The following is a 55,502-nucleotide window of genomic DNA, read 5'->3' as shown; positions in this document are numbered from 1 at the left end:
CATCAGCTCACCGAACGCCCGGCAGCCGTGCACGACGCCCCACAGGTTGACGTCCAGCACCCGTTGCCACTGCTGGGTCGACGTCGACATGAACGACCCGGAGTGGCCGATCCCGGCGTTGTTCACGACGACATCGGGCACGCCGTGTTCGTCGGCGACCTGCCGCGCCCAGGCCCTGACCGCCTCTTCCGATCGCACGTCGACCTCGTAGGCGTGGCCGTCGACCATGTCCGCGGTCTCCTTGGCCGCGGCGAAGTCCACATCGGACACCACGACGTTCGCACCCGTCCTGGCGAACGCGACCGCCGTCGCCCGCCCGATCCCGCTGCCACCACCGGTGATCACGACGAGTTCGCGCGGTGCGGTGGAGTCCGCGACGAACTCGCTGATCATCCTGGCGAGCGGCACGGGGTGGCTGAGCGGCGCCCAGTGCCCGGCAGCGATCTTGCGCCGGCGCAGTGACGGCACCCAGCGCTCCAGGTCCAGCGCCTCGGTGCGGATGTAGCGGTCGCGGGTCGGCTGGATCACCTGCACCGGCATGGGCGCGAGCCGGTTCCGCGGTGAGCCCATCACCTGACGGATGTTGGCCCGATACAACGAGATCCCGCGCACGGCGTCCCGGGTGATCGTCTTGGCCGGTGTCGTCCTGACACCTTCGAGCCGGCGCAGCACGCCGCCCCAGCGCGGGCCGAGGTAGAGCCGCCAGAACAGCGGCGCGAGCACCGGCAGGTGGAACGCGCCGATGTACCAGGACCGGAAGAACTGCCGGATGTGCGCGACCGACAAGCGTTTGCGCGACCAGTGCCCCATGTGGTCGAGGCACGGCCCGGAGATCGAGGTGAACGTCCTGATCCGCGCGCCGGGCGTGGTCACGGCCTCCCACGACTGGATCGAACCCCAGTCGTGGCCGACGACGTGCACCGGTTCGTCCGGGCTGACCTCGTCGATCACCGCGAACAGGTCCTTCGCCAGGTGTTCGAGCCGGTAACCGTCCTCAGTGGACGGCGCCGTCGACTCGCCCGCGCCGCGCACGTCGTAGGTGACGACCTTGAAGTCCTTCTCCAGCAACGCGGCCACGCGATCCCACACGGCGTGGGTGTCGGGATAGCCGTGCACGAGCACCACGGTCGGCCCGTCCGTGCCGCGCACCTGCACGGCGAGTTCGACTTCCCCGGAACGCACCTTCACAGTTCCTCCAGAACTAGCCGGTCACCGGTGGGCCGGTCCACGCAGATCCGCACGCCGCCGACGTCGCACGTGCCGCAGAACCCCTGCCGGCACGAGTAGGCGACCGCCGGCCGGAAGTCCCTGATCACGTCCAGCGCCGACCGGCCGGCCGGCACGTCCAGGGATACCCCGCTGCGCCGCAGTTCGACCGTGAACGGGCGCCCGTCCACGATCGGCGGCGGGCTGAACCGTTCGAAGTGCAGCCACCGCGACGAGAACTCTTCGCGCACCTGCTCCAGCATCGACGCCGGACCACAGCAGTACACCGCGCCACCGGGCGTGGAGTCGTTCAACAGCGGTCCGCCCCGGCCGATCCGCACGTCGACGCGGCCGACCGGCAGCTCGTCCAGGAACGGCATGGCCGCCATCGATCGCCCGCAGTACACGAGTCGCCAGTCCAGCCCCCGGCGCGCGGCCGCGTGCACCATCGGCAGGATCGGCGTGATCCCGATGCCGCCCGCCACGAACACGATCGGCCCGATCCCGGCGAACGGGAACGCGTTGCGCGGTCCACGCACCTGAATCCGGTCGCCGACTTCGAGCGCCTGCACCTCGCGCGAGCCGGCACCGACCTCGCGCACCGCGATCCGGTAGGTGTTCTCGGCCGGATCACCGCACAGCGAGTACTGGCGGCGCAGCCCGGACGGCAGGTGCAGGTCGACGTGACAACCGGGCTGCCACGCGGGCAGCGTCGTCCCACCGAACCGCAGGCTCACCACGCCGTCCGCGACCTCAGTGCGTTCCACGACGTTGAGCCACAACGCATCCCGCGCGACGCCAGGACGAGCCCGCCCGCCGAACCGCGTGACGGCGGCGTCGTAGAGGTTGCCGAATCTCGTGAGGCCGCCCAGCATCAGTGCGCCTCGCGAGCGGCAGGGGAGGACGCGAGATAGGCGATGGCCTGACTCGTGGATCCCTCCTGCTTGGGGTGGTACGCGGGGTGGAAGTACCGCAGGAACGCCCGGAAGATGTCCGACAGCTTCGGCAGCAACCCACGCCGCCCAGCCCTCATCGACTCACGCCAGGTCAGCCGCACCTCGGTGGTCCTGTCGGCCCGCACCATGAACCGCGCGCCCCGCACCCACAGCCAGAACAGCACGGGCGCCACCAGCAACATCGTCCGCGCACGCCGCACGTACCGGCGATCGAGGTGGCACATCAGGTCGTACGCGACGCTGCGATGCTCGACCTCCTCGGCCGCGTGCCAGCGCAACAGGTCCAGCATCACCGGGTGGATGCCCGCCTTGTCGAGCGCGTCGGCGTTCAGCATCCAGTCGCCCAGATAGGCCGTGAAGTGCTCGACGGCGGCGACGATCGCGACCCGTTCGATCAACTGCTCGCGCGCCTGTTCCTCGTTCAGTCCGGACTTGGGCGCGAGGATCCGCCGGAACACGTGCTCCATCTGCCGCGTGAACGGCCGCGGATCCAGCCCGTTGGCGAGGAGGTGGTCGAGCACTTCGCTGTGCGCCTCGGCGTGCATCGCCTCCTGCCCGATGAACCCGAGCACGTCCTCGCGCAACGTGTCGTCCTGGATCAGCGGCACCGCCTGCTGGAACGTCCGCACGAACCACCGCTCACCCTCCGGCAGCAGCAGGTGCAGAACGTTCATGACGTGCGTGGTGACGGGCTCGTCCGGGACCCAGTGCATCGGCAGGGTCGACCAGTCGAACTGCACGTCACGCGGCTGCAGAACGAGGTTGTCCGGCTCCATCGCAGACCTCCCGGCAATTACTACGCCCGCGTAGCTTTGTGAAAGCTACGCCACCGTAGCAATATGGACCCGTGAACACAACGCGCCGGAAGTACGCCCGCCGCCTGCCCCCGGAGCAGCGCCGCGAGCAACTGCTGGACGCCGCCCTGAGCCTGATCCCGGCCGGCTTCGACACGGTGACCATGGAATCCGTCGCCAAACAGGCCGAAGTCACCAAGCCCGTGCTCTACGACCTGTTCGCCAACCGAGCCGAACTCATCAGCGCCCTCCTGGAACGCGAAGCCGCCCGCGCCACCGACCAGGTCATCGCCGCCCTGCCCACCGACTTCGCCACCCGCTCCCCGGACGACGCCTTCGCCGACGCCGTCCGCGTCTTCGTCAACGCCGTGGTCGAGGCCCCGGACCGCTGGCGCCTGGTGCTCCTCCCACCCGAGGGCACCCCGCACGAGTTCCGCGCCCAGGTCGAGCTGGTGCGCGCCGGCGTCCTGGCTCAGATCGAGGAGCTGGCGGCCTTGGGCCTGAAGGAACTCGGCGGGCTGGACGACCTGGACTCCGGGCTGCTGGGGCACGCGATGCTGGCGCTGGCCGAGATGTCCGGACGGCTGGTGCTGACCGAGCCGGAGAAGTTCACGCCGGACCGGCTGGTGGCCTTCGTGTCCCGGATCGCGCACGGCCTGCGCTGAGCACGGCGCCGGTTCAGCGCGGGTTCAGCGCCGAGTCCGAACGTGGGTGAGCAGCGCCAGCCCCGTCGGCTCACGGCCCACCGACACGTCGCACCCCGGCAACAGTGCCCGGACAGCCGCTTCGTCGCGCTCGATCACCTGCCACTCCATCAGGTACTCCAACGGCCACCGGAACGGACTACCGGGCACGATGCTGGAGAAGTAGAACGTCCCACCAGGCCGGCACAACCGGGTCAGCACGGCCTCGGTCAGCCGCACGGCCGCGCGGTCGTTGAGGTAGTCGTACAGGCCGTTGACGAGCACGAGGTCGAACGGTCCGAGCTCGGCGAGCGGGTTCAACGCGCGGAAGATGTTGCCTGGCACCACTGAGGTGACGTCGTTGAGCGGCCCGAGACGCTTCTGGGCCAACGCCAGGGCGTCCGGGTCCACGTCGGTCAGCACGAACCGGTCGCCCGGCCGGAGGATGCCCGGCGGGATGGCCCGCAGGTCGGGCGCGGCACCGGACGCGATCAGCAGCACCGAGCGAGGGCCGTTGCGCGGGGCGGTCAGCGTGTCGCCGATCAGCCGGGTTTGGTGCATCACCCGGTTGCGCAGCTGCTGGGTCATCGGCGAGCTCTGCAGCATGGCCTCGACGTGCCAGGCGAGGGTGCCCGGCGTGACGTTGTTGGCCTGGGCCAGCACGTGCTCGGCGAGCCGGTAGTCGGTGGGGTAGCCGCGCGTCCACTCCTCCTCGCTGCGCATGAACGGGGTGCGCGCGCAGGCGGAGCGGACGGGTTGGACGACCGCGGCGATGTCCTCGTCCGGGACACCGGCCATAACGCCGGCCCGGATCTGCTCGCCCAACGTGCGGAAACGGCCTCCGAGCAGCTTCTGCGAGGCAGGATCGGAGAGGTTCAACTCCTTCTCGGTGCGCAGGAAGCCGTCGACGGCGTCGCTGAGCCGGTGCAGGGCGTCAGTGCTGTGCGGGAGCACGGTCATCGAAAGAACACTCTTCCTCGCTGTGGCAACGGTTCCAGAGCCTGTCAGGCGGGGCGTCCGACGAACAGAGGCTTTCGGGTAATACGGGGACAACCCTGCCCGCAGTTCACGGGATGCCCTCGTAGTTTCGGTGATCGGGAACGAGAACCCTGGGAGCCACTCGAAAGGAGTTCCGAAATGGAGTGGCTCAACGAACTGGGATCGTGGGCGTGGGCGAGGCACCACAACGAGCTCAGCTGGTACATCCGGCCGCTGTTCCTGCTGCCGTTCGCCTACTTCAGCTACAAACGCAGCTGGTGGGGCCTGGCGCTGACCCTCGTCGCACTGGCGACGAGCATGGCCTGGTTCCCGGCGCCCGAACACCCGACCGCGGGTGCGATCGAGATGCTCGCCGCCGAACGCGAGTACCTGCTGGGGGAGTGGACGCCCGCGAAGATCGCGGTCGCCTTCCTCGTCCCGGTGATGCTCGGTGGTCTGGCCGCGGCGTTGTGGCGGCGTTCGCTGGTGTGGGCGCTGGTCGCGATCAACGGCGGCGGGCTGTCCAAGATCGTGTGGACGTTCGTGGTGAGCGACACCGCGGGCGCGATGCAGCACCTCTACCCCGCGGTGGCCGGGCTTGTCGTGGTGAACGCGGTTCTGTTGTTCATGTGGCGGCGCAGGCACCCGGCACACGTGGTTCCATCGGCGCATGCGGGTAGCACTGGCTGACGACGCGGCGCTGTTCCGCGAGGGCGTGGCGCGGCTGCTCACCGACGCGGGTTTCGAGGTGGTGGCGAAGGCGGGCGACGCGGCAGAGCTGCTGGCTCTGGTGCGCGCCGACCCGCCGGACGTCGTGGTCGTGGACATCCGGATGCCGCCGGGCTTCGCCACCGAGGGCCTCGACGCCGCGCAGGAGATCCGCAGGACCCATCCGGACATCGGTGTGCTGGTCCTGTCCGCGCACGTCGAGCCGCACTACGCGTTGCGGCTGCTGGATTCCGACGCCCGCGGGACCGGTTACCTGCTCAAGGACCGGGTGGTGGACGCGGCCGAACTGGCCGACGCGGTCCGGCGGGTCGCGGCGGGCGGACTGGTGATCGATCCCGGCGTGGTGGCGACGCTGGTGGGCAGGCGGCGGGTCGACGATCCGCTGGAGTCGTTGTCGCAACGGGAACGCGAGGTGCTCGCCGTGATGGCAGAGGGACGGTCGAACCAGGCGATCTGCGAGCGGTTGTTCCTGAGCCCCAAGACGGTCGAGGCGTACGTGCGGTCGGTGTTCACGAAGCTCGGACTGCAGCAGGGACCCGACGACAACCGGCGGGTGCTGGCCGTGCTCGCCTACCTGCGGCGATGAGAATCCTCTGGCTGGGCACCGGATTCCTCGCGCTGGCCGCGCTGGTGTGGGGCGGCTACGAGGTGTCGGTGCCGGCCGTGGTGCTGAACCTGGCGGTGGGGCTCGCGTTCATCGGTGCCGGGATCGAGGCCGCGGACCGGCGCCCGGACAGCGCCGCCGGGCAGCTGATGATCGCGGTCGGGCTGGCGTGGTTCGTCCGGCTGACCGGGGCGATCGAGAACGACGTGGCGTTCGCCGTCGGAGTCGCCACGAAGACGCTCTACCTGGCGGTGCTCGGGCACCTGCTGGTCACCTATCCGAGCGGGCGGATCACGAGTCGTTGGCAGCGCGTGGTGGTGGGTGTCGCCTACCTGCTGACAGTGCCGGTCAACGTGGCGTGGTTGCTGTTGTCGCCCGTCGGCGGACCGCAGAACACCGTGGTGATCCGCGAGGTCACGTCGCCGGGTGTGCCGGCCGTCGCGGTCGTCGTGATGATCAGCGGCATCGTGCTGTTCGGGGCGTTGCTGGCGCGGATGATCACGCGCTGGCTGCGGTCGGGGAGCGTGGCCCGGCGCGATCTCGGCCCGGTCGTGTGGGGTGGCGCGGCCATCGTGCTGACGGTGGTCGTCACGTACGTGGCGGCGTTGATCGGGCTTCCTCCGGCGGTGCAGGTGCTGCTGCAGTGGTCGACCGAGGTCGTGCTGGTCGGGTGGCCGCTGGCGTTGCTCTACGGGCTGGTGCGGGCGCGGCTGGACCGGTCGGCGGTGGGGGAGCTGGCGGTGTCGCTGGGCGCCGGGCTGCCGGACGACCTGCGATCGGTGCTGGCCCGCACGTTGCACGACCCGTCGCTGGAGATCGTCCACGGCGAGGTGGCGCCGACCTCCCGTGGCGTCACCTACCTGGAGGCGGGTGGCACGCGGCTGGGGGCGCTCGTGCACGATCCCGCGCTGGATCCGGTGCTCGTGCGTGGTGTCGCGGCGAGTGCGGCTCTGGCCGTGCAGAACGAGATGCGGGCGCGGCGGATCGTGGAGGCTGCCGACGAGGCGCGCAGGCAGGTCGAACGCGATCTCCACGACGGCGCGCAACAGCGGCTGGTGTCGGTGCTGCTGACGTTGCGGCTGGCGGAGAACTCGCCGGAGCTGCTGGTCGCGGCACGGGAGGAGCTCGCCAGGGCGCTGGACGAACTGCGGGAGCTGGCCCGCGGCATCTACCCGGTGCTGTTGACGGACGCCGGACTCGGCCCGGCGCTGTTGTCGCTGGTCGAACGGTCCGCGGTGCCGGCGGTGCTCGTCGGCGTGCCGGCAGAACGGCTCTCGCCCGTCGCCGAACGCACCTGCTACTTCGTGGTCGCGGAGGCGCTCACGAACGCGGCGAAGCACGCCCAGGCCCGCGAGGTGCGCATCCAGGTCACCCGCGTGGACAGGCGGGTCACGGTCGAGGTGAGCGACGACGGAACCGGCGGCGCTTCCGGACTTCGCGCGCTGGACGACCGAGTGGCGGCGGCGGGAGGGCGGCTGACCGTCAGTTCGTCGGCGGGGCGGGGGACGACGGTGCGGGCGGAGTTCCGCGACCTGCCGCGATGACGGCGTCCGCGATGGCCTGGTGGCCTGCCGGTGTGGGGTGCACGTCGGTGTCGTCGCAGTAGTAGGTGAGCGTGCACACCTCGGCGACGGAGGCCGGGATCTGGCCGTACTTCGGATCCTCGGTCAGCTCGGTCAGCGCACCGTAGCCGCCGGTCATGCCGGTGACGTCGACGAACGTCGCGCCGAACTTCGCGTACTCGGCGGAGATCTCGCGGTTGAAGTCCTCGTACAGCGCGACCGACGTGCGGGCGAGGTCCTCGCCGTCCGGGAGGGACGGGTTCACCCACGCGCCGAGGAACACGTCCGGGTAGCTCAGCCCGACGATCTTCACGTTCGGCGCCGCCTCGCGGAACCTGGTGAGCGCGGTGGCGATGTTGGTCTTGGTGTCGACGACCGCCGAGGTCGCGCAGTCCCTCGGGTCCTGGGCCACCGCGCACGGTTCCAGCAGGTCGTTGCTGCCGATCACCATCGTGACCAGGTCGACCTGGCCGGAGCGCAACGTGTCCGCGGCCTCGTCGACCTGCGTCCTGCCGGCGGCCTCGGGTTCGCAGGCCTCCTGGGTCAGCAGGTCCGCGGAGGTGGCGCCGTTGCAGGCGAGGTTGACCAGCCCGAGGCCCGACTGCCGGGCGACGATCTGGGCGAACCCCTCGCCGGTGCCGTTCGGCCCGACGCCGGTGGCGTAGGAGTCGCCGACCGACACGTACAGCCGCTGCCCGGTCTCGACGGCGGTGGTGGGAGGAGCCGCGCTCGGGGAACACGCGGTCAGCACCGTGACCGCGCAGGTCAGGACCAGCGCAAACCTCTGCACGCCCCGAGGATACGAGATCACCCGTGAGGCCGCCGTGATCAACGGCTCGCCGCGGTGACGGCCTCCGCGATCGCCTGGTGGCCGGCGGGCGTCGGGTGGACGTCGGTGCGGTCGCAGAAGTAGGTGAGTGCGCACACCTTGGCGACCGAGGCCGGGATCTGGCCGTACTTCGGGTCCTGGGTCAGGTCGGTCAGCACACCGTAACCGCCGGTCGCGCTCGTGACGTCGGCGAACTTCGCGCCGAACCTGCCGTACTGGGCGGCGATCTTCGTGTTGAAGTCCTGGAACATCGCGACCGACAGCTGGGCGAGGTTCTTGCCGTTCGGGAACGACGGGTTCACCCACGCGCCGAGGAACACGTCCGGGTAGGTCAGCCCGACGATCTTCACGTCCGGCGCGGCCTCCCGCAGCTCGCTGAGCGTGCCGGCGACGTTGGTCTGGATGTCGGCGACGGTCCTGGTCGCGCACGCCAGCGGTTCCTGGGACAACGCGCACGGCGCCAGGTCGTTGCCGCCGATCACCACGGTGACCAGGCCGACCTTGCCGCCCTTCAGCGCCTCGACCGCGGCGTCGAGCTGGGTCTTACCGCCCGCGTCCGGCCCGCACGCGGGCTTGGAGGCGAGATCGATCGAGGTGGCGCCATTGCAGGCCAGGTTGACGAGCTCGAGCCCGGACTGCTTGGCGACGATCTGGGCGAAGCTCTCGCCGGTGCCACCCGGACCGAACCCGGTGGCGTAGGAGTCGCCGATCGACAGGTAAACCTGCTGCTGCTGTTCGGCGGGCTGCGTGCTGCTGGAAGTGGGTGACGGTGAGGACGGAGGCGGCGTCGAGGTGCACGCCGCCAGCGCCGTGAGCAACGCTACGACCAGCGCAAACCTCGGCACACCTGCTCCTGTTCATCGGGAACTGATGTGCCGAGGCTACGAAACGCGCCGTGTGGGCCCTGTCAGCGGAAGCCGCGCAACCGCAGGCTGTTGCTCACCACGAACACCGAGGAGAACGCCATCGCGGCGCCCGCGATCATCGGGTTGAGCAGGCCGAGCGCCGCGAGCGGCAGTGCGGCGACGTTGTAGGCGAACGCCCAGAACAGGTTGCCCTTGATCGTGGACAGCGTGCGCCGGGACAGCCGGATCGCGTCCACGGCGGCGTTCAGGTCGCCCCGCACCAGCGTGAGGTCGCTGGCCTCGATCGCGACGTCCGTGCCTGTGCCCATCGCCAGACCCAGATCGGCCTGGGCGAGCGCGGCGGCGTCGTTCACGCCGTCGCCGACCATCGCGACGACCCGTCCCTCGTCCTGCAGACGCTTCACGACGTCGACCTTGTCCGCGGGCAGCACCTCGGCGATGACGTCCTCGATGCCGACCTCGGCGGCCACGGCCCTGGCCGCTGCCTCGTTGTCACCGGTCAGCAGCACCGGACGCAGACCGAGCTTCCGGAGCCCCGCGATCGCTTCCTTCGACGTGGGCTTCACCGTGTCCGCGACAACGAGCACGCCTCGTGCTTTGCCGTCCCACGCGACCAACACCGCGGTGCGTCCCTGCTGTTCCGCCGCTTCCTTGGCGTTCTTGAGGTCGGCGTCGAGCTGGATGCTCCAGTCGGTGAGCAGGCTTTCCCGGCCGACCAGCACGGCGTGCCCGTCGACGACTCCCTGCACGCCGAGTCCCTCGATGTTCCGGAAGTCCTCGACCTGCGGCACCTCGCCGGCCGCCGCCGCGATGGCCTTGGCGATCGGGTGCTCCGAGGCGTGCTCCAACGCGCCCGCGAGCCGGAGGACCTCGTCCTCGTCTTCGGTGGTGTGGACGCTGACCAGGCTCATCCGGCCGGTCGTCACGGTGCCTGTCTTGTCGAGCACCACGGTGTCGACGCGGCGGGTGGACTCCAGCACCTCCGGCCCCTTGATCAGGATGCCGAGCTGGGCACCCCGGCCGGTGCCGACGAGCAGCGCGGTCGGCGTGGCCAGGCCCAGCGCGCACGGGCAGGCGATGATCAGCACCGCCACCGCGGCCGTGAACGCCGCACCCGCGCCGTTGCCCGTGCCGAGCCAGAAGCCCAGCGTGCCCACGGCGAGGGCGATGACGATCGGCACGAACACCGCGGAGATCCGGTCCGCGAGGCGTTGCACCTCGGCCTTGCCGTTCTGCGCGTCCTCGACCAGCCTCGCCATCTGCGCGAGCTGCGTGTCGGACCCGATCCTGTTCGCCCGCACGACCAGCCGCCCGCCGGCGTTGACCGTGGCGCCGACGACCGAGTCGCCGGGGCGCACCTCGACCGGCACGGACTCGCCGGTGAGCATGCTCGCGTCGACCGCGGAGCTGCCCTCCTCGACGACGCCGTCGGTCGCGATCTTCTCGCCGGGCCGCACGACGAACAGGTCGCCGACCTTCAGCTCGCCGGTCGGGATGCGGACCTCGCGGCCGTCTTTGATGACGGCCACGTCCTTCGCGCCGAGTTCGAGCAGTGCCTTGAGGGCTGCTCCCGCCCGTCGCTTGGACCGCGCCTCGAAGTAGCGGCCGGCCAGGATGAACGTGGTGACGCCCGCCGCGACCTCGAGGTAGATGTTGCCGGTCCCGGCCATCCGTTCGATGGTGAACGTGAACCCGTGCTTCATGCCTGGCGTGCCGGCGGTGCCCAGGAACAGCGCGTAGAGCGACCACAGGAACGCCGAGCCGACGCCGATGGAGATCAGCGTGTCCATCGTGGCGGCGCCGTGCTTGAGGTTCGTCCACGCCGCCTTGTGGAACGGCCACGCGGCGTAGGTGACGACCGGCCCCGCGAGCGCGAGTGACAGCCACTGCCAGTAGGTGAACTGGAGCGCCGGGATCATCGCCAGCGCGATCACCGGCACGGCCAGCACGGTGGACGTGATCAGCCGCTGCCGGAGAGTCGTCGTTGGGTCGTGCGCTGCTTCTGCGCTTGGTTCTTCGCTTGGGGGAGCAGGGAGTTCGGCGGTGTAGCCGGTGTCCTCGACGACCTTCACCAGGTCGGCGGGCGTGAGGGCGCCCGCGTAGCTGATCCGCGCCTTCTCGGTCGCGTAGTTCACCGACGCCTCGACGCCGTCCAGCTTGTTGAGCTTGCGCTCGATCCGCGCGGCGCAGGAGGCGCAGGTCATGCCGCCGATCGAGATCTCGATGGTGTCAGTGCCCATGACCGCCCTCCTCGTGGGTCGTGAGGGTGAACTCCGCCGTGCGGACCTTGTTGTCGTGCTGGAAGTCCAGGAACAGCCGGTAGGTCCCGGCCGTCGGCACCTCGACGGCGAACTTCACTTCCGCGCTCTCCTCGGGGTGTACGTGCAGGTACGCGAGGTCGGCTGACCTCAACGCGACCAGATGTCCCTTGGCACCCAGGTAGTTCTGCAGATCTGCGACGGGCCGGCCGTTCTTGCTGATGTTGATCGTGACGGTCGAGGCCTTGCCGGCGGTGAGCTCACCGTTGAGGGACACCTCGTACCCGTCGACCTCGAACGTGCTGCTGTTCAGGTAGGTACGCGGCCGGTAGTCGCCCGCGACCTCGACGTCCGCGCCGAGCGTGGTCTTCGCCCCGCCCTCCGGCCTGAAGTCGGCGAACACCCGGTAGCTGCCCGCTTCCTGGAGCTGGAGCGGCACCGACCACATGCCGTTCGCTGCCATTTCCGGGTGCACGTGCCGGAAGTTCGAGCCGTCGCGGCGGGCGACGATCAGGTGCAGGCGCTTCTCGTGCTCGACGGCGAACTTCGTGACGGGCTTGCCGTCCGGTCCGGCGATGTGGAAGCCGAGCGACTCGTTCTTGTGCAGCACCAACGTGTAGCCGTTGTCCGAAACGGACAGTCCAGGTGGGACCTTCGCCGGTTCGGGCTCGTGCTCGTTGTGTGCCGCCGGTGGTGCTTGCGCGGGTGCCGGTCCTGCTGCGGCGCCCACGGCCCAGGTGCCGCCGAAGACGACGGCCAGCGCCACCCCGTACAGCGCGACCTTGTATCCGGTCTTCATCACTCAACCCGCCAGCTCGTAGCCGGCCTCGGCCACCGCGGCCCGCACGTCGTCCAACGTGACCGGCGCGGTACTGGTGATCGTGACGCGCCCGGTGGGCAGGTCGACGGCGACACCGCTGACCCCGCCGATCCGGCCGACCTCCTCGGTCACCGAACTCACGCAGTGGCCGCAGGTCATGCCGCTGACGGTGTAGACGGACTCGCTCATGGTCAATCTCCTCACGGGTTAGGAGCGGACCAGGCGGGCGATGGCGTCACTGGCCTCCGCGATCTTCGCGTCGGCCGTGGTCCCGCCCTCGCTGATGGCCTGGCTCACGCAGTGCTTGAGGTGCTCGTCGAGCAGCCCCAGTGAGACCGCCTGCAACGCCCTGGTGGCCGCGGAGATCTGAGTGAGCACGTCGATGCAGTACTCGTCGGTCTCGATCATCCGCTGCAAGCCGCGGACCTGCCCCTCGATCCGGCGGAGGCGGCGCAGGTGGGCGTCCTTGTTCTCGGCGTAGCCGTGCATGTCTCGCTCCTTCTCCGGCCACCGCGCGGCCGGCTGGTGATGCCGGGGGAGCGGTGGGCTCGCCTCATTTATACCCTAGGGGGGTATGGGTATGTCAAAGGGCAGTGGTGGGCGGGTGCGGTTGAGCTGTGTGGGTGGTCGCCTGGGCCTTGCCGCGTGCGGGCACGTCATCGCCGCTTCGCGACGATTGCGATTGGGGCTTGACTTCGGGGCCCTTTCGAGGCACTGGTCGGCCTTCAAAAGCCGGGCATGAAGAGCCCGGCCGATCCGAACACGGTAGCGCCTCGAACCCAAAGTCAAGCCCCAATCGCGCGATGGTCATCTTGGGGCCGCTACCCAGCGGTACACCGGGAGCGGGGTTGCCCGGCGGTGCATCGGGAGCGGGTTGCTCAGCGGTGCAGCGGCACCGTGCTCGCCCCCGCCACCTCCAGGCCGTCAAGAACGCGTAAAGATCACCCGCTCGCGCTCTGCGGCGGACCTGAGCGGCGGTTATCTTGCGGGCAGCAGGCGGTCGAGGGGGTTGCTCGTGGCTGATCAGCAGACTGCGGACACGCCGTCCCGCCAGAAGCTCGCCCACGACACCGTCCGGCTCGCGGTGATCGTCGGCGCGCTCGGTGTCGTGTTCGGCGACATCGGCACGAGCCCGATCTACACGATCCAGACCGTGTTCAACCCGGCCGACCCGCATCCGGTGCCGGTGAGCGTCGACAACGTCTACGGGGTCGTGTCGCTGATCTTCTGGTCGGTCATGATCATCGTGACCATCACCTACGTGTTGCTGGCGATGCGGGTCCACAACGACGGCGAGGGCGGGATCATGGCCCTCATCACGTTGTTGCGCCGGTGGAAGGCCAGGCAGGGGCGCAAGGCGGCGGCGACGCTGGCGGCGTTGGGGATCTTCGGCGCTGCGTTGTTCTTCGGCGACAGCATGATCACGCCGGCGATCTCGGTGCTGTCGGCGGTGGAGGGTTTGAAGATCGTCGAGCCGGAGCTCGAGCGGTTCGTCGTGCCGATCACCGCAGTGATCATCGTGGGTCTGTTCCTGGTGCAGCGCCGGGGAAGTGCGGCGGTCGGGCGGTTCTTCGGGCCGGTGATGATCCTGTGGTTCGTCGCGATCGGCGCGGCCGGGATCACCGGGATCGCGGGCCATCCGGAGATCCTCAAGGCGTTGTCGCCGACGTACGCGCTCGGGTTCTTGTTCGGGCACTTCGACATCGCGTTCTTCGCATTGGCGGCGGTCGTGCTGGCGGTGACCGGGGCCGAGGCGCTCTACGCGGACATGGGGCACTTCGGGCGGCCGGCGATCGCGCGCGGGTGGTTGTTCCTGGTGTTGCCCGCGTGCGTGCTCAGTTACATGGGACAGGGCGCGCTGATTCTGGAGGATCAAAGGAACATCAGCGGGCCGTTCTTCCTGCTCGTGCCGGAGTGGGGGCGCTGGCCGATGGTGGTGCTGGCGACGGCGGCCACCGTCATCGCGTCGCAGGCGGTGATCACCGGGGCGTACTCGGTGGCGTCGCAGGCGGCGCAGCTCGGGTACCTGCCGCGGTTGCGGATCGCGCACACGTCGGAGTCGACGATCGGGCAGATCTACGTGCCGTGGATCAACTGGGTGCTGATGGTGTCGGTGCTAACGCTGGTGTTCGCGTTCCGCAGTTCGGCGGCACTGGCGTTCGCGTTCGGCATGGCGGTCACCGGCACGATCACGATCACCACGTCGCTGTTCCTGTTCATCGCGCGCTGGAAGTTCGGGGCGCCGGCCTGGGCGATCGGGCTCGGATGCGTGGTGCTGCTGGGTGTTGACCTGCTGTTCCTCGCGGCGAACCTGACCAAGCTGCTGCACGGCGCGTGGTTGCCGTTGCTGATCGGGCTCACCGCGTTCACGGTCATGACGACGTGGCAACGAGGCCGGGCGATCGTCACCAAGGAACGCCGGGAGGCGGAAGGGTCGCTGCAGGCGTTCATCGAGGAACTGCACGAGCTTTCGCCGACGCGCGTGCCCGGCACGGCTGTGTTCCTCAATCGCGGCAAGGAAACCGCGCCGCTGGCCATGCGCGCGAACGTCGAGCACAACCAGGTGCTGCACGAACGCGTGGTGATCGTGTCCATCGAGACCGAACCGGTGCCGCGGGTGTCGGCGGAGCGGCGGGTCGAGGTCGACGACCTCGGGTACGGCGACGACGGCATCATCCACGTGAGCGCCCGCTTCGGGTACATGGAGACGCCGGACGTGCCGGCTGCGCTCGCGTTGCTGGATCCGGAGCGGACCGAGGGCGAGCTGAACCTCGGCCAGGCGCGGTACTTCCTGTCGAAGATCGAGCTGCAGCGCGGGAAGTCGCCGACGATGGCGGGCTGGCGCAAACGGCTGTTCATCGCCACCTCGTACATCACCGCGGACGCCGCCGAGCACTTCGGATTGCCCCGAGAGCGAACAGTGATCATGGGCGCCCACATCGATGTTTAGGTAGAGCCATGACGGAGCCCTATCTGAACCTGCGGCCGACCACCGAGAGTCCCCAGGTGGTGCTCGTCGCGGGCATCCCCGGCACGGGCAAGAGCACGCTCGCGGAGTCGTTGGCGCGGCAGCTGAAGACACCGATCTTCTCGATGGACTGGGTGCTGGGTTCCCTGGTGCTCGCACGCGCGATCACCGACGAGAACGCCGAATCCGTGGTGGACCTGCAGCTCACGGCCCTGGTCGCGCGGCACGTCCAACTGGGGATCGACGTCGTCGTGGACGCGGCTGGGCACACCCGCGAAGCGCGTGGCCAATTGCGTGAACTCACCGAACGGCTCGGTGGCGTGTTCGTCGGCGTCGAGTGCGTGTGCTCGGACGAAGACGTGCACCGCGAACGGGTCGAGGGGCGCAGCCGGGGCATTCCTGGTTGGCACGCAACGGTTCAGTGGCAGCACGTCCAGCGCATGCGCGGCCTGTGGGAGCCGTGGGAGGAAGACCACCTCGTGCTCGACTCGGCGGTCGAATCCCCGGACAGCTCGGTGAAACGCGTCCTCGAGGTGCTGGGGAAGTGAGGCTAGGCGACTTGTGACCCGTCGACGTCGGGCAACGGCCTGCGGCTGATGTCGCGGGCCTCGTCCGGCGGAACTCCCAGCATTCGCAACAGGTCCTCGGTGACCTGGTCGGTCGCCGCCGCGTCGTCGCGGCCGGGTTCGGCGTGCAGCAGCTGGCCGAGCGCGAGCAGCGCGCCCGCGACGACCACCATCGCCATTTCGGAGTCCGCGACGGTGAAGCGTCCGGCCGCGAGGGCCGCGTCGATGTCGCGCCGGGCCCGCGGCGCGAGGCCCCTGCCTGACTTCGTCAGCTCGAAGCCGTTGTGCAGCAACACCTTGCTCAGCTCAGGCAGTCGCCGGTGCAGTCGCCCGGTCAGCCGGAAGCTCTGCGCGAACACGTGCGCGGTGTCGTCGAGATCGCCGGTGAGGCTGTCGAGCACCTGCCCGAACGTGTCCAGCGCGTCCTCGAGCGCCGCGTGGAACAGCTCTTCCTTGGTCTGGAAGTGGTTGTAGAACGAGCCCATTCCGACGTCCGCGCTCTGGGTGATCTCCAGGATCGGGGCGTTGAGCCTCCCGGCCGCGATGAACTCCTGCGCGGCGCGGACCAGCGCGGCACGGGTGCGGGCCTTGCGGCGCTCCAGACGGTTCTCGGTCACCCATCCAGTCTAGTCGAACGTCACAACTGACGAAATCCTCAGAATCTGCTTGACTGACGACACCCTCGTAATTGAGGATTTCGTCAGAAGGGAGCGATGATGAGTGATCCGCACACCGGCCTGCACAGCGAGCAGGGCGCGCTCTCCGGCGAGCATCCCGGCCGGGCCCGCGATCCGATCATCAAGGCGCACGACCTCGCGTGGCTGGAGTTCACCAAGCCCGACCTGCGCAAAGCCGAGGAGTTCGCCACCGCGTTCGGCTTCACCACGGCACTGCGCACGGCCGATGAGCTGCATCTGCGCGGCACGGATCCGGGCGCCCCGTGCGTGCTGATCCGCAAGGGCCCGCGCGAACGGTTCCTGGGGCCGGCGTTCCGGGCGGCGGACGCCCGCGACGTGCTGCGACTCGCCGACGCGGCCGAGACGACCGTGTACCGGCTCGCGGAGAGCCTCGGCGGGGTGGCCACGACGCTTAGGGACCCAGGCGGGCTGCCGATCAGGGTGGTCGCGGACATGCACGACCTGTCCGCGTTGCCCGCGCAGGCACCACTGACCATCAACGCGGGCGGGCAGAACCCTCGCCTCAACGCTTCGCAACGGCCGGAACGCGAGCCGGCGCGGGTGCAGCGGCTCGGGCACGTCGTCATCCAGACCACCAAGTACCGCGAGACGCTCGACTGGTATCTCGAACACCTCGGCCTGATCGTCAGCGACTTCCTGTTCTACCCGGGACAACGCGAGCGCGGGCCGATCATGAGCTTCATCCGCTGCGACCGGGGGGACGCGCCGGCCGACCACCACACGCTCGCGCTCACCCTCGGCCCGTCGAACCGCTACGTGCACTCGGCGTACCAGGTCGCGGACCTCGACGCGCTCGCCGCGGGCGGGGAGTACCTGCTCGACCACGGCTACCGGCGCTCGTGGGGCATCGGCCGGCACGTCCAGGGCAGCCAGCTGTTCGACTACTGGCGCGACCCGGAAGGGTTCCTGGTCGAGCACTTCAGCGACGGCGACCTGTTCGACTGCTCGCTCGACCCCGGCTGGGCGCCGATGACCGCGTCCGGCCTCGCCCAGTGGGGACCGCCCGCCACCAGGGACTTCCTCGGCGTCCGGCCCGCAGAACTGATCGCCGTGACGAACGGTCTGTTCGAGGACAACGAATTCGACCTGCATCGCCTGCGCGGCATGCTGAAAGCAGCTGTCTCATGAGCACCTCCGTCCTGCGCACCGCCGACGCCTGGTGGGTCGAGACCCCCGACGGCGCAACGAGAATCGACACCACCGCCCGCACCACGGGCGAACTCGTCACCGGCTCTCTCCAGACCGTCGGCTCACCGGTTCCGGTCGGCGACCTCACGCTGTTGTCGCCGATCACCGCGCCGTGCCGGGTGGTGGCGCAGATGACGAACTACGTCTCGCACGTCCGGGACGCCGGGATGGACCCGAAAACCACGCCGCTGACGTTCTTCCGCAAGTCGTCCGGCTCGATCAGCGGGCCGCACGACGACATCGTGCGGCCGGGCCACGTGCGGCTGCTCGACTACGAGGCCGAGATCGGCCTGGTCATGGGCGCCGGCAACGAGATCGCCGGTCTGGTGATCACCAACGACGTCTCCGCGCGCGATCTCCAGCTGCCGAAGACCCAGTTCTACGAGTCGAAGTCGTACCCGACGTTCACGCCGACCGGCCCGGTGCTGCTGCTGCTCGATCCCGGCGAGCTGGACAGGTTCACGGACCTGCGGCTGCGGCTGTGGGTCAACGGCGAACCGCGCCAGGACATGACCGCGGCCGACATGATCTACCCGCCGCACGAGGCGTTGCGCGCGCTGACCCGGTTTCAACGACTCGATCCAGGCGACCTGGTGCTGACCGGCACGCCGGTCGGTACGGCGTTGAGCGCGCCGCCGAAGCCCGTCCAGCTGCTCGCGTCGCTGCTGCCGGCCGCGACCAGGTGGCGGATGTTCTTCCAGGCTCAGGCGAAGAACCCCAAATACCTCGCGGACGGCGACGTCGTGGAGATCGCGATCGGCACCGACGACGGCAAGCTCGACCTGGGCCGCCAGCGCACGGTGGTGAGGGCATGAGCCTGTGGTGGCCGCGCTACTCCGCGCCGGAGGACCTCGCCGAGATCGAGTCGGTGCCGCTGAGCGACCGAGGTCTGCCCGGCTCGACCTACGCGTTGCTGAAGCGGGCCGCCGACCTGTGGCCGCACCGCCGGGCGATCACGATCCTGCCTGAACCGCTGACCTGGACGTTCGCCGAACTGCTCGCTCAGGTCCACGGGTATGCCAACTCGTTTCGGCACCAAGGCTTTCAGCGCAACGATCCCATCGCCTTGATGTCGGCCGACCGCTCGGTGATGATCCCGGCGATCCTCGCCGCGCAACTCGTCGGCATCGCCATGCCGATCAACCCGGACCTGTCACCCGAGCACGTCCGCGAACTCCTGGCCCGTTCCGGCGCCCGCGCACCCGATCTGAGCGAGCCTGGTCCGTCCACATTCGACGGTGAGCTGCCGCGGGGCACAGACCTGGCGGCGTTCTTCCACACCGGCGGCACCACCGGGGCGCCGAGGCTCGCCGCGCACACGCACGCCAACGAGGTCGCCAACGCCTGGATGCTCGCCGCGAACGGGTTGCTGGACGAGGACTCGGTGCTGTTCGCCGCGCTGCCGTTGTTCCACGTCAACGCCCTCATCGTCACGCTGCTCTCGCCGTTGTTCAAGGGCCAGCACGTCGTGTGGGCCGGGCCGCTCGGGTACCGCGATCCCGCGCTGTACGGCGAGTTCTGGCGGATCGTCGAGCACCACCGGATCACCACGATGAGCGCGGTGCCGACGGTCTACTCGGTGCTGGCGCAGTGCCCGGTGAACGCGGACATCAGCAGCCTGCGGTTCGCGATGGTCGGCGCCGCGCCGCTGCCACCCGCCGTCCGCACCGCCTTCGAATCGCACACCGGCGTGCCGTTGGTCGAGGGCTACGGCCTGACCGAGGCGACCTGCGCCAGCGCCCGCAGCTTCCCGGACGCGCCGCGGCCGGGCTCGGTCGGGCAACGCCTGCCGTACCAGCAGGTGAAGGTCCAGGCGGACGGCGTGCTCGCGATCAGCGGCCCGACCGTGTTCGCGGGCTACGTGACGAGCCCTGGCGTGCTGGAGGAGCCGGGGGAGTGGCTGGACACCGGTGATCTGGCGAGCGTCGACGACGACGGGTTCGTCCGGCTTTCGGGGCGCGCCAAGGACCTCATCGTGCGCGGCGGTCACAACATCGACCCGGCGGTGATCGAGGACGCGCTGCTCAGCCATCCCGCCGTGACCGCGGCGAGTGCTGTCGGCCGACCGGATCCGCACGCCGGCGAGGTCCCGATCGCCTATGTGACGGTCTCCGGCGAAGCCACACCCGAACAGCTGCGCGACTGGGCGGGGGAGCGGGTGCCGGAACGGGCGGCCGCACCCAAGGAGGTCGTGGTGCTCGACGCGTTGCCGCTGACCGCCGTCGGCAAGCCCTACAAGGTGGCGCTGAGGGCGGACGCGACCCGCCGTGCCTTCGAGAACCTCGACGTGGAGGTCGTGATCGAGGACGGCGCGATCGTCGTGCTGGCCACCGAAGAAGCCGAACCGGTGCTGGACCGGTACACCGTGGCCTGGAGGCTCAAGTGACCATCGCGCTCGCCGTTCTCGTCGCCGTGATCTTCGCGGGCCTGGGCACCGCCAAGGTTCTCGCGCTGCCCGTGGCACGTGAACTCGCCACTCACTCAGGCTTCTCCGTCCCGGCCTACCGGGGCATCGGGGCTCTCGAACTCGCCGGTGCCGCCGGAGTTCTGGCCGGGCTCGCCGTCCCACTGCTCGGCGGCCTGGCCGCAGCAGGCCTGCTGCTCCTGCTCGCCGGAGCGCTGATCACGCACGTCCGCAACAAAGACAACCTCCCGCAGAGCGCACCGGCTGTCGTGTGCGCGCTGCTCGTCATCGGATACCTGGTGGTCCTGTGAACCGCATCGACACGCATCAACACCTCGTCCCGCCCCGGTACGCGGAGTGGTTGAAGGAAAAGGGAATCCGTCCTGGCGGCGTCGACGTCCCGGACTGGTCGGAAGCCGCCGCGATCGAGTTCATGGACGGTCACGGCATCCAGACCGGCATCCTGTCGCTGTCGACGCCAGGCGTGTACTTCGGCGACGTCGACGAGGCTCGCAGGTGGGCCCGCGAGATCAACGCGTACTGCGCCGACCTGCGCGACCGCCGCCCGGACCGGTTCGGCTTCTTCGCCACGCTCCCGATGCCCGACGTGGACAGCGCGATCGAGGAGGCCAGGTACGCACTGGACGTCCTCGGCGCGGACGGGATCGTGCTCCTGGCGAACTACGAGGGCCGCTACCTCGGCGACAAGGCTTTCGTGCCACTGCTGGAGTTCCTGCACGAGCGCGCCGCCGTGGTGTTCGTGCACCCCGGCGAACTGCCCGCCGAACCGGTGCCGGGCATCCCGACGTTCACCGCGGACTTCCTGCTGGACACCACCCGCACCGCGATCAGCCTGATCCTGTCCGGCGCGATGACGACGTACGCGAACGTCCGGTTCATCCTCGCGCACGCCGGCGGATTCGTGCCCTACATCGCCTACCGGATCCTGCTGACGATGGCGAAGCAGCAGATGACCCCGAGCCTCGACGTGCTCAAGCGGTTCTACTTCGACATCGCGCTGTCGGCGACGCCCGCCGCGCTGCCGAGCCTGCTCGAGGTCGCCGATCCGGACCACATCACCTACGGCAGCGACTTCCCGTTCGCGCCACCGATCGCGGTGGGGTTCATCAACGGCCAGTACGAGCAGCACCCCCTCGACCCGGCGTTGCGGTCCGCGATCGACCGCGGCAACTCCGAGGCGTTGTTCCCGCGTCTGAAAGGAAACTCATGACCGACGTTCTCATCGTGGGCGGCGGCGGAGCAGGTCTCACCGCGTCGATGCTGTTGTCTCAGCTCGGCATCGACACGCTGCTGGTGAACGCCCGTCCGGAGACGAGCGCGTTGCCCAAGGCCCACTACCTCAACCAGCGCACGATGGAGATCTTCCGCGACCTCGGCCTCGCGGACGTCGTCTACGACCGCGGCACGCCACCGCACCAGATGTCGCACACCGCCTGGTACGCCGGATTGTGCGGCGACGACCCGGACTTCGGCAGGCGGTTCGGCAGGATCGAGTGCTGGGGCGCGGGCGGGCAGAACCCGGCGTGGGCGGCGGCCAGCGCGTGCCGGCCGACGAACCTGCCGCAGATCCGCCTCGAACCCCTTCTCAAGCAGCGCGCCGAGGAACTCTCACCCGGCCGCATCCGGTTCGGCCACGACGTGATCTCCATCAGCCAGGACGACGACGGCGTCACCACCACGATCCTCGACAAGGACAACGGCACCACCTACGAGGTCCGCAGCCGCTACCTGCTCGGGTGTGACGGCGGCCGCACGGTCGGCCCGGCGGTCGGCGTCACGATGGAGGGCCACCGCGACGTGGCACGCATGGTGACCGTGCACCTCACCGCCGATCTCTCACCGTGGGCCCGCGACCCCGAGGTGCTGATCCGCTGGCTGTCGTTGCCGCACAGGGGAGTCGGCGGCGTTCTCGTGCCGATGGGCCCGGAGAGGTGGGGCCCGGACTCCGAGGAGTGGGTGTTCCACCTCAACTACCTCTCCGACGACGACCGCGCGCTCGACGACGCCGCCGTGGAGGAGGACATGCGGACCGCGCTCGGCATCGACGCCTACGAGATCCACATGATCACGCGCTGGTCACTGGAAGGCGTGGTGGCGGACAGGTTCCGCGCCGGCCGGGTGTTCCTGCTCGGCGACGCGGCCCACCGGCACCCGCCGACCGGTGGTCTCGGCCTGAACTCGGCCGTGCAGGACGCGCACAACCTCGCCTGGAAGCTCGCCGCCGTCCTGAACGGACAGTCCAGCGAAGCCCTCCTCGACACCTACGAGCCCGAACGCAAGCCCACGACCGCCCGCAACGTCCAGCGGGCGATCGACAACGCGATCAACCACCTCGTCACCACGCAATCGCTTGGCATGAACCCGGACCAGTCCGCGGAGGAGAACTGGCAGGCGCTCCGCCGAGTCTGGAGCGAGGGCACCGGGCAACGGGCGATCGCCGCCCAGTCGATGGAGTTCGACGAGCTCAACGTCGAGTACGGCTACACCTACGAGTCGGCGGCGGTGATCGCGGACGGCACGGAAGCGCCGCACAACCCGGACCCCATCCGGCTGTACCAACCGGGAACACGACCGGGACACCCGTTGCCGCACGCGTGGCTCGACGACGGTGTCCCGGTCATGGACCTGGTGCGCCCAGGCCGGTTCCTGCTCATCGCGGGGGAGCAGGGCCACGACTGGCTCACGGCGGCGGAGAAGGCCGCCGCGAACCTGTCGGTGCCGGTCGACGCGGTCAGGATCGGCCACGTCGAGGGGGATCATCTCGATCCCCGCTCGACGTGGACGCAGCACCGCGGGATCACCGACCGGGGCGCGGTTCTGGTGCGCCCCGATCGGTTCGTGGCGTGGCGGTCAACAGGGGAGACCGCAGATCCCGCCGCGGAACTTCTCGGGGCGCTGACCAGAATCCTGGCCCGCTAGGCCCGTTCCGCCGCCGCGGCGGCTGCTCGTGTCCGACGCGTGCTGATGACGCTGCACACCTGGTGGGCGCTGCGGTCGTGGATCGACCGCAGCGCCCAGTGAAGCACTCAGGTCGTGATGCGGTAGAAGTTCGCGTAGTGGTCCGGCGAGAAGTAGACGTAGCCGTTGGTGCGGTCCCGGACGATCCGGTACGCGTCCCGGGCTGCGTTGCAGGCCCGCGGATAGACGTCGAACTCCTGGTAGGTGTGGCCGGCCGGCAGCTGGCCCTCGCGGTTCTGGAACGTGCCGCCCGCGAAGTTGCACTGCCCGTTCGGCCAGTCGTACCACTGGCGCTGGGTCGGGTAACCCTTCGAGCGCCACGTCGAGTTGGCGCTGACGGCCGCCGAACAGCGCGACTGCGTGCAGGAGTTGTAGACGGCGGCGTCGGCGGCGGGCGTGACGACCGTGGTCACGCCGAGCACGGACGCGACGATGGCGAGGGCGGCGAGCAGGCGACGTGTCCAGTGCGGTTGCAGGGTTTGCACTTCAGACCTCCATCGGCAGGGATCGTGGATGTCGTGATCTTTTCTGTTGATCACCACGAGCCGGTGAACGGCAGGGAACCATCCGCGCAACGGCTGTGACCGCTTCACGTTCGCACAAATGGCGCAGCCCTGGGCCAAACATCGGCTCTTCACCGATCACAGCCTCTGAACGCCCGAGTTGATCAACTCCGAACAGCCGATTGCGCGCGCTGCCACCGGCGATAAATTTGTCCTATGGCAGCACGGAAGCACTTGTTGGTGCTGTTGACCCTGTTCCTCGCCGCCTGCACGGCGGAGCAGGGCGGCACACCTCGCCCCGCACCACAAGTCTCATCTCCTCCGCCGGTGGAGAACCTGCCGTCCACGAAGGTGCGATCCGTCTTCGACGGTCGCACCGTCGAGCTGGCGAACGGCACCCGCGCCCGCATCTCGCTGCTGGCCGAGCCGGTTCCGTGCACCGCCGCCGCAGCACTGGACTTCGCGACGAAGACGTTGCTGGACAAGGAAGTCCGCGTCAACAGCATCACCCCCGGCGAGGTGTCGCTGATGCTCCCGGACGGCACCGACTTCGCGCTGGCGGCCGTGTCGGCCGGCGTGCTGCGCACGTCCGGCGTGGACGGTGGCCCGCTGATGGAAGCGGAGACCAAGGCGTCGAAGGCGAAAATCGGGCTGTGGGCGCAGGAGTGTCCAACGTCGACTCCTGCGCCACCGCCGCCCACCTCGACCTCCGCCGCGCCGCCGCCCGCGTCGCCCTGCGTGGTCGTCTACCGGGTCATCAGCACCTGGCCCGGTTCGTTCCAGGCGGAGGTGACCGTGCGCAACGTCAGCGGTGCGCTGATCGACGGCTGGACGTTGCGCTGGCGGTTCCCCGACGGTCAGACCGTGACGCAGATGTGGAACGCCACGGCGTCCCAGTCCGGTGCCGACGTGACCGTGACCAACGCCGGCTACACCTCGCTGATCGTGGCCGACGGTTCGATCTCGCTCGGGTTCAACGGCACCGTGAACAGCCTCAACGCCGTGCCGACCGCGTTCACGCTGAACGGTGCTGCCTGCACCGCGGGCTAGTGCTTCTGCCACCACTCAGTGACGACGCGGGCGTACTCGTCCGCGTTCTCCTCCCACGCGAAGTGGCCGGCGTCGATCAGGTCCAGCTTGCTGTTGGGCAGCCGTCCGTGCAGGTACTCGGCGTTCGACACCGGCACGAACGGGTCGTGCTCGCCGTTGATCAGCTGGACCGGCGTGGTGATGCCGGGCAGCAGATCGCCCAGCGTGCGCAGGTCGGTCGGATACGCGCGGACGTACGCCATCTGCTCGACGAACCGCTGCGGTCCCTGGTACGAGGCGAGGTAGTCCTGCCGCACGACGTCCGGCAACTCGTAGCCCTCAATGGCGCCCATGGCGATGTTCACCACGTCCTTGCGCCCCATCGCCCGGTACGGCGCGAGGTCCTCGTCGTGCACCCACTCCTGCAACGGGCTGCCGAGATCCGTCGGCACCAGCGCGCCGCCGCTGCCGATGACGACGCTGCGGAACCTCTCGGGCTGCGTGGCCGCGGCGAACAGCGAGGCGCTGGTGCCGACGTCCGGGCCGACGACGTGGGGCTTCTCGAGCTCGAACGCGTCGGCGATCTTGACGATGAACTCGCCCATCGCGCTGGGGCTCATGAGGTCTTCGCGCAGCTCGGAGTGCCCGAAGCCGGGCAGGTCCACCGCGATCAGGTGGGCGTGCTCCGCCAGGCGTGACCAGGTCGCGTCGTAGGCGTAGATGCTCTCCGGCCACGGGCTGAGCAGCAGGGCGGCGGGCTTGTCGCTGACGCTCTCGGCGTACCGGATCGACAGGCCGTCGATGGTGCGGAAGCGCGGGTTGATGTCGTTCATGCCTCCAATATGACCGGTCGTCTTGAAATCGTCAAGGGCTGAGACGACCGGTCATATTTCCTTGGTCTGGCGCGGTCGGGTCTGGCGCGGTCAGGTCAGGCGCGGTCGGCTCAGTGCAGGAGGACGTCGAACGCGATCGTGAAGAACGCCTGGAACGACGACCCGTCCTTCGCGGCCCGCTCGCCCACGATCGCGCCCTCCCAGGCGTTGACCAGGAACCGGCCCAGCGTCGCGGCGTCCTGCGTCGACGTCACCGACCCGTCCTCCTGCGCCTCGCGGACCGCCGCCGTGATCGCCTCTGACCAGTAGTCGAACCCGCCCCGGACACCCTCGCGGATCGCCGGGATGTGGTCGGCCGCCTCAACGCTGAAGTTGCCGTACACACACCCACGCTCGTAGCCGAACTCGACGATGTCCTTGGCGAGGAACTCGAAGTGGTCGCGCAACCTCGTCAGCGGCGCCACCTTCTTGTCCGCCAACGTCTCTAGGTGCCGCGACTCGCCGTAGCGGTCCATCACGACGAGGGCGAGCGCTTCCTTGCTCTCGAAGTGGTTGTAGAACGAGCCCTTGGGCACGCCGGCGCTGTCGGTGATCAGCTTGACGCCCGCCGCGTTGTAGCCGTGCCTGTGGAACTGCTCGTACGCGGCGTCGACGATCTGCTCTCGCACACTTGCCCTGGGCATACACCCAATATGAGCGGTCGTCTCAATTAGGTCAAGCTAGGGTCGGCCGACACGAGGGTGTGGGTCAACAAGTGCTTGAGAACACTTACCGCGTGACCATCACGGATGACCTCGTGTCCGCCGTGGTGGCGTCGGCGATCAGCGAATACGTCCTGGACCTGGCACGGTCGGGCCACGTCCACTGGGAGTGGTCCGACGCTGAGCCGTTCTGTGCGTAGGCCACGTCTTCCGTTCAGTGGAAACCTCCAGTCGACGACCTCCGGTGCGTTTGCCTAGCGTTTGGTCGTGTGACGACCAGCCAGCACGAGATCAGCGACGAGATCGCGAAGCTCCAGGCCGACTCACCGAAGGGTGCGCCGCTGCTGGACTTCCCGCCGTACCGCAGCACCCTGCTGCGCCACCCGACCAAGGAGCTGCAGCTCGTCGACCCCGAGGGTGCCGAGTTGCTGGCCCCGGTCTTCGGGCACTCCGACGTCGATGCCGTCGAGTCCGACCTGACCGTCCAGCGCGGCGGCGAGCCGATCGGCGAACGCATCCGGGTGCACGGGCGGGTGCTCGACGGTGACGGTCGTCCGGTGCGCCGTCAGCTCGTGGAGATCTGGCAGGCCAACGCCGCCGGCCGCTACTCGCACCAGGGTGACCAGCACCCGGCGCCGTTGGACCCGCACTTCACCGGGGTCGGCCGGTGCCTGACCGACGACGACGGCTGGTACTCGTTCACCTCGATCAAGCCGGGGCCCTACCCGTGGCGCAACCACCACAACGCCTGGCGGCCCGCGCACATCCACTTCTCGTTGTTCGGCACGGACTTCACCCAGCGGCTGATCACGCAGATGTACTTCCCCGGCGACCAGTTGCTGGCGCTGGACCCGATCGCCCAGTCGATCACCTCACCGGACGCTCTGTCCCGGCTGATCGCGACCTACGACCACGCCCAGTCCGAGCACGAGTGGCTGCTCGGCTATCGGTGGGACATCGTGTTGACCGGCAGCCACGCGACCTACCTGGAGCCGTCCGATGACTGAAACGCCGGGGCAGACCGTTGGCCCGTTCTTCCATCACGCGCTGGCCTACGCGGGCGACTCCGAGCTGGTGCCGTTCGGCTCGGCTGGATCCGTTGTGCTGCACGGACACGTCTACGACGGCGAGGGCACGCCGGTGCCGGACGCGATGATCGAGATCCGGCAGGCGGACGCGTCCGGTGTGGTGCCGAAGGTCGGCGGGTCGTTGCGGCGGCGTGGGGCCGGGTTCACCGGATGGGGGCGGAGTTGCACGGACGGCGCCGGGCGCTACTGGTTCAGCACCGTTGAGCCGGGGTTGCCATTCTTCGCGGTGACGGTGTTCGCGCGCGGGTTGCTGGATCGGCTGTTCACGCGGATCTACCTGCCCGGTGCGGCCGGGGCTGTCGACGGGCTGGTGGCCACGCGCGAGCCGGACGGGCGGCTGCGGTTCGACATTCATCTGCAGGGGCCGTCCGAGACGGTGTTCTTCAAGTTTCCGCGGACCTGATCGTGCTGCCGGGGTCGTATCGCGCCGCCGGGCTGGTGGACGACGCCGCGCTGGTGCGGGCGATGCTGTCGGTCGAGGTCGCATGGGCTCGTGTGCTCGGTACCCCGGTTTCGCTGGGGGCGTGGGTTCCCGTGCTGGACCCTCGCGAGGTCGAAGCTGCGGGGAATCCGGTGTTGCCGCTGGTTTCTGCTTTGCGGGAGCGGGTTTCCGGTCCGGTCCACACTGGACTGACGAGTCAGGACGTGCTCGATTCCGCGCTCATGTTGTTGGCGCGCGAGGTGTTGACGCGTGTTTCCGCTGATCTGGAACGGGTTGCTGGCGCGCTGGCCCGGCTGGCCGACGAGCATCGGGCAAGCGTCATGGCGGGGCGGACGCTGACGCAGTTCGCGGTGCCGATCACGTTCGGGCTGAAGGCCGCGCGGTGGCTGGTCGGCGTGCTGGACGCGTTGGACGAGCTGGACGTCGTGGCGCGGAACCTGCCGGTGCAGTGCGGGGGAGCGGCGGGGACGCTGGCTCGGGTGGAGTCGGATCCGATGGCGGCTGCGTCGTCGTTCGCCGGTTACCTGGGGCTGGTGTGGCCGGGGATGCCTTGGCACACCTATCGCGCGCCGGTGACGCGGCTCGGGGATGCGGTGGTGCGGGCTTGCGACGCGCTCGGGGTGATGGCCGCGGATCTGCTGACGTTGGGGCGGCCCGAGATCGGTGAGGTTCGTGAGGGCGCGGTGGCGGGGCGAGGTGGGTCGTCGACCATGCCGCACAAGCGGAATCCGGTGCTGTCGGTGCTGGTGAACAGCGCGGCTTTGCAGGCTCCGCAGCTGGGGGCGCAGTTGCATCTCTGTTCGGCGCGAGCGGTCGATGAACGTCCGGACGGGGCTTGGCACGCGGAGTGGCCTGCGTTGCGGTCGTTGCTGGAGTTGGCGGTGGTGGCGGCTTCGCAGGCGGCCGAACTGGTGGAGGGGCTCGAGGTGCACGCCGATGTGATGGCGCGCCGGGCTCGTGAGGCAGCGGGCGAGTTGCTGGCGGAACGGGGCGGTGGCACGGATCCGGCTTCGTACCTCGGAGCCGCGGAGTCGTTCGTGGACCTGGTTCTGGAGCGATGGGAGAAGCGGTGTCCTACGACGACGGCATGAAGGTTCGGCGCGAAGTGCTCGGGGACGCGCACGTGGATCGGGTCGCGCCGGACGAGTTCACACAGGACTTCCAGGAGTTCATCACCCGGTACGCGTGGGGCGAGATCTGGACACGGCCTGGCCTGGACCGGCGGATGCGCAGTGCGATCACGCTCACGGCGTTGATCGCGCAGGGACATTGGGACGAGCTGAAAATGCACGTCGCCGCTGCACGGCGCAACGGGTTGAGCGCCGAGGAGATCGGCGAGGTGATCTTGCAGAGCGCGATCTACTGCGGAGTGCCCGCGGCCAACCACGCGTTCGCGGTGGCACGGCAAGCCTTGAAGGAGTTCTCATGACGCGTACCCAGGTCGGCATCGTCGGCGGCGGACCGGCCGGGCTGATGCTCTCGCACCTGTTGTCGCTCAACGGGATCGACAGCGTCGTGGTCGACAACAGGACACGTGTGGAGATCGAGAACACGGTCCGCGCCGGCATCCTGGAAGCCGACAGCGCGCGGTTGCTCGTCGACACCGGGGTGTCCGACCGGGTGCTGCGGGACGGGCATCCGCACGAGGGCATCGACCTGCGGTTCGGCGGCGAGAGCCACCGCGTCGATTTCCGCGCGCTGGTGGGCGAATCGGTCTGGCTCTACCCCCAGACAGACGTGTTCGTGGACCTCGCGAACGCCCGCGCGCGCGACGGTGGCGACGTGCGGTTCGGCGTGAGCGACACGTCGGTCGACCTCGACGAACCCGCCATCCGGTTCACCGACAGCGACGGCGTCCGCCAAGAAGTGCGCTGCACCCTGCTCGTGGGCGCGGACGGCTCGCGGTCGATCTGCCGGGCCCAGGTGCCGGAATCCCTGCGCACGCACAGCTTCCGCGAGTACCCGTTCGCCTGGTTCGGCATCATCACCGAGGCCCCGCGCAGCGCCCCCGAACTCGTCTACGCCCACTCGCCGCGCGGGTTCGCGTTGATCAGCCAGCGCACCGCGACCCACCAGCGGATGTACTTCCAGTGCGACCCGGAGACCGACCCCGCGTCCTGGTCGGCTTCCCAGATCTGGGAGGAACTGCAGGCGCGCGTCGCCGGACCGGACGGGTTCACGCTGAACGAGGGACCGATCACCGAGAAGACGGTGCTGCGCTTCCGTTCGTTTGTCGCGGAACCCATGCGCCACGGCAACCTCCTGCTGGCCGGCGACGCCGCCCACACCGTGCCGCCCACCGGCGCGAAGGGCCTCAACCTGGCGCTGGCCGACGTGAAGGTCCTGGCCGAAGTCATCGAACGCGCGCTGCTCAAGAACGACGTCGACGCGCTGGACGAGTACGGGCCGCGCGCGCTGGACCGGGTGTGGAAGGCACAGCACTTCTCGTACTGGATGACGACCATGCTGCACGCCCTGCCCGGCGCGACGGACTTCGACGTGCGGCGGCAACTCGGCGAGCTGCGATCGGTGGTCGGCTCGGAGGCGGGTTCTAGGTTCCTGGCCGAGGGCTACACCGGCCGCTGGCCCGCGTAGGTGAGCAGCTCCACCGCTCCGCCGATGTGACCGGGCGGCACCACGGCCAGCGCGTCGGCGAGCGCGGCACCCCACAGCGAGCCGGGGCGATCGTGGCCGACGGGAGTGGCCGAGGTGCCTGTCCTGGTGACCGGGATCAGGCGGGTGTCTCTGGGGTGCGCGCCGACATCGGGAAGCCAGGCGGTGATCGGCGGGCGGGCGGTGTGGCCGCCGAGGGCGTCGAGGAGTGGCTGGAGCAGGGTCAGCACCGCGGCGAGGGCGGCGAACGGGTTGCCCGGTAGGCCCACGACGCAGCGGCCGTCCGGGAGGACGGCGAGCAGCATCGGGTGGCCTGGGCGGCAGGAGACGCCGCTGACCAGGATCTCGGCGTCCAGCCCGGCCAGCACTCCGCGGAGGTGGTCGGCCGGGCCCACTGAGGTGGCGCCGCAGGTGACCAGGACGTCGGCTTCGGCGCCGGCGGGGTCGTCGGCTTCGGCGGAGGTGAGGGCCTCGGCGAGGGCTGCGGGGTCGTCGCGCAGGTGGGCGGTGCCGAGGAGGTCGGCTCCGGTGAGCAGGCCCGGGAGCATCGGGCCGATCGCGTCGCGGACTCGGCCTGGGTGGGGCGGGCCGGAGTGGAGGAGTTCGTCGCCGGTCACGATCACGGCTACGCGGGGACGGCGGTGGACCAGGAGGGTGTCGTGGCCGGCGGCTGCGGCGAGGCCCACGACGGCGGGGGTGACGGGGGAGCCGGCGGGGACGAGTTCGTCGCCGGCTGACCAGTCCTCGCCGCGGCGGCGGATGTGTTTGCCGGGCTGGGAAAGAGACCCCCGCAGCAGCGCTCCCTCGACCGTGCACAGCTCCACCGGGATCACGTGGTCCGAACCGTCCGGCACCGGCGCACCCGTCGCCACCGCGAACGCCTCCCCGCCGCCAAGCCGCGCACCAGGTACCGGATCACCGGCGGCCACCCGCCCCACGACGGTCCACGGGCCAGGCCCGCACACCGCGTACCCGTCCATCGCCGAGGTGTCGCAGGTCGGCTGGCCGGCGAGGGCCCGCACGGCCGAGGCGAGTGCGAGGCCCAGGCCGTCGGCCAGGGGTAGCTCGACGGCGTCCAGCGGCTTTGCCGCTTCCCGTGCCGTCTGACGGGCCAACGTCCAGGGCATGTTCATCAGGGCTCCCGTGGTATAGCCTACCTCATACTGTATGCAATCCTCGGGACGGGGTGAAGGGCATGCCAGTCGCGACTTACGTCCGTGATCACGTCGGCAGGCTCTACCGGGTGGGTGAGACCGACGTCGAGGTGTCGGGGCGCTCGCGCCGGGTGGTGTTGTGGGCGGCCTGGGCGGCGATGCTCGCGGCCGGCATCGGGCAGTACGGCTTCGGGGCGTTGATCCCGCAGCTGCGGGACCGGTGGAGTGTGCCGGAGTTGTTCTGGGCGCTGGCGTTGTGGACCGTGTGCCAGGCGGGCACGGCGTTTCCGGCGGCCTGGTTGAGGCAGCAGAACAGACTCACGGCGACCGGCGCCATGTGGATCGGCGCGATCCTGTGCGGAACCGGGCTGTTGACGCTGGGGCAGGGGCAGCTGGTCGGATATGCCGTGCTTGGCGGGATCGGCGCGGGGCTGGTTTACGCGACGTGTCTGGGCACGGTCGTTCGCTGGTATCCGGAGCGTGTGACCAGGAAGGTCGCGTTCGTCAGCGCGGCGTTCGCGTACGGGTCGGTGCCGTTCGTGATCGCCGCCGGGATTCTTTTCAGCGACATCAACGGATTCCTCACGCAGGCCGCCATCGCGATCACCGCGATCGTCGCGGTCGCGGGTGCGGTGATGAAGGATCCGCCGGAACACTGGTGGCCGCCGCACATCCAGCCGCGCGAGTGGGCGTTGGACCGGGCGCGGGTGCCGAACCGGGCGGCGCTCAAGGAGTTCCGGCCGGAAGAAGCCATGCGGTGCGGCACGTTCTGGTGGCTGTACGGCGGTATTGCGTTTGCGGCGGCGGTTTCGCTCTACGACCTGGCGTATCTGCCGTTGTTCGTGGGAGACAAGGTGCTCGGAGCGGTCGCGCTGGCGACACTCGCCGCCGCCACGGGCACCGGACGCGTGCTGGTCGGGTGGATCTCGGACCGCATCGGCCGGCGGAAAGCGCTGGTCTGGACGTTGGCCACCGGGGGTGTGGCGCAGTTCGTGTTGTTGTACTCGCAGAACACGACCGGCCTGCTCATCGGCGCGACGCTCGCGGGCCTTGGCACCGGGTGCTGCTACTCGTTGCTGGTGGGCGTCACCAGGGAGTACTTCGGCGAGACGAACGGTGCGCAGAACTTCGGCGTGCTCTACACCGCGAAGGCCGCCGGCGCACTGATCGCCGCCATCATCCTTGCTTCCCAAGGGCCCGCGTTCGCGTTCATCGCGGCGGGCGTGCTCGGGCTGGCGGGGGCGGTGCTCACCAGGCATCTCTCGCAACCGGGAAGGCCGCGGCTGTGAGCCGCGTGCCCCGGCTCGCGAAAGGCTGGCACCAGACGCCCGCGGACGGCTGTTGCCTGATGGAACTGACGTCGCTGCTCGCGGGCGAGGTGTGGTCGGACCGGCCCGCGTGTGTGCATCCGGTGCTGGCGTGCGTGGCGCGGTGCGTCAACGATCAGTCCACTGAAGACGGTCGGCGCAAGCTGTTGCCGTTCGCCACCAAGGTGATCGGGACGGAGAAGGCGCCGGCACACAGGCTGATCACGCATTGCGTGCGCCGGGCGGGGATCGCCGTGCCGTGGTGGTGGCCGCGCGACTGGGTCGTGGCCAGGGCGGTGCGGGCGATGACCGGGGACGAGGTGTTGCGGCGGTTGCTCGCCGAGTGCGTCGCGATCTGCCGGGAAGCCACCGAGAAGGAGGACGCACGTGGGACGGGTGACGAGCAGGCGGCGCGTGGTGCGGCTGGTGGACGACGCGGCCACTTCACGACCGGACACGCTGGCGGTCGAGGAACCGCTGGAGATCCGCGTGGGCGGCAAGTCCCTCGCCGTGACCATGCGCACGCCGGGTGACGACTTCGACCTCGCCGCGGGCTTCCTGGTCAGCGAAGGCGTCGTGCGCGCCCCGTCCGACATCGCCTCCATCCGCTACTGCGCGGGCGCGACGAGCGACGGCGGCAACACCTACAACGTGCTGGACGTCGGCCTCGGCGAAGGCGTCGCGCCACCCGACCCGTCGATCGAGCGCAACTTCTACACCACCTCGTCGTGCGGGCTGTGCGGCAAAGCCAGCCTGGACGCCGTGCGCACCACCGCGACCTGGCAGGTGGCGGCCGACCCGATCCGGCTCGACCCCAAGACGATCACCGAGTTCCCGACGAAACTCCGTGCCGCCCAACGGGTCTTCGACCGGACCGGCGGGCTGCACGCCGCCGGGTTGTTCGACGCCGGCGGCAACCTGCTGTGCCTCAGGGAAGACGTCGGCCGGCACAACGCCGTCGACAAGGTCGTCGGCTGGGCCACCCGCAACGGACGGTTGCCGTTGACCAGCACGGTGCTGATGGTCAGCGGCAGGGCGTCGTTCGAGCTGGTGCAGAAGGCCGTCATGGCCGGGATCCCGGTGCTCACCGCGGTGTCCGCGCCGTCGTCACTCGCCGCCGACCTCGCGGAGGAGATGGGCCTGACGCTGGTCGGCTTCCTCCGAGGCACGTCGATGAACGTCTACACAGGAGGCCACCGCTTGGGCGTCACGGCCGGGGCGCGTTAGCCCGTAAGGAGTCCTCCGCGCGGATGACGCCCCGCGGCGGACGCGATCTTGGACGAACCCGCATAGCGTTCTCCCCATGTTGACTGTGAGGGGGATCAGCCGGAGCTTCGGCGATCTTCGGGTCCTCGACGAGGTGAGCTTCGACGTCCGGCCTGGCCGCATGACGGGCTTCCTGGGCGCCAACGGATCCGGCAAGACGACCACGATGCGGATCGTGCTGGGGGTGCTCGCCGCGCACGGGGGTTCGGTGAGCTGGCAGGGCCAGGAGATCACGCCGCAGAACCGGCCGCACTTCGGCTACATGCCCGAAGAAAGAGGCCTGTATCCCAAGATGAAGGTGCGCGAGCAGATCACCTGGCTCGGCCGCCTGCACGGCGTCGAGCGGACGGTCGCGCAGCGCAACACCGACCAGCTGCTCGAGGACCTGGAGCTGACCGACCGGGCGAACGACCGGCTGGAGCAGCTGTCGCTGGGCAACCAGCAGCGCGTGCAGATCGCGGCCGCGCTGGTGCACGACCCCGAGGTGCTGATCCTGGACGAGCCGTTCTCCGGCCTCGACCCGATCGCCGTCGAGACCGTGCTGGACGTGCTGCGCAAGCGCGCGGCGAGCGGGGTGCCGGTGCTGTTCTCCAGCCACCAGCTGGCGATCGTCGAACGGCTCTGCGACGACGTCGTGATCATCTCGAAGGGACGGATCGCCGCCAAGGGGTCGCGCGAGGAACTCCGGCAGACCCACGCGAGCGACCGCTACGAGATCGTCGTCGCGCAGGACGCCGGCTGGGTCCGCGACGTGCCCGGCACGACGATCCTGGAGCTCGACGGGCCGCGCGCGGTGTTCGAGTCCGCGCCGCAGGAGGTCCTCAAGGCCGCCCTGGACCGCGGCGAGGTCCGCTCGTTCACGCCGGTCGTGCCCACGCTCGACGAGATCTTCCGGGAAGTGATCTGACATGGCCGCGGGTACGAAGAAGGCGACGTTCGCGCAGGCGACCTGGCTGGTCGCCGAGCGCGAGATGAAGACGTTCGTCGGCACCAAGGGTTTCTGGATCGGGTTCCTCTTCACGATCGTCGGGCTGTTCGCGCTCACCGTGCTGCCCACGGTGTTCGGCGGCGACGACCCGAAGGTCGCGGCGGTCGGCTCGGCTGTGCAGGTGGTGCAGGGCAAGCAGCTCGACGTCCGCGAGGTCGGCGACGTCGCCACCGCGGCCGAGCTGGTCAGGAGCGACGAGGTCGAGGCCGCGATCGTGCCGGACGGCGGCGGGATCAAGATCCTCGCGCTCAACGACCCGCCGAACGACGTGATCCGCGAGCTCGTCGAGGCACCTCCGGTGGAGCTGCTGGACGCCTCGGCGGTGACCTCCGGCCAGCGGTCCCTCACGGTCATCGTGTTCGGGCTGGTGTTCCTGATGTTCGGCATGGGCGGCGCGGCCATCGCGCAGAGCACCGTGACCGAGAAGCAGACCCGGATCGTGGAGATCCTGGTGTCGACGGTGCCGGTGCGGGCGCTGCTCGCCGGCAAGATCCTCGGGCACACGATCCTCACGCTGTGCCAGGTCGTCGTCCTGGCGCTGGTGGCACCGATCGCACTCCGGGTGGCAGGGCAGGCGGAACTGCTGGCGGTGGTGGCGCCCGCGCTCGGCTGGTTCGTGCCGTTCCTGATGCTCGGGTTCGTGCTGGTCTCGTCGATGTGGGCGGTCGCGGGCTCGCTGGTCAGCCGGCAGGAGGACCTCGGCTCGACGATGGGCCTGGTGATGATCGCGGTGATGGGCCCGTACTTCGGCGTCCAGTTCTTCTTCGAGAACCCCGCGGTGCTCAAGGTGATGTCGTTCGTGCCGTTCACGGCAGGGGTCGCGATGCCGGTGCGGTTGTTCTCGCAGCAGGCCCGGCCGTGGGAGGCACTGCTGTCGCTCGGGATCCTGGCGACGACCGTCGTGGTGATCCTGCTGGTCGCGTCGCGGCTCTACACCGGCTCGCTGATGCAGACCGGCGCACGGGTCAAGCTGTCGCGAGCCTGGGCACCGGCAGAATAGGCGCATGACCGCTGATCCGATTCGCCTCGCCGTCGTCGGCCTGGGAGCCATGGGCACCCGGATGCTGACGGCGGCGCGGGCACATCCCGACTACACCGTGGTCGCGGGTGTCGACGTCGCACCCCGCACGCTCGACGTCCCCGTCGTCACCTCGCTCGACGACGTGCTGTCCGATGTGGACGCGGTGTACGTCTCCACGCCGCCCGCCTCACACGCCGAGCTGGTGCTGAAGGCGTTCCAGGCCGGCAAAGCGGTGTTCTGCGAGAAGCCGCTCGCGGTCGACCTCGACGAGGCTCGCACGATGGCCGAGGCCGCCGAGAACCGGCCGAACGCGGTGAACTTCGCGTTGTCCGACATGGTCGCGACGATCGAGATCGAACGGCGGCTGGCGGAGCTGGGCGCGCTGCGGGGCGTGGAGATCAGGCTGCAGTTCCCGCGCTGGCCGCGGGCGTTCCAGGCGGAGGCTGCCTGGCTCGCGCGGTCCGAGCAGGGCGGGTTCGTCCGCGAGGTGTTGTCGCACTTCATCTACCTCACGGACCGGATGCTCGGCCCGTTGACCGTCGAGTCCGTGTCGTCGGACTTCCCAGAGCCCGGTGCGGCAGAGGTGGCGGCACGCGGTGTGCTGCGCGGGAGTGGTGTGCCGGTGCACGTGTCGGCGTTCTCCGGGCTGGCCGGGCCGGAGATCTACGAGTGGACCGCGTGGGGCACCGAACGGTCGCTGCGCCTGGACCAGTGGGCACTGCTGTCCACTTCGGACGGTGGCGCGTGGGAACCGGTGCCGCTTGAGCAGACCGGGTCGGACTACTCGCGGCTCACGCTGTTCGCCCAGGCCGTGCGGGGCGAGCACCCGCGTGATCTGGCGGACTTCGCGAGCGGGCTGCGGGTGGCCGAGGTGATCGAGGCGTTCCTGCGCTGAGAACGCCCGCCGGGAAAAGAACTTGACCGGGTTCGGCAAGATCGGGCCAATGGGGATCCTGTTCGTCACGCTCTCAGGACATGGCCACGTCACACCGACTCTCGCGGTGGTGGAAGAACTCAGCAAACGCGGAGCCGACGTCGAGTACGCCACCGGCGCCGAGCACGCCGAGGCGGTGACCGCGGCCGGTGCGCGCTGGGTGGAGCTGCCCGCGCTGCCGGACTTCCACCCGGTCACTGCGAACCCGATCGACGAGTGGTTTCCGCACTACTTCAAGGCGATGAGCAGGGTCTACCCGGTCCTGCTCGACCGCTGCCGCACCGACCGGCCCGACCTGATCTGCTACGACTCGACGAACTGGCCGGCGCGGCTGGTCGCGCGCACACTCGGTATACCGGCTGTACGCACGCTGCCGCACAGCGCGTCGAACGAGCACTACACGTTGATGGACTGGGGCCTGGCCTGGTCCATCGCGGACGACCTCGCGCGGTTCGTCGCGGAGAACGAGGTCGAGCTCGACATCCCGAGCACCATCGAGGCACCCGAGGCGTGCAGCCTGGTGTTCGTGCCGCGCGAGTTCCAGCCACGGGCGGAGACCTTCGACGAGTCGTTCCACTTCGTCGGCCCGGTGCTCGGCAGCCGGTTGGACGAGGAGTGGTCACCGCGTCGCCCGGATCTGCCGTTGCTGTTCGTCTCGCTCGGTTCGGTGATGAGCGATCGCGACTTCTACCGGGCGTGCGTCGAGCAGTTCGGTGACGGCGGCTGGGAGGTCGCGATGACCGCGCAGGGCGTCGGTGACGTGCCGGAGAACATCGATGTGCGGCCGTGGTTTCCGCAGCCCGCGGTGTTGAAGCACACCGAGGTGTTCATCAGCCACGGCGGCATGAACTCCACGATGGAGGCCCTGCACCAGGGCGTGCCGCTGGTGATCGTGCCGCAGACACCGGAACAGACCGCCAACGCCGACCGCGTGGTCGAGCTCGGGCTGGGCGAACGGGTCGACGACCACGCAGATCTGCGCGCGGCGGTCCAGCGGGTGGCCGGGAGCGGCACGATCCGGCGGAACCTCGACCGGATGCGTGCCGCTGTGGAGGCCGGTGGCGGCGCCGCACGGGCCGCCGAGGTGATCCTCAGCCGAGCACTTCGCGCAGCTTGACGCCGAACTCCTCCGGCTTGCCCGCGTAGCCGAACTCGCCGCCCATGAACCCGCCGTGGTGACTGGGGAACACGGTGGCTTCCTGGCCGAGCAGCTTCGCGGTGTGCACGGCGGTGCGCCCGGTGAACACGTTGATCGTCTCCTCGCCGACGGCGATCACGACACGGGTGGGCGCGGCCGCGAGGGCGTCGACCTTCACCTGGTAGTCGGTGATGGCGAGGGAATCCCGCGACAGCAACGGGTCGTTGCGGGATCCGTCGTCCTCGGCGGGCATGCCGAACTGCGCGGGGTCGGCCGGCGGCAGCGCGAAGTACTCGTCGGTGTACTCGCCCTGCCACGACGACATGACCATGAACTGCGCCATGCCCGCGCCGGAACCGCCTGCGAAGTAGGCGTCGATGAACCCGTCGCGCGCACGGCGGGCGACCTCCGCGTCGGGCAGCACGTCGATCAACGGCGGCTCGTGCGCGACGAGCGTGACCACGTCGTCCGGGTAGGTCGCCACGAGTTCGAGGGCCGTGACCGCGCCGCCGCTGGACGCGAACAGGTCGACCGGACCACCGACGGCCTCGATCACCGCGTGCACGTCGGCGGCCTGGATCTCGGGCGTGTTGGCGGTGCTGCCGTCCGAACGCGTGCTTCTGCCGAGGCCGCGCGGGTCGTAGGTGATCACCGTGCGGTCGCGGAACTGCTCCTTGAGCGCCGCGAAACCGCTCGCGTCCATCGGCTGGCCGATCATCATCAACGGACGGCCGCCCTCGCCGTGCACGTCGTACGTGATGGCCGCTTTGTCGGTTTCGAGAACGTGTGTAGTCATGTGATTCTCCCCAGTGGAGTAGGTTTGAGCAGCCTAGTCACAGACGTGAACCCCGATGGGCTAACAGGCCGATCGACCTGCATGTATTCGGCTGTTATCAACGTCTGATGACACGAACAGCAGTGGTGACCGGCGGCGGCACGGGCATCGGCAAAGCGGTGGCGGCCCGGCTCGTGGAGCAGGGTCTCGACGTGGTGATCACGGGCCGGCGCGAGGACGTCCTGAAGGCGGCGGCAGAGGAGGTCGGCGCGCGGGCGGTGGTGTTCGACGCGTCCGACCCGGACGCGGTGGAGGCGGCGTTGCCGGACCTGCCGTCCTCGGTGGACGTTCTCGTCAACAACGCCGGCGGCAACATGACCCGGCGCCTGCCCGCGCCGGAGAACCTGGCCGACGTGCGCAACCTGTGGCTCGCGAACTACGAGTCCAACGTGATCAGCGCCGTGCTGGTGACGACGGCTCTGCAACCGCGGCTGGCGGACAACGCCCGCGTGGTGACGATCGGCTCGATCGCGGGCCGGCGTGGTTCGGGTGCCTATGGTGCGGCCAAGGCGGCCGTCGAGGCGTGGACCGCTGATCTGGCGTTCGCGCTGGGAGGGCGTGGGATCACGGTCAACGTGGTGTCGCCCGGCGTCGTCGAGGACACGGAGTTCTTCGGCGGGACGTTGTCCGAGGAGCGGCGCAAGAAGCTCGTCGGCAACCCGGCGAACGGCCGGGCGGGCACCCCGGCGGACATCGCCGCGGCGATCACGTTCCTGACGTCTGTTGAGGCAGGGCACGTAACGGCGCAGGTCATCGGGGTGAACGGCGGAGCCGGGCTCGGACGCTGAACCCGATCACCGCCAGCAGAACGACCAGCAGCGCGATCCAGGAGAACTCGGCGAGGTAGTGCTCGGCCGCCTCGCCGACGAAGTACACAGCCGCTGTCGTGCCACCGGCCCACGCGATGCCGCCAGCTGCGTTGGCCAGGAGGAACTTCCCGTAGTGCATGCCCATCGTGGCTGCCAGCGGACCGGAAAGGATCCGCAGCAACGCCACGAACCGGCCGAAGAAGACCGCCCAGGCGCCGAACCGTTCGAACAGCGCCTGGGCGCGGCCGATCTTGTCCGGGCTGAAGTGGCTCGGGAACTTGTCGCCCGCCCACCCGAAGACGCGCGGCCCGAACCGTTTGCCCAGCGCGTATCCGATGCTGTCACCGATGATCGCGCCCGCCGACGCGGCGATGCCGACGATGAGCGGCGAGACGCCGTCGTGGTGTGAGGCCATGAGCGCCGCCGCGACGAGAACGATCTCGCCCGGCAACGGGATCCCGATGCTCTCGACACCGACCACCAGGCCCACGACGACGTAGACCAGCAACGGTGGAACGGTGTGGAGCCACTGGGTTAGCACATCTTCGATCTTCCCCCTCCGTCCGGATCCGTGCAGTGAACGCGGGGGTCTCGATAAGGTGCTGATCACCGGGACGAGGGGGCGGTTGTGGCGAGCCAGTTCGGCTTACTGCTGCGTCAGTGGCGGCAGCGGGCGGGATTGAGCCAGGAGGCGCTCGCTCAGCGCGCTGCCGTGGGCATTCGCACGGTGCGCGGGCTGGAGACCGGCGAACGGACCGACCCGCGGATGGGCACCGTGCGTGCGCTGGCCGACGCTTTGGAGCTGTCCGGGGCGGAGCGGTCCGAGCTGTTCGCTGCCGCCGGACGCCACGAGCCCGTTGCCGTCGCCGAGCCGGTGCGGTTCGACCCGCTGGCAGAGGCCGTGGAGACCTTGAAGGTCGCGGTCGAGGCGCGGTGGCGGCGCGAGGAGGAACAGGGCCAGATCCACGACCCCGTGCCGTTGCCGGTGCGCTGGGACGCGGCGCCCGAGACGTTGCGGGACAGCTGGCTCAACATCGGCGGTGAGGCCGCGCTGGACGGGCGGCTGGACCAGGTCGTCGAGGTCTACCGGAGGGTCGGGTCGCGGCGGCTCGTCGTGCTGGGGCGCGCGGGGTCCGGCAAGACGGTGCTGACCACGCGGTTCGTGCTCGACCTGCTCGGCGCCCAGGATCTTCGCGACCCGGTGCCGGTGATCTTCAGCCTCGGGTCGTGGCATCCGGAACGCGTCGGGTTGCGCGACTGGATGGCCGAACAGCTGACCCGCGATCACCCGTTCCTCGGGGCTCCGGGACCCAGCGGTGGGACGTTGGCAGCGGCGTTGGTGGACGCCCAACGGGTGTTGCCCGTGCTGGACGGGTTCGACGAGATCGCGGCCGGATTGCATCGGCCGGCTCTCAACGCGTTGAACACCACCACTCTGCCGTTGCTGCTCACGAGCCGTGTGGACGAATACCGCGACGCGGTCGAGGGCACCGACGTGCTGACGTCGGCTGCCGCGGTGGTGCTGGCTGACCTGACGTGCGACGACCTCGCGGACTACCTGCCGCGCACGACGCGCAAAGCCGGACCGGGCGGGAATGTCTGGAAGCCGGTGCTCGACGAGGTGCGCAACGGCGGTGTGCTGGCCGAGGTGCTCACGACGCCGTTGATGGTTGCGCTCGCACGGCGCATCTACAGCGACACCCCTGACCACGATCCAGCCGAACTGCTGACGTTCGGCACCGCTGACGAGATCGAACGGCACCTGCTCGGCAGCTTCGTGCCCGCCGTCTACGGCGCCGACGCCGAGCAGGTGCGGCCGTGGCTCGGCCACCTCGCGCTGCACCTGAACCGGCTCGGGACCCACGACATCGCGTGGTGGCAGGTCGGGACGTCGTCGCGCCGGCGCGCGTCGATCATCGGGCTCGCCGTCGGGGTCGCGGTCGGCGTGACGGACCTGGTGGTCGAAGCCTTCATGGTCGGTGCGCTGGTCGTCAGGGGCCTGCTGTTCGCGTCGATGATCGGGCTGGCCACGGGCGTGGTCTTCGGGCTGGCGCACTGGTACGTGGCCCGGACCGCGCCGCTCGAACCCGTGCGCACCCGGCTGAGGTTGCGCGGCCGGGTGGGGAAGCGGGTGTGGTTGCGGGGACTGCTCGGGCTGGGGTTCGGCGGTGCGGTCGGCGCCGCGTACGGGGTGGTGCGGGCGGCGGCGTTCTGGCTGGTCACGCCCCTGTACGAGATGACTTCGGGGGTGCTGGTCGACGTCGGCGTGTTCGCGCTGGTGTTCGGACTCGGCGCCGCGGTGGTGTTCGGCCTGGTCGCGGCCCTCGAGTCGCCGCTGGACGTGCGCTCCGCGGGCAGCCCAGACGATCTGATCGAGGCGAACCGGCGCCACGTGCTGCGGCTGGTGTCGCTGTTCGTGCCGGTGTTCGCGGTGTTCGTCTCGATGGCCACCGGAGCTGTCGCGTTCGGGCTCACGGCGTTGCGGTTCGAGGTCGTGTGGTCGCCGATCACGGCGCTGAACCTCGGCCTCGTCGGCGGTGTCGGCGGCGGTCTGGCTTATGTGCTGAGCCTGACCGCGTGGGGGCAGTGGGTCGTGTTCGCGCGCGTGTGGCTGCCGCTGACCGGACGGCTGCCGTGGCGGTTGCCGGCCTTCCTCGACGACGCGTACCGGCGTGGCGTGCTGCGCCGGGCGGGCGCGGTCTACCAGTTCCGCCATGCCCGCCTCCAGGATCATTTCGCGCGTTTGCCCTGATGGGAGCGACCGGCCACAAGTGGCCGGTCGTCTGGCCTGTCCTTCGTTTGACCCGGCTGTGATCGTTTGCCGGGCCGGACGAAGGAGGGGGAATCCAGGGGTGTCAGGCAACGAGTCGCCGCCAACCGAGATCAACTGGGAGGCGTACAGCCACGAAGAACTCCACAGGATGCTGTGGCAGGACGCCGACGTCGCGGACGTGAGCACGGTCGCCGACGAGTGGACACGCCACCGCGCCGCGTTGGACACACACGCCGAAGTGCTCCGCGAACAACGCACCGCGCTGCTCGCCGGCTGGCACGGCGCCGCGGCGGAGGAGGCCGCGGCCAGGCTCACCACGCTGGCCGAGCGGATCGAGAAGATCAGCGAGCTGGCGGCGGCAGGGCAGCAGGCCGCGCAGGACTCGGCGGACGCACTGGCCGCCGCGCGGGCCGCGATGCCGCCGCCACCGCCGGCGGGGACGACGATGCCCGCGTTCGCGGGTCCGCCGGGCGTGCCGACACCGGTCGGGTCGCCGGATGCACGGGCTCTGTTCGGGGCACCGGCGGCTTTCGCGTTGCCGGACGCACCGGCTCCACTCGGCCTGCCGAGCGCGCCTGCCCCGTTCACAGCGTCGACGGCACCCGCCGCGTTCGAGTTGCCGAACGCCCTCGCGCCGTTCTCGCTACCCAGCGCACCCGCGCCCTTCGCGTTGCCCAGCGCGCCCGCGCCTTTCGCGTTGCCGAGCGCTCCTGCGATGCCAGCGGCCGGTTCGCCGGGGTTCAGCTTCTACTTCGGCGTCGCCACGGCCGACCAGCAGAAAGCCCAGGCCGTCCGTGCGATGCAGACCTACGAGTCCAGCCTCAACGGCAGCGGCCGGCTCATCGACGACGCCCGCGGCAACGTCCCCCAAGCCGCTCCCACGGCCCAGGCGGCGGCAGCGGCACCGGTGAAGACACCCAGCTCGGGTGGCGTGCCCTGGCAACGGCTCGTAGGCGGCGGCAGCGGTGGTTCGGTCGCCACGACGCGAGGTCCGGTCATCGGTGCCGGGAGTCCGATGAGCCCGGTGAGTCAGCAGACCCAGCTCAGCCCGGGTATGCGCACGGGCGTGATGTTCGGTCAGGCCGTTGGGCCGACGATCACCGGTTCGCCCATCGCGGACGCACGGTCTGCCGCGCAAAACGGCGCGATGGGGCAACCGCTCGGTGGGGCGCGCAAGGACGACGACCAGGAGCACGAGAACCAGATGCCGACGCTTGACCACGGGCTGTTCGCGGTGAACGACCGTGTGTCGCCGGCAGTGATCGGAGAGGAACAGTGACCAGCTTCGAGGTCGCGCCGGACGGGCTGCAGGACCGCATCAAGACGTTGACCCGGCTGGCCGAGCTGACAGGGGACCTGGTGGCGACCGCCAGCAGGCTGGCCGAGCGGCAGCCGTTGCTCGGGACCGCCCCGCCCGCCCAGGACCTGTCGAAACGGCTCAAGGCGGCCGGGTCGGGGCTCGCGGGCGAGGTGAGTGCGGCCGAACGTGAGGTGCGGGCGTTCCAGGAGATGCTCGCGCAGATCAGGAACACCTACACCGAGACCGACGCCGAGCAGGCGCGCAAGGCGGGGCGATGATCGCCTTCGACCTGGTGGAGATGGACCTGCTCGCCACGCACGCCGGGGTGCGCTGGCCGTTTCCGTTGCGGGTGCCGTCGTTCGGCAAGCTCGCGGACGAACGCGCCACGCTGCTCGCCGAGGCGGGGCACGGGCTGCAGGCCCGCGGGCTGGCAGAGGCGCACGGACCTACGGGTATGGCTGCCGCACTCGTCACCGCGCTGTGCGAACACACGGCCGTGGTCGACCTCGTAGTAAGAGGCACTGGTGCCGTCGCGATGGTGCACGGCGACGAGGCGATCGTGTGCACGCAGTCCGAGAGCACGGTCCGGGTGACGCACGTCGAGGCGGAGACCCTGGGCGATGAGCTCGTGGCGTTGGTGCCGGACCTGCGGCCCGCGCAGGTCATGCCGATCACGCTGCCGCCTGGCGCGAAGTTCGACCTCGAGGTCGTCGGGCAGGGCCAGGCCGGTGTGACGAAGGGCGGCCAGCGACAGGAGGTGTCCTGGTTGGACAGTGCGGGCGGCCGGGTCAGGGTGGATGTCTGCGACGACGGCTGGGTCAGCGTGAATCCCATGCGGCACAACGACCTGGTCCGTGCGATAGGTGAGCTCGCCGCGGTTGCGCGAGCCTAGAAGAGGGGGAGAAGTGGATCCAGCACAGTGGCTGGCGGACTACCAGGAACGCCTGGAGCGAGTGGCCTACAGCGCGCGCAGTGCCAGTGCGAGCCTGGCCGAGGTCGGGGCGAGTGCGACGTCGCCGCGCGGTGAGGTCACGGTGTCCGTCAACGCGGGTGGCGTGCTCGGTGACGTCGCGCTGACGCCGGCGGCGCGCAAGCTCGACGTCGACACGCTCGCGATGCTGATCGTCAGCACCGCGCGGGAGGCGCAACGGCTGGCGAGCGCCCGGATGACCGAGGTGATGGCGGACTACCTCGGCGAGAGCGACGCGCTGCACCAGGTCACGAAGCACCTGCCGGAGGCCGTGCGATGAGCTTCACGGTCGATCACGAGCAGTTGCGGCGCCACGCCGCGACGCTCACCGGGTACGCGGACCAGCTCTCCGCGACGGGAGGACGGCTGCCCGACCAGCTCGGCGGGGAGTCGCTGGGGTCGTTCGCACAGTTCATGACCACCGGCCTGAGCGGCTCGATGGGGGAGACCATGGGCGGCTTCGCGCACGTGGCGTCTACAATGGACAAAGTGGGCGAAGGCATGCGGCGCACCGCGGAGACCTACCAGCGCACCGACGAACGCAACGCCGAGACCGTCACGGGGGCCGGCCGATGACCGCCACCGCGACGGACGCGGGCACGATTGCCGCGCTGCTCAACGAACTCCGCACCACCACCAAGGCCATCGCCGGCGACGAATGGCTGTCGGCGGACCTCGCGGCCACGCCCAAGGCACCGATCGGCGAACTCGGCTCGAACGGCAAACCGTTGCAGGCCTTGGACAGCGCGGGCGTCGGTTTTCTCACGCCGATGATCTCGTTTCTGGAAGAGCCGCTGAACCAGCTCAAGGGCAACCCGGACGGCGTCCAGCAGGGCGCGGGGGAGTTCCAGAACGCGAGCAAGGCCGCGACCACGCTGGCCGACGAGTACAGCGCGAAAGCGAAGAGCGAGACCGACAGCTGGACCGGTGACAGCGCGACCGACTACGCCAAGACCGGCAAGGAACTGGTCGACGGCGTGCTGTCCGTCGCCGAGACCGCGCTGACCAACGCGAGCGCGCTGATCAAGGCCGGTGAGGTGGTGGCCCAGGTCGTCGCCGAGGTCACCCGGCTGATCACCGAGGCGATCGGCAAGATCGTGCCGATCATGACCGAGGCGATCGCGGCGGCACCGTCGACGTTCGGGCAGAGCATCGCCGTCGCCATCCCGCAGTGCGTGCAGATCGCCGTCGAGTGCGGGGTGCAGATCGCGGCGAAGCTCGGTGAGCTGCTGGCGAGCGGCGAGAACCTGATCAAACTGGTCGAGGGCGCGCAGGCCGTGCTGAAGATCGTGAAGCAGGCGCTGTCGGTCATCGGCGATCAGGCCCAAGGCGGTTCGGCCCAGGACGGTTCGGCGCAGCTGCCGACAGCGAAGGAGGTGACCGCGTGAAGCGCATCGCCGCGCTCGTCTGCGCGTTCCTGCTCGTCGGCGTCGCACCGGCGAAGGCCGACGACGGCGTGCAGACCGTGCTCAACCAGTACCAGGCGCAGGCCGGTCCAGGCGCCGCCGTGCACTACCGCGCGGGCACGCTGTCGGCCGGCACCGCGAAGATCCACGAACAACGCGTGATCACCAGCGGCGACCACTTCCGGATCGGCAGCCAGACCAAGACGTTCACCGCCGCGGTGGTCCTCCAGCTCGTCGACGAACACCGCGTCGAGCTGGACGCGCCGATCTCCCGGTACCTGCCCGGCGTGGTCACCGGCAACTACAACGGCGACGTGATCACCGTTCGTCAGCTGTTGCAGCACACCAGCGGCCTGGTGAACTACGTCCGCGACGCGCAGGCGAACCCCGACGGCACGTTCACCCTCGCCGAACTGGTCCGTTCGGCGATGGACGAGCCTGCCCAGTCCGCACCCGGTGCCGCCCAGAACTACTCCAACGTCGGCTTCCTGGTGCTGGGCATGCTGATCGAACGCCTCACCGGCAAGCAGGCGGGTGACGCGATCACCGAGCGGATCATCAGCCCGCTCGGTCTGACGCGGACGAAGTTCCCGGCACCGGGAAACCGGGCGCTGCCAACGCCTTTCCTTCCGGGTTACCTCGGCGGCCGCCTCGGCCCGATCTTCTTCTGGACCGAGGCGACCACCGCGATCGAGCTGTCGTTCTGGAGCACCGCCGGCTCGATGTCGTCCACTTTGGACGACCTGCAGCGCTTCTACCGGGCGCTGATCAACGGCCAGGTCGTCTCACCCGCGGCACTGGCCGAGATGAAGCAGACCTGGGGCCAGAACGGCACGTACGGGCTCGCGCTGGTCAAGCTGCCGTTGACCTGCGGCGGTGTGGCGTGGGGTCACAACGGCGCCCTGCCCACCGGCCACCACTCGTTCACGCTCGTCACCGACGACGGCAGGTTCGCGTCGGTGGTGACCAACACGAACGGGATGAACTCGACCCCGTCCTCGTTCGACGTGGCGAACAAGGCACTCTGCGCCTAGCTCGTCCTCCGAGTGCGGCTTCTGGCGTCTGCAAGTACCACCAACTCAACATCAACAGACGCACAACCACACCCAACCTGTTCGGCACTCGCCGAACAGGTTGGGTGTGGTTACAGGCGATTCGATCAAGAGTTGGTGGTACTTGCAGACGCCCAGGTGGTCTGAGGCTGGGCGCTAGCTGGTCAGGATGGCCCGTGCGAGTGCGGCGGTCTCCGACGGCGTCTTGCCGACCTTGATCCCGACCGCCTCCATGGCCTGCTTCTTGGCCTCCGCCGTGCCCGAGGACCCCGAGACGATGGCGCCCGCGTGGCCCATCGTCTTGCCCTCGGGCGCGGTGAAGCCGGCGACGTAGCCGACGACGGGCTTGGACACGTTGTCCCGCACGAACTCCGCCGCCCGTTCCTCCGCGTCACCACCGATCTCGCCGATCATCACGATGAGCTCGGTCTCCGGATCGGCCTCGAACGCCGCGATCGCGTCGATGTGCGTGGTGCCGACGATCGGGTCGCCGCCGATGCCGACGCACGTGGTGAAGCCGAAGTCCTTCAGCTCGTGCATCAGCTGGTAGGTCAGCGTTCCCGACTTCGACACCAGCCCGATCGACCCGGGCTTGGTGATGTCGGCCGGGATGATGCCCGCGTTGGACTTGCCCGGGCTGATGATGCCCGGACAGTTCGGGCCGATGATCCGCGTCGACTTGCCCTGCTTCGACATGCTCTGCGCATGGGCCCAGAACTGTGCCGTGTCGTGGACCGGGACGCCCTCGGTGATGACCACCGCGAGGCCCATCCCCGCGTCGATCGCCTCGATCACCGCGTCCTTCGTGAACGCGGGCGGGACGAAGAGCACCGACACGTTCGCGCCGGTCTGTTCCATCGCCTCGGCTACGGTGCCGAACACCGGCAGCGTCACGTCGTCGAAGTCCACGGACGTGCCGGCCTTGCGCGCGTTCACGCCACCGACGACCTGCGTGCCGGCCGCGAGCATCCGCCGGGTGTGCTTGGCGCCCTCCGACCCGGTCATGCCCTGCACGATCACGCGGCTGTGCTCGTCGAGGAAGATCGCCATCAGGACTCCTTACCGGCGCCGGCGAGCGCGGCGGCACGGCCCGCCGCGTCGTCCATCGTGAGCGCCACGGTGATCAGCGGGTGTCGTGCTTCGTCGAGGATGCGGTGGCCGGCCTCGGCGTTGTTGCCGTCGAGCCGCACCACCAGCGGCTTGTCGGCGCGGTCGCCCAGCAGCCCGAGTGCCTGCACGATTCCGTTGGCCACCGCGTCGCACGCGGTGATGCCGCCGAAGACGTTCACGAACACGCTGCGCACCGACGGGTCGGACAGGATGACGTCGAGGCCGTCGGCCATCACCTGGGCCGAGGCGCCGCCGCCGATGTCGAGGAAGTTCGCGGGCGCGGCACCGGCCAGCGCCACGACGTCCAATGTGGACATGACGAGGCCCGCGCCGTTGCCGATGACGCCGACCGAGCCGTCGAGCTTGACGTAGTTCAGGCCCTTCTCGGCGGCGCGCACCTCCAGCGGGTCGCCCTCTGCTCTCGCGTCTGGACGAGAGTGCCGGAAGGACGCGTTGTCGTCCAGGGTCACCTTGCCGTCGAGCGCGATGATCCGGCCGTCTTTGGTGCGCGCCAGCGGATTCACCTCGACGAGGGTCGCGTCCTCGGAAACGAAGACCTTCCACAGGGCGGAAGCGACGGCGTTCACCTTTTCGGCGATTTCCGGTGGGAACACCGCAGATGCGTCAAAGGTCGAAGCTGGCATTCGAGTGATGGAGTCCGCCATCTCCTCGATCTCCATGCCGCCGGTGGCCGACGCCATGCCGATGAACGTCCTGTTGGCACGATCGAGAAGGAACGACAGGTAGTACTCCTCCGCGATCTCGCTCGCCTCGGTCACCAGCACCTTGTGCACGGTGTGGCCCTTGATGTCCATCCCCAGGACGGCCGAGGCCGCCGACGCTGCTTCGTCGGGCGTCGAAGCGAGTTTGATGCCGCCGGCCTTGCCGCGCCCGCCGGTCTTCACCTGAGCCTTGACCACCACGGTGCCGCCCAGGGTTGCGGCTGCCTCGCGCGCGGATTCAGGAGTGTCCGCCACGAAACCCCGCGGAACGGGCACTCCGCAACGCTCGAAGAGGTCCCGCGCCTCGTGTTCGAAAAGATCCACCGTCTACGTCCTCTCGCCGAAAACTTGCGGCCATCTATGGACATCCGGTTGGTAGCGGAGTAACGATATGCCTACCTCATACGGTATGCAATCTACAGTCGAAGCGCCAAGGGGAGCTGATCGCCGATGACGAGTTCCGCGGAGCCAGGGTCGGATTCCGGGTCGGACTCTGGGTCGATTTCCGGGGGCCACCTGGTCGCCAAAGCCCTCAAGGCCGAGGGCGTCGACACGATTTTCACGCTGTGCGGCGGCCACATCATCGACATCTATGACGGCTGCGTGGATGAGGGCATCGCCGTCATCGACGTCCGGCACGAACAGGTCGCGGCCCACGCGGCCGACGGCTACGCCCGCATCACCGGCAAGCCCGGTTGCGCCGTCGTGACCGCGGGCCCCGGTACCACCGACGCCGTCACGGGCGTCGCCAACGCGTTCCGCGCGGAGAGCCCGATGCTGCTGATCGGCGGCCAGGGTGCGTTGAGCCAGCACAAGATGGGCTCACTGCAGGATCTCCCGCACGTCGACATGATGACGCCGATCACCAAGTTCGCCGCGAACGTCCCGCACACCGCCCGCATCGCGGACATGGTGTCGATGGCGTTCCGAGAGGCGAACGCCGGCGCGCCCGGCCCGGCGTTCCTGGAGATCCCGCGCGATGTCCTGGACGCCAAGGTGCCGGTCAGTACCGCACGAGTACCGGAAGCGGGTCACTACCGCGCGTCCACGCGCAGCGTCGGTGACCCGGCGGACATCGAGAAGCTCGCGGACCTGCTGGTGCACGCCAGGAAACCGGCGATCCTGCTGGGCAGCCAGGTGTGGACGACGCGCGCCACGGACTCCGCGATCGAGCTCGTCCGCAGCCTCAACATCCCCGCCTACATGAACGGCGCGGGTCGCGGCACCCTGCCTCCTGGCGACCCGCACCACTTCCAGCTGTCGCGCCGCTACGCCTTCGACAACGCCGACGTGATCGTCATCGTCGGCACCCCGTTCGACTTCCGGATGGGCTACGGGCGCAGGCTTTCCGCGAACGCGACGGTCGTCCAGATCGACCTCGACTACCGCACCGTCGGCAAGAACCGCGACGTCGACCTCGGCATCGTCGGCGACGCGGACCTGGTGCTCTCCAGCGTCACGCAGGCCGCGTCCGGTCGTGAGGACAACGGCGCGATGGGCCGCAAGGTGTGGCTGGAGGAACTGCAGGCGGTCGAGGAGAAGGCCCGGCTGAAGCGCTCGGAGCACCTGCTGTCCGAGGACATGCCGATCCACCCGTACCGCCTGGTGAGCGAGATCAACGACTTCCTCACCGAGGACTCCATCTACATCGGCGACGGCGGCGACGTCGTCACGTTCTCCGGCCAGGTCGTGCAGCCGAAGTCGCCCGGCCACTGGATGGACCCGGGTCCACTCGGGACGCTCGGCGTCGGCATCCCGTTCGTGCTGGCCGCCAAGCTCGCCCGGCCCGAAAAGGAAGTCGTGGCGCTCTTCGGTGACGGTGCGTTCAGCCTCACCGGCTGGGACTTCGAGACGCTCGTCCGCTACAACCTGCCATTCGTCGGCATCGTCGGCAACAACTCGTCGATGAACCAGATCCGCTACGGCCAGGCCGCGAAGTACGGCCTGGAGCGCGAGCGCGTCGGCAACACGCTCGGCGACGTCAAGTACGACCAGTTCGCCAAGATGCTCGGCGGCTACGGCGAGGAAGTGCGTGATCCCAAGGACATCGGCCCTGCACTGCAGCGCGCCCGCGAGTCGGGCAAGCCCTCGCTGATCAACGTGTGGATCGACCCCGACGTGTACGCGCCCGGAACCATGAACCAGACGATGTACAAGTAGGTGAGCTGACCAAAATGGGTAAAACACCGACCAAGGCCCTGGAGGGCGTCAAAGTCCTCGACATGACGCACGTGCAGTCCGGACCGTCGTCGACCCAGCTGCTCGCCTGGCTGGGCGCGGACGTCATCAAGCTGGAAACGCCGGGACGCGGTGACATCACCCGCGGCCAGCTGCGCGATCTGCCCGAAGTGGACAGTCTTTACTTCACGATGCTCAACTGCAACAAGCGGAGCATCACGCTCAACATGAAGGCCCCGGAAGGCAAGGAGGTCTTCGAGAAGCTCGTCGCCGACGTCGACATCCTCGTCGAGAACTTCGGCCCCGGTGTCGTCGAACGCTTCGGCTACCCCTGGGAGAAGCTGCACGAGCTCAACCCCGAGCTGATCTACGCGTCGATCAAGGGCTTCGGCCCCGGCCGCTACGCCGACTTCAAGGCGTACGAGGTGATCGCGCAGGCCATGGGCGGCTCGATGAGCACCACCGGCTTCGAGGACGGCCCACCGCTCGCGACCGGTTCCCAGATCGGTGACTCGGGAACCGGAATCCACCTGGTGGCCGCGATCCTGGCCGCGCTGTACCAGAGGACCAACACCGGACGCGGCCAGCGCGTCCAGGTGGCCATGCAGGACGCGGTGCTCAACTTGTGCCGGGTGAAGCTGCGCGACCAGCAGCGGCTCGCCCACGGGCCGCTGGGGGAGTACCCGAACGAGCAGTTCGGGGACGAGGTTCCCCGCTCCGGCAACGCATCCGGTGGTGGCCAGCCCGGCTGGGCGGTGCGCTGTGCCCCCGGCGGCCCCAACGACTACATCTACGTGATCATCCAGCCGGTCGGGTGGAAGCCGCTGACCGAGCTGATCGGCAGGCCCGAGCTCGCCGAGGACCCGGCCTGGGCCACGCCCGAGGTCCGGCTCTCGAAGCTGGACAAGGCGTTCGCGCTGATCGAGGAGTGGACGGAGAAGCACACCAAGTGGGAGGTGATGGACAAGCTCAACGCCCACAACATCCCGTGCGGACCCATTCTGTCCACAAAGGAGATCATCGAGGACGAGACGCTGGCAGAGCTGGGCACCGTCGTCGAGGTCGACCACCCGGAGCGCGGCACGTTCAAGACGGTCGGCAACCCGCTCAAGCTCTCCGACTCGGTCGTCGAGGTGCAGCGCCCGCCGCTGCTCGGTGAGCACAACGACGAGGTGCTCGGTGCGCTGGGCTACAGCGCCGACCGGCTGGCCGGACTCCGCGCGGCCGGCGTCATCTAACCGCCCAGAACATCCCAGGGAGACGAAATCTCATGCCGGACAACGGCTACGACCGCGCCGCGGTCGAGAACGTACTCGCGAAGGTGCGGGCGGAGGGACGGTCGTCGCTCACCGCACCGGAGGGCAAGCGGGTCTGCGACGCCTACGGGATCGCGACCCCGGCCGAGGCGCTGGCGAAGTCGTCGGAGGGCGCGGTCGCGTTCGCCGAGGAGATCGGCTACCCGGTCGTGCTCAAGATCGTCTCACCGGACATCCTGCACAAGACCGAGGCCGGCGGTGTGCTGGTGGGCCTGCGGAACTCGGGCGAGGTCGCCGAGGGCTACCGCACGATCATCCACAACGCGAAGAACTACAAGGGGGACGCCGAGATCACCGGCGTCCAGGTCCAGCAGCAGCTGCCGATCGGGAAGGACGTCCACGAGGTCATCGTGGGCGCCACCACCGACGAGACGTTCGGCAAGATCGTCGCGTTCGGTCTCGGCGGTGTGCTGGTCGAGGTGCTCAAGGACGTCACGTTCCGGCTGGCGCCCACGAGTGCCTCCGAGGCCCTGTCGATGGTCAACGGCATCGCGGCCGCGGAGATCCTGCGGGGTGTCCGCGGTGCTGCCGGTGTCGACACGCACCGGCTCGCCGACCTGATCAGCCGGGTGTCCGATCTGGTCACCGACTTCCCTCAGCTCGCCGAGGTCGACCTGAACCCCGTGCTGGCAACGCCTTCCGGGGCCACCGCGGTCGACGTGCGGATCCTGGTGGACGAGAACGCCGCCAAGGAACCGCACCGGTTCACCCAGGACGAGATCCTCACCTCGATGAACCGGATCATGAAGCCGGCCGCCGTCGCCGTGATCGGTGCCTCGAACGAAGAGGGCAAGATCGGCAACTCGGTGATGAAGAACCTCGTCAACGGCGGGTTCCAGGGCGAGATCTACCCGATCAACCCCAAGGCCGACGAGATCCTCGACCGCAAGGCGTTCGCGAGCATCGCGGACGTGCCGGGCGACATCGACGTCGCGGTGTTCGCGATCCCGGCGAAGTTCGTGGCGGCCGCGCTGGAGGAGGTCGGCAAGAAGGGCGTCGCCGGCGCGATCATGATCCCGTCCGGCTTCGGTGAAACGGGCAACCAGGAGCTGCAGGACGAGATCGTCACGATCGCGCGCAAGCACGGCGTGCGCATCCTCGGTCCGAACATCTACGGCTACTACTACACGCCGGAGAACCTCTCAGCGACGTTCTGCACGCCGTACGACGTCAAGGGCGGAGTGGCCCTGTCGTCGCAGAGCGGCGGAATCGGCATGGCGATCCTCGGATTCAGCCGTTCCGCGGGAATGGGCGTCTCCGCGATCGTGGGCGTGGGCAACAAGGCCGACATCGACGAGGACGACCTGCTCACGTTCTTCGAGCAGGACCCGAACACCCAGCTCGTCGCGATGCACCTGGAAGACCTGAAAGACGGTCGTTCCTTCGCGGACACGGCAAAGCGGGTCTCGGCCAAGAAACCGGTCGTGGTGCTCAAGGCCGGACGAACCGACCAGGGCGCCAAAGCGGCCAGCTCGCACACCGGCGCACTGGCGGGCAACGACCGGGTCTACGACGACATCCTCAAGCAGAGCGGCGTGATCCGCGCACCCGGCCTGAACGACTTGCTGGAGTACGCGCGCGGCATCCCGCTGCTGGCCACGCCGAAGGGTGAGAACGTCGTCATCATCACCGGCGCGGGCGGCTCCGGTGTGCTGCTCTCGGACGCCTGTGTGGACAACGGGTTGTCCCTCATGGAGATTCCGGACGATCTGGACGCGGCGTTCCGGAAGTTCATCCCGCCGTTCGGCGCGGCGGGCAACCCGATCGACATCACCGGCGGGGAACCGCCCTCGACGTACCGGAACACGATCGCGCTCGGTCTCGCGGACGACCGCATCCACTCGTTGATCCTGGGCTACTGGCACACCATCGTCACGCCACCGATGGTGTTCGCGAAGCTCGTGGTCGACGTCGTGGAGGAGTACCGGGCGAACGGAATCCACAAGCCCGTCGTCGCCTCGCTCGCCGGCGACGTCGAGGTGGAGGAGGCCAGCGAGTACCTGTACCGGAACGGGGTAGTTGCGTATCCGTACACAACGGAGAAACCTGTCGCAGTACTGGGCGCGAAGTACCGGTGGGCACGTGCCGCCGGACTCCTGGGCTAGCAACAGGCTTTTTGTGTAGCAAGGGAGAGATGGCCCGTCCGCGACCGTGACACGCCCACGGTCGCGAACCCGCCAGGGAGGTCAACGAAGACAGCCGGTCCTCTGGAGGTTGTTAACCGTGGATGATCCAAATCTGGCTGCTCGCACGGATGTCAGCACGCCACCTGAGAAGGAACGTGTCTGGCCCGCGGGCAAGCTGGAAGCGATGCCCATCAGGAAACTCCCCGACGCACCACCGTCGATCCACCTGCTCGGCCCCACGGTGTTCCTGGTGGCGCTCGGCGTGGGCATGGGCGAGTCCTACATGTGGCCGCGCCTGGTGCTGGTCTTCGGACCGGACATCAGGTGGCTATTCCTGATCGGCGTGACGCTGCAGGCCGTCGTCATGCTCGAGATGGCGAGGTACGCGATGGCGACGGGGGAGAGCATCTTCTTCGGCGCCGCACGCGTGTTCAAACCGATCATGTGGTTCTTCTTCGTAGTCGCGATACTCGTCTACATCTGGCCGGGCCATCTCTCCGCCGGGGCGGCGGCCCTGGAAAAGATCACCGGCATACCGTGGACGGTCTCGGCGTGTGTCGGCCTGATACTGGTCGGGGTGCTGTTCAGCCTCGCCAAGGTCATCTACAACCTGCTCGAGAACCTGCTGTCCATCCTCATCGGACTGCTCGTCGTCAGCACCGCGGTGGTGGCGGCGATGGTCGGCACGTGGGGCGACCTGACCAGCACGATCAGCGGCATGTTCCAGTTCGGGTACTTCCCGGCACAGGCCATGTCGCCGGAGTGGTTCCCGATCATCGTCGGCTCGATCGCGTTCGCGG

General features: G+C 69.2%; 58 protein-coding genes (2 of these 58 cut by a window edge). 39 read left to right on the top strand and 19 right to left on the bottom strand.

The window, feature by feature from the left end:
• The 3 genes in view from ACWGE0_RS05030 to ACWGE0_RS05020 are tightly spaced (at most 2 nt apart) and all read right to left on the bottom strand, a layout consistent with a single transcriptional unit that may run on beyond the window.
• On the bottom strand, positions 1–1,182 hold the 5' portion of the coding sequence (locus tag ACWGE0_RS05030; protein ID WP_452259605.1) for an SDR family oxidoreductase. The gene continues 432 nt to the left of window position 1, outside the view; only the first 1,182 of its 1,614 coding nucleotides appear in the window; it begins with the start codon at positions 1,180–1,182; its stop codon lies off the left edge, out of view.
• A 2-nt stretch (positions 1,183–1,184) separates the two neighbouring features.
• A complete protein-coding gene (locus ACWGE0_RS05025; RefSeq protein WP_452259604.1) occupies positions 1,185–2,081 on the bottom strand; it encodes a PDR/VanB family oxidoreductase in 897 nt (298 codons plus the stop codon).
• Complete coding sequence (locus tag ACWGE0_RS05020) at positions 2,081–2,938, bottom strand: metal-dependent hydrolase (protein ID WP_452259603.1); 858 nt, start codon at positions 2,936–2,938, stop codon at positions 2,081–2,083. The genes ACWGE0_RS05025 and ACWGE0_RS05020 overlap by 1 nt, the downstream gene beginning before the upstream one ends.
• 71 nt (positions 2,939–3,009) lie before the next feature.
• On the opposite strand from ACWGE0_RS05020, the gene ACWGE0_RS05015 reads away from it, so the two are divergent.
• Positions 3,010–3,621 carry a TetR/AcrR family transcriptional regulator gene (locus ACWGE0_RS05015; protein WP_319963954.1) on the top strand — a complete coding sequence of 204 codons (612 nt, stop codon included), beginning with the start codon at positions 3,010–3,012 and terminating at the stop codon, positions 3,619–3,621.
• 24 nt (positions 3,622–3,645) lie between these two features.
• On the opposite strand, the gene ACWGE0_RS05010 is transcribed toward ACWGE0_RS05015, so the two are convergent.
• A complete protein-coding gene (locus ACWGE0_RS05010; RefSeq protein ID WP_452259602.1) occupies positions 3,646–4,599 on the bottom strand; it encodes a class I SAM-dependent methyltransferase in 954 nt (317 codons plus the stop codon).
• 177 nt (positions 4,600–4,776) lie between these two features.
• Here ACWGE0_RS05010 and ACWGE0_RS05005 point away from each other — a divergent pair, with 177 nt between their 5' ends.
• Genes ACWGE0_RS05005 through ACWGE0_RS04995 form a run of 3 tightly spaced genes read left to right on the top strand, consistent with a single transcriptional unit; the run spans position 4,777 to position 7,494 of the window.
• Complete coding sequence (locus tag ACWGE0_RS05005; protein ID WP_452259601.1) at positions 4,777–5,307, top strand: hypothetical protein; 531 nt, start codon at positions 4,777–4,779, stop codon at positions 5,305–5,307.
• The gene (locus ACWGE0_RS05000; RefSeq protein WP_452259600.1) at positions 5,288–5,932 is read left to right on the top strand and encodes a response regulator transcription factor; all 645 of its coding nucleotides are present in this window, start codon (positions 5,288–5,290) and stop codon (positions 5,930–5,932) included. The genes ACWGE0_RS05005 and ACWGE0_RS05000 overlap by 20 nt, the downstream gene beginning before the upstream one ends.
• Positions 5,929–7,494: a sensor histidine kinase gene (locus tag ACWGE0_RS04995; RefSeq protein WP_452259599.1), complete on the top strand. Its 1,566-nt coding sequence runs from the start codon at positions 5,929–5,931 to the stop codon at positions 7,492–7,494. Before ACWGE0_RS05000 ends, ACWGE0_RS04995 begins: the two co-directional genes overlap by 4 nt.
• Here the strand turns inward: ACWGE0_RS04995 and ACWGE0_RS04990 are convergent.
• The 6 genes from ACWGE0_RS04990 to ACWGE0_RS04965 all read right to left on the bottom strand — a co-directional run bounded on the left by ACWGE0_RS04990 (position 7,433) and on the right by ACWGE0_RS04965 (position 12,774).
• Positions 7,433–8,302, bottom strand: coding sequence for an SGNH/GDSL hydrolase family protein (locus tag ACWGE0_RS04990; RefSeq protein WP_452259598.1), 870 nt, complete (start codon positions 8,300–8,302; stop codon positions 7,433–7,435). The genes ACWGE0_RS04995 and ACWGE0_RS04990 overlap by 62 nt on opposite strands.
• A 38-nt stretch (positions 8,303–8,340) precedes the next feature.
• Positions 8,341–9,186: an SGNH/GDSL hydrolase family protein gene (locus tag ACWGE0_RS04985; RefSeq protein ID WP_452259597.1), complete on the bottom strand. Its 846-nt coding sequence runs from the start codon at positions 9,184–9,186 to the stop codon at positions 8,341–8,343.
• A 62-nt stretch (positions 9,187–9,248) separates the two neighbouring features.
• The gene (locus ACWGE0_RS04980) at positions 9,249–11,447 is read right to left on the bottom strand and encodes a heavy metal translocating P-type ATPase (RefSeq protein ID WP_452259596.1); all 2,199 of its coding nucleotides are present in this window, start codon (positions 11,445–11,447) and stop codon (positions 9,249–9,251) included.
• A complete protein-coding gene (locus ACWGE0_RS04975; protein ID WP_452259595.1) occupies positions 11,437–12,264 on the bottom strand; it encodes a hypothetical protein in 828 nt (275 codons plus the stop codon). The genes ACWGE0_RS04980 and ACWGE0_RS04975 overlap by 11 nt, the downstream gene beginning before the upstream one ends.
• 3 nt (positions 12,265–12,267) lie before the next feature.
• Positions 12,268–12,474, bottom strand: coding sequence for a heavy-metal-associated domain-containing protein (locus ACWGE0_RS04970; RefSeq protein WP_452259594.1), 207 nt, complete (start codon positions 12,472–12,474; stop codon positions 12,268–12,270).
• A gap of 18 nt (positions 12,475–12,492) precedes the next feature.
• Positions 12,493–12,774: a metal-sensitive transcriptional regulator gene (locus ACWGE0_RS04965; RefSeq protein WP_452259593.1), complete on the bottom strand. Its 282-nt coding sequence runs from the start codon at positions 12,772–12,774 to the stop codon at positions 12,493–12,495.
• A 526-nt stretch (positions 12,775–13,300) separates the two neighbouring features.
• Here ACWGE0_RS04965 and ACWGE0_RS04960 point away from each other — a divergent pair.
• Together ACWGE0_RS04960 and ACWGE0_RS04955 are read left to right on the top strand one after the other, a co-directional pair.
• Positions 13,301–15,235 carry a potassium transporter Kup gene (locus ACWGE0_RS04960; RefSeq protein WP_452259592.1) on the top strand — a complete coding sequence of 645 codons (1,935 nt, stop codon included), beginning with the start codon at positions 13,301–13,303 and terminating at the stop codon, positions 15,233–15,235.
• A gap of 8 nt (positions 15,236–15,243) precedes the next feature.
• Positions 15,244–15,801 carry an AAA family ATPase gene (locus ACWGE0_RS04955; protein WP_452259591.1) on the top strand — a complete coding sequence of 186 codons (558 nt, stop codon included), beginning with the start codon at positions 15,244–15,246 and terminating at the stop codon, positions 15,799–15,801.
• Between the two features lie 2 nt (positions 15,802–15,803).
• Here the strand turns inward: ACWGE0_RS04955 and ACWGE0_RS04950 are convergent, their stop codons facing one another.
• A complete protein-coding gene (locus ACWGE0_RS04950; protein ID WP_452259590.1) occupies positions 15,804–16,436 on the bottom strand; it encodes a TetR/AcrR family transcriptional regulator in 633 nt (210 codons plus the stop codon).
• A 99-nt stretch (positions 16,437–16,535) separates the two neighbouring features.
• Between ACWGE0_RS04950 and ACWGE0_RS04945 the strand changes: the two genes are divergently transcribed.
• From ACWGE0_RS04945 to ACWGE0_RS04920, 6 genes are read left to right on the top strand one after another with little or no spacing between them, the layout of a single operon-like run.
• Positions 16,536–17,645 (top strand): VOC family protein, encoded by a 1,110-nt coding sequence (locus tag ACWGE0_RS04945; protein ID WP_452259589.1) that lies wholly within the window; start codon positions 16,536–16,538, stop codon positions 17,643–17,645.
• Positions 17,642–18,520 carry a fumarylacetoacetate hydrolase family protein gene (locus ACWGE0_RS04940; RefSeq protein WP_452259588.1) on the top strand — a complete coding sequence of 293 codons (879 nt, stop codon included), beginning with the start codon at positions 17,642–17,644 and terminating at the stop codon, positions 18,518–18,520. Before ACWGE0_RS04945 ends, ACWGE0_RS04940 begins: the two co-directional genes overlap by 4 nt.
• On the top strand, positions 18,517–20,091 hold the full coding sequence (locus ACWGE0_RS04935; protein ID WP_452259587.1) for an AMP-binding protein: 1,575 nt from the start codon (positions 18,517–18,519) through the stop codon (positions 20,089–20,091). The genes ACWGE0_RS04940 and ACWGE0_RS04935 overlap by 4 nt, the downstream gene beginning before the upstream one ends.
• Entirely contained in the window at positions 20,088–20,420 is a 333-nt protein-coding gene (locus ACWGE0_RS04930) for a DoxX family protein (RefSeq protein WP_452259586.1), read from the top strand. Before ACWGE0_RS04935 ends, ACWGE0_RS04930 begins: the two co-directional genes overlap by 4 nt.
• Positions 20,417–21,340, top strand: coding sequence for an amidohydrolase family protein (locus ACWGE0_RS04925; RefSeq protein WP_452259585.1), 924 nt, complete (start codon positions 20,417–20,419; stop codon positions 21,338–21,340). The genes ACWGE0_RS04930 and ACWGE0_RS04925 overlap by 4 nt, the downstream gene beginning before the upstream one ends.
• Positions 21,337–23,049, top strand: coding sequence for an FAD-dependent monooxygenase (locus ACWGE0_RS04920; RefSeq protein WP_452259584.1), 1,713 nt, complete (start codon positions 21,337–21,339; stop codon positions 23,047–23,049). The genes ACWGE0_RS04925 and ACWGE0_RS04920 overlap by 4 nt, the downstream gene beginning before the upstream one ends.
• A gap of 107 nt (positions 23,050–23,156) precedes the next feature.
• On the opposite strand, the gene ACWGE0_RS04915 is transcribed toward ACWGE0_RS04920, so the two are convergent.
• A complete protein-coding gene (locus ACWGE0_RS04915; protein ID WP_452259583.1) occupies positions 23,157–23,573 on the bottom strand; it encodes a ribonuclease domain-containing protein in 417 nt (138 codons plus the stop codon).
• A 234-nt stretch (positions 23,574–23,807) separates the two neighbouring features.
• Between ACWGE0_RS04915 and ACWGE0_RS04910 the strand changes: the two genes are divergently transcribed.
• Positions 23,808–24,641, top strand: a complete 834-nt coding sequence (locus ACWGE0_RS04910; RefSeq protein ID WP_452259582.1) for a cellulose binding domain-containing protein — start codon at positions 23,808–23,810, stop codon at positions 24,639–24,641.
• Here the strand turns inward: ACWGE0_RS04910 and ACWGE0_RS04905 are convergent.
• Both ACWGE0_RS04905 and ACWGE0_RS04900 read right to left on the bottom strand, forming a co-directional pair.
• Positions 24,638–25,453, bottom strand: coding sequence for an alpha/beta fold hydrolase (locus ACWGE0_RS04905; RefSeq protein ID WP_452259581.1), 816 nt, complete (start codon positions 25,451–25,453; stop codon positions 24,638–24,640). The two genes, ACWGE0_RS04910 and ACWGE0_RS04905, sit on opposite strands and share 4 nt — an antisense overlap.
• Before the next feature lie 110 nt (positions 25,454–25,563).
• A complete protein-coding gene (locus tag ACWGE0_RS04900; RefSeq protein ID WP_452259580.1) occupies positions 25,564–26,136 on the bottom strand; it encodes a TetR/AcrR family transcriptional regulator in 573 nt (190 codons plus the stop codon).
• A gap of 92 nt (positions 26,137–26,228) precedes the next feature.
• On the opposite strand from ACWGE0_RS04900, the gene ACWGE0_RS04895 reads away from it, so the two are divergent.
• The 6 genes from ACWGE0_RS04895 to ACWGE0_RS04870 all read left to right on the top strand — a co-directional run bounded on the left by ACWGE0_RS04895 (position 26,229) and on the right by ACWGE0_RS04870 (position 30,279).
• Positions 26,229–26,354, top strand: a complete 126-nt coding sequence (locus tag ACWGE0_RS04895) for a hypothetical protein (RefSeq protein WP_452259579.1) — start codon at positions 26,229–26,231, stop codon at positions 26,352–26,354.
• A gap of 69 nt (positions 26,355–26,423) precedes the next feature.
• Positions 26,424–27,161, top strand: coding sequence for a protocatechuate 3,4-dioxygenase subunit beta (pcaH, locus tag ACWGE0_RS04890; RefSeq protein ID WP_452259578.1), 738 nt, complete (start codon positions 26,424–26,426; stop codon positions 27,159–27,161).
• Positions 27,154–27,645 carry a protocatechuate 3,4-dioxygenase subunit alpha gene (pcaG, locus tag ACWGE0_RS04885; RefSeq protein ID WP_452259577.1) on the top strand — a complete coding sequence of 164 codons (492 nt, stop codon included), beginning with the start codon at positions 27,154–27,156 and terminating at the stop codon, positions 27,643–27,645. Before pcaH ends, pcaG begins: the two co-directional genes overlap by 8 nt.
• A gap of 2 nt (positions 27,646–27,647) precedes the next feature.
• Positions 27,648–28,775 carry a lyase family protein gene (locus ACWGE0_RS04880; RefSeq protein ID WP_452259576.1) on the top strand — a complete coding sequence of 376 codons (1,128 nt, stop codon included), beginning with the start codon at positions 27,648–27,650 and terminating at the stop codon, positions 28,773–28,775.
• On the top strand, positions 28,742–29,113 hold the full coding sequence (gene pcaC, locus ACWGE0_RS04875) for a 4-carboxymuconolactone decarboxylase (RefSeq protein ID WP_452259575.1): 372 nt from the start codon (positions 28,742–28,744) through the stop codon (positions 29,111–29,113). The genes ACWGE0_RS04880 and pcaC overlap by 34 nt, the downstream gene beginning before the upstream one ends.
• The gene (locus tag ACWGE0_RS04870; RefSeq protein ID WP_452259574.1) at positions 29,110–30,279 is read left to right on the top strand and encodes a 4-hydroxybenzoate 3-monooxygenase; all 1,170 of its coding nucleotides are present in this window, start codon (positions 29,110–29,112) and stop codon (positions 30,277–30,279) included. Before pcaC ends, ACWGE0_RS04870 begins: the two co-directional genes overlap by 4 nt.
• On the opposite strand, the gene ACWGE0_RS04865 is transcribed toward ACWGE0_RS04870, so the two are convergent.
• Positions 30,255–31,430, bottom strand: coding sequence for a molybdopterin molybdotransferase MoeA (locus ACWGE0_RS04865; RefSeq protein WP_452259573.1), 1,176 nt, complete (start codon positions 31,428–31,430; stop codon positions 30,255–30,257). The genes ACWGE0_RS04870 and ACWGE0_RS04865 overlap by 25 nt on opposite strands.
• A gap of 62 nt (positions 31,431–31,492) precedes the next feature.
• On the opposite strand from ACWGE0_RS04865, the gene ACWGE0_RS04860 reads away from it, so the two are divergent.
• From ACWGE0_RS04860 to ACWGE0_RS04830, 7 genes are all read left to right on the top strand, one after another.
• Entirely contained in the window at positions 31,493–32,740 is a 1,248-nt protein-coding gene (locus tag ACWGE0_RS04860) for an MFS transporter (protein ID WP_452259572.1), read from the top strand.
• Positions 32,737–33,291, top strand: a complete 555-nt coding sequence (locus ACWGE0_RS04855) for a hypothetical protein (RefSeq protein WP_452259571.1) — start codon at positions 32,737–32,739, stop codon at positions 33,289–33,291. Before ACWGE0_RS04860 ends, ACWGE0_RS04855 begins: the two co-directional genes overlap by 4 nt.
• Entirely contained in the window at positions 33,173–33,985 is an 813-nt protein-coding gene (fdhD, locus tag ACWGE0_RS04850; protein WP_452259570.1) for a formate dehydrogenase accessory sulfurtransferase FdhD, read from the top strand. The genes ACWGE0_RS04855 and fdhD overlap by 119 nt, the downstream gene beginning before the upstream one ends.
• Positions 33,986–34,061: 76 nt before the next feature.
• Positions 34,062–34,931 carry an ABC transporter ATP-binding protein gene (locus tag ACWGE0_RS04845; protein ID WP_452259569.1) on the top strand — a complete coding sequence of 290 codons (870 nt, stop codon included), beginning with the start codon at positions 34,062–34,064 and terminating at the stop codon, positions 34,929–34,931.
• 1 nt (position 34,932) lies between these two features.
• Complete coding sequence (locus tag ACWGE0_RS04840) at positions 34,933–36,012, top strand: ABC transporter permease (protein ID WP_452259568.1); 1,080 nt, start codon at positions 34,933–34,935, stop codon at positions 36,010–36,012.
• A gap of 4 nt (positions 36,013–36,016) precedes the next feature.
• Positions 36,017–36,928 (top strand): Gfo/Idh/MocA family protein, encoded by a 912-nt coding sequence (locus ACWGE0_RS04835; protein WP_452259567.1) that lies wholly within the window; start codon positions 36,017–36,019, stop codon positions 36,926–36,928.
• 49 nt (positions 36,929–36,977) lie between these two features.
• Positions 36,978–38,084 (top strand): macrolide family glycosyltransferase, encoded by a 1,107-nt coding sequence (locus ACWGE0_RS04830; protein ID WP_452259566.1) that lies wholly within the window; start codon positions 36,978–36,980, stop codon positions 38,082–38,084.
• On the opposite strand, the gene ACWGE0_RS04825 is transcribed toward ACWGE0_RS04830, so the two are convergent.
• Positions 38,059–38,901 carry an alpha/beta fold hydrolase gene (locus ACWGE0_RS04825; protein ID WP_452259565.1) on the bottom strand — a complete coding sequence of 281 codons (843 nt, stop codon included), beginning with the start codon at positions 38,899–38,901 and terminating at the stop codon, positions 38,059–38,061. The genes ACWGE0_RS04830 and ACWGE0_RS04825 overlap by 26 nt on opposite strands.
• A gap of 107 nt (positions 38,902–39,008) precedes the next feature.
• On the opposite strand from ACWGE0_RS04825, the gene ACWGE0_RS04820 reads away from it, so the two are divergent.
• Complete coding sequence (locus ACWGE0_RS04820) at positions 39,009–39,728, top strand: SDR family NAD(P)-dependent oxidoreductase (protein ID WP_452259564.1); 720 nt, start codon at positions 39,009–39,011, stop codon at positions 39,726–39,728.
• Here the strand turns inward: ACWGE0_RS04820 and ACWGE0_RS04815 are convergent.
• The gene (locus ACWGE0_RS04815) at positions 39,691–40,257 is read right to left on the bottom strand and encodes a DedA family protein (RefSeq protein WP_452259563.1); all 567 of its coding nucleotides are present in this window, start codon (positions 40,255–40,257) and stop codon (positions 39,691–39,693) included. The two genes, ACWGE0_RS04820 and ACWGE0_RS04815, sit on opposite strands and share 38 nt — an antisense overlap.
• A 120-nt stretch (positions 40,258–40,377) precedes the next feature.
• Between ACWGE0_RS04815 and ACWGE0_RS04810 the strand changes: the two genes are divergently transcribed.
• From ACWGE0_RS04810 to ACWGE0_RS04775, 8 genes are all read left to right on the top strand, one after another.
• A complete protein-coding gene (locus ACWGE0_RS04810; RefSeq protein ID WP_452259562.1) occupies positions 40,378–42,501 on the top strand; it encodes a helix-turn-helix domain-containing protein in 2,124 nt (707 codons plus the stop codon).
• 100 nt (positions 42,502–42,601) lie between these two features.
• Complete coding sequence (locus tag ACWGE0_RS04805) at positions 42,602–43,801, top strand: hypothetical protein (protein WP_452259561.1); 1,200 nt, start codon at positions 42,602–42,604, stop codon at positions 43,799–43,801.
• Complete coding sequence (locus ACWGE0_RS04800; protein WP_452259560.1) at positions 43,798–44,100, top strand: hypothetical protein; 303 nt, start codon at positions 43,798–43,800, stop codon at positions 44,098–44,100. Before ACWGE0_RS04805 ends, ACWGE0_RS04800 begins: the two co-directional genes overlap by 4 nt.
• Complete coding sequence (locus tag ACWGE0_RS04795; protein ID WP_452259559.1) at positions 44,097–44,714, top strand: ESX secretion-associated protein EspG; 618 nt, start codon at positions 44,097–44,099, stop codon at positions 44,712–44,714. Before ACWGE0_RS04800 ends, ACWGE0_RS04795 begins: the two co-directional genes overlap by 4 nt.
• Positions 44,715–44,727: 13 nt before the next feature.
• The gene (locus ACWGE0_RS04790) at positions 44,728–45,072 is read left to right on the top strand and encodes a YbaB/EbfC family nucleoid-associated protein (RefSeq protein WP_452259558.1); all 345 of its coding nucleotides are present in this window, start codon (positions 44,728–44,730) and stop codon (positions 45,070–45,072) included.
• Positions 45,069–45,368, top strand: coding sequence for a type VII secretion target (locus tag ACWGE0_RS04785; protein ID WP_452259557.1), 300 nt, complete (start codon positions 45,069–45,071; stop codon positions 45,366–45,368). Before ACWGE0_RS04790 ends, ACWGE0_RS04785 begins: the two co-directional genes overlap by 4 nt.
• Complete coding sequence (locus tag ACWGE0_RS04780) at positions 45,365–46,180, top strand: hypothetical protein (protein WP_452259556.1); 816 nt, start codon at positions 45,365–45,367, stop codon at positions 46,178–46,180. Before ACWGE0_RS04785 ends, ACWGE0_RS04780 begins: the two co-directional genes overlap by 4 nt.
• On the top strand, positions 46,177–47,232 hold the full coding sequence (locus ACWGE0_RS04775) for a serine hydrolase domain-containing protein (RefSeq protein WP_452259555.1): 1,056 nt from the start codon (positions 46,177–46,179) through the stop codon (positions 47,230–47,232). The genes ACWGE0_RS04780 and ACWGE0_RS04775 overlap by 4 nt, the downstream gene beginning before the upstream one ends.
• 174 nt (positions 47,233–47,406) lie before the next feature.
• Here the strand turns inward: ACWGE0_RS04775 and sucD are convergent, their stop codons facing one another.
• Both sucD and sucC read right to left on the bottom strand, forming a co-directional pair.
• On the bottom strand, positions 47,407–48,300 hold the full coding sequence (gene sucD / locus ACWGE0_RS04770) for a succinate--CoA ligase subunit alpha (protein ID WP_452259554.1): 894 nt from the start codon (positions 48,298–48,300) through the stop codon (positions 47,407–47,409).
• Positions 48,300–49,406, bottom strand: a complete 1,107-nt coding sequence (gene sucC, locus ACWGE0_RS04765) for an ADP-forming succinate--CoA ligase subunit beta (protein WP_452259553.1) — start codon at positions 49,404–49,406, stop codon at positions 48,300–48,302. The genes sucD and sucC overlap by 1 nt, the downstream gene beginning before the upstream one ends.
• A gap of 126 nt (positions 49,407–49,532) precedes the next feature.
• On the opposite strand from sucC, the gene ACWGE0_RS04760 reads away from it, so the two are divergent.
• The 4 genes from ACWGE0_RS04760 to ACWGE0_RS04745 form a co-directional block, all read left to right on the top strand.
• Positions 49,533–51,242 (top strand): thiamine pyrophosphate-binding protein, encoded by a 1,710-nt coding sequence (locus tag ACWGE0_RS04760; protein ID WP_452259552.1) that lies wholly within the window; start codon positions 49,533–49,535, stop codon positions 51,240–51,242.
• 14 nt (positions 51,243–51,256) lie between these two features.
• Complete coding sequence (gene frc, locus ACWGE0_RS04755) at positions 51,257–52,498, top strand: formyl-CoA transferase (RefSeq protein WP_452259551.1); 1,242 nt, start codon at positions 51,257–51,259, stop codon at positions 52,496–52,498.
• A 32-nt stretch (positions 52,499–52,530) separates the two neighbouring features.
• Positions 52,531–54,681 (top strand): acetate--CoA ligase family protein, encoded by a 2,151-nt coding sequence (locus ACWGE0_RS04750; protein ID WP_452259550.1) that lies wholly within the window; start codon positions 52,531–52,533, stop codon positions 54,679–54,681.
• 118 nt (positions 54,682–54,799) lie between these two features.
• Positions 54,800–55,502: the start of an Nramp family divalent metal transporter gene (locus ACWGE0_RS04745; RefSeq protein ID WP_452259549.1), read on the top strand. 791 nt of this gene lie beyond the right edge of the window; the window shows 703 of its 1,494 coding nt (coding positions 1–703); it begins with the start codon at positions 54,800–54,802; the stop codon falls past the right edge of the window.

This window comes from Lentzea sp. NPDC054927, from assembly GCF_053610285.1.
Note: the sequence above shows the minus strand (reverse complement) of the source record. Positions and strands in the feature narration are given on the sequence as shown.

Bases quoted from the DNA above. Each gene is read 5' to 3' on its own strand.
- ACWGE0_RS04970 (WP_452259594.1), bottom strand. From the start codon at position 12,474: ATGAGCGAGTCCGTCTACACCGTCAGCGGCATGACCTGCGGCCACTGC.
- ACWGE0_RS04980 (WP_452259596.1), bottom strand. From the start codon at position 11,447: ATGGGCACTGACACCATCGAGATCTCGATCGGCGGCATGACCTGCGCC.
- ACWGE0_RS04900 (WP_452259580.1), bottom strand. From the start codon at position 26,136: ATGCCCAGGGCAAGTGTGCGAGAGCAGATCGTCGACGCCGCGTACGAG.
- ACWGE0_RS04910 (WP_452259582.1), top strand. From the start codon at position 23,808: ATGGCAGCACGGAAGCACTTGTTGGTGCTGTTGACCCTGTTCCTCGCC.
- ACWGE0_RS04820 (WP_452259564.1), top strand. From the start codon at position 39,009: ATGACACGAACAGCAGTGGTGACCGGCGGCGGCACGGGCATCGGCAAA.
- sucD (WP_452259554.1), bottom strand. From the start codon at position 48,300: ATGGCGATCTTCCTCGACGAGCACAGCCGCGTGATCGTGCAGGGCATG.
- frc (WP_452259551.1), top strand. From the start codon at position 51,257: ATGGGTAAAACACCGACCAAGGCCCTGGAGGGCGTCAAAGTCCTCGAC.
- ACWGE0_RS04795 (WP_452259559.1), top strand. From the start codon at position 44,097: ATGATCGCCTTCGACCTGGTGGAGATGGACCTGCTCGCCACGCACGCC.
- ACWGE0_RS04905 (WP_452259581.1), bottom strand. From the start codon at position 25,453: ATGAACGACATCAACCCGCGCTTCCGCACCATCGACGGCCTGTCGATC.
- ACWGE0_RS04865 (WP_452259573.1), bottom strand. From the start codon at position 31,430: ATGAACATGCCCTGGACGTTGGCCCGTCAGACGGCACGGGAAGCGGCA.
- ACWGE0_RS04935 (WP_452259587.1), top strand. From the start codon at position 18,517: ATGAGCCTGTGGTGGCCGCGCTACTCCGCGCCGGAGGACCTCGCCGAG.
- ACWGE0_RS04940 (WP_452259588.1), top strand. From the start codon at position 17,642: ATGAGCACCTCCGTCCTGCGCACCGCCGACGCCTGGTGGGTCGAGACC.
- ACWGE0_RS04945 (WP_452259589.1), top strand. From the start codon at position 16,536: ATGAGTGATCCGCACACCGGCCTGCACAGCGAGCAGGGCGCGCTCTCC.
- ACWGE0_RS04825 (WP_452259565.1), bottom strand. From the start codon at position 38,901: ATGACTACACACGTTCTCGAAACCGACAAAGCGGCCATCACGTACGAC.
- ACWGE0_RS04860 (WP_452259572.1), top strand. From the start codon at position 31,493: ATGCCAGTCGCGACTTACGTCCGTGATCACGTCGGCAGGCTCTACCGG.
- ACWGE0_RS04975 (WP_452259595.1), bottom strand. From the start codon at position 12,264: ATGAAGACCGGATACAAGGTCGCGCTGTACGGGGTGGCGCTGGCCGTC.
- ACWGE0_RS04995 (WP_452259599.1), top strand. From the start codon at position 5,929: ATGAGAATCCTCTGGCTGGGCACCGGATTCCTCGCGCTGGCCGCGCTG.
- ACWGE0_RS04965 (WP_452259593.1), bottom strand. From the start codon at position 12,774: ATGCACGGCTACGCCGAGAACAAGGACGCCCACCTGCGCCGCCTCCGC.
- ACWGE0_RS04955 (WP_452259591.1), top strand. From the start codon at position 15,244: ATGACGGAGCCCTATCTGAACCTGCGGCCGACCACCGAGAGTCCCCAG.
- ACWGE0_RS04750 (WP_452259550.1), top strand. From the start codon at position 52,531: ATGCCGGACAACGGCTACGACCGCGCCGCGGTCGAGAACGTACTCGCG.
- ACWGE0_RS04870 (WP_452259574.1), top strand. From the start codon at position 29,110: ATGACGCGTACCCAGGTCGGCATCGTCGGCGGCGGACCGGCCGGGCTG.
- pcaC (WP_452259575.1), top strand. From the start codon at position 28,742: ATGGGAGAAGCGGTGTCCTACGACGACGGCATGAAGGTTCGGCGCGAA.
- ACWGE0_RS05000 (WP_452259600.1), top strand. From the start codon at position 5,288: ATGCGGGTAGCACTGGCTGACGACGCGGCGCTGTTCCGCGAGGGCGTG.
- ACWGE0_RS04840 (WP_452259568.1), top strand. From the start codon at position 34,933: ATGGCCGCGGGTACGAAGAAGGCGACGTTCGCGCAGGCGACCTGGCTG.
- ACWGE0_RS05005 (WP_452259601.1), top strand. From the start codon at position 4,777: ATGGAGTGGCTCAACGAACTGGGATCGTGGGCGTGGGCGAGGCACCAC.
- ACWGE0_RS04780 (WP_452259556.1), top strand. From the start codon at position 45,365: ATGACCGCCACCGCGACGGACGCGGGCACGATTGCCGCGCTGCTCAAC.
- ACWGE0_RS04760 (WP_452259552.1), top strand. From the start codon at position 49,533: ATGACGAGTTCCGCGGAGCCAGGGTCGGATTCCGGGTCGGACTCTGGG.
- ACWGE0_RS05025 (WP_452259604.1), bottom strand. From the start codon at position 2,081: ATGCTGGGCGGCCTCACGAGATTCGGCAACCTCTACGACGCCGCCGTC.
- ACWGE0_RS04920 (WP_452259584.1), top strand. From the start codon at position 21,337: ATGACCGACGTTCTCATCGTGGGCGGCGGCGGAGCAGGTCTCACCGCG.
- ACWGE0_RS04835 (WP_452259567.1), top strand. From the start codon at position 36,017: ATGACCGCTGATCCGATTCGCCTCGCCGTCGTCGGCCTGGGAGCCATG.
- ACWGE0_RS04845 (WP_452259569.1), top strand. From the start codon at position 34,062: ATGTTGACTGTGAGGGGGATCAGCCGGAGCTTCGGCGATCTTCGGGTC.
- ACWGE0_RS05020 (WP_452259603.1), bottom strand. From the start codon at position 2,938: ATGGAGCCGGACAACCTCGTTCTGCAGCCGCGTGACGTGCAGTTCGAC.
- pcaG (WP_452259577.1), top strand. From the start codon at position 27,154: ATGACTGAAACGCCGGGGCAGACCGTTGGCCCGTTCTTCCATCACGCG.
- ACWGE0_RS04785 (WP_452259557.1), top strand. From the start codon at position 45,069: ATGAGCTTCACGGTCGATCACGAGCAGTTGCGGCGCCACGCCGCGACG.
- ACWGE0_RS05010 (WP_452259602.1), bottom strand. From the start codon at position 4,599: ATGACCGTGCTCCCGCACAGCACTGACGCCCTGCACCGGCTCAGCGAC.
- ACWGE0_RS04830 (WP_452259566.1), top strand. From the start codon at position 36,978: ATGGGGATCCTGTTCGTCACGCTCTCAGGACATGGCCACGTCACACCG.